General features: G+C 62.3%; 66 protein-coding genes and 1 riboswitch (1 of these 67 only partly in view). Of the genes, 30 read left to right on the top strand and 36 right to left on the bottom strand.

Annotation, left to right across the window (positions count from 1 at the left end):
• Positions 1–603: 603 nt before the first annotated feature.
• The 4 genes from B9A97_RS21310 to B9A97_RS21325 all read left to right on the top strand — a co-directional run bounded on the left by B9A97_RS21310 (position 604) and on the right by B9A97_RS21325 (position 3,663).
• A complete protein-coding gene (locus B9A97_RS21310; protein WP_244564307.1) occupies positions 604–1,188 on the top strand; it encodes a LysE family translocator in 585 nt (194 codons plus the stop codon).
• Between the two features lie 106 nt (positions 1,189–1,294).
• A complete protein-coding gene (locus B9A97_RS21315; RefSeq protein WP_084367843.1) occupies positions 1,295–1,666 on the top strand; it encodes a hypothetical protein in 372 nt (123 codons plus the stop codon).
• 157 nt (positions 1,667–1,823) lie between these two features.
• Positions 1,824–2,609, top strand: a complete 786-nt coding sequence (locus tag B9A97_RS21320) for a ThuA domain-containing protein (RefSeq protein WP_084367844.1) — start codon at positions 1,824–1,826, stop codon at positions 2,607–2,609.
• 1 nt (position 2,610) lies between these two features.
• Positions 2,611–3,663, top strand: a complete 1,053-nt coding sequence (locus tag B9A97_RS21325) for a Gfo/Idh/MocA family protein (RefSeq protein ID WP_084367951.1) — start codon at positions 2,611–2,613, stop codon at positions 3,661–3,663.
• Positions 3,664–3,682: 19 nt separating this feature from the next.
• Here B9A97_RS21325 and B9A97_RS21330 read toward each other — a convergent pair whose 3' ends face one another.
• The 5 genes from B9A97_RS21330 to B9A97_RS21350 form a co-directional block, all read right to left on the bottom strand.
• Entirely contained in the window at positions 3,683–3,979 is a 297-nt protein-coding gene (locus tag B9A97_RS21330) for a CcdB family protein (protein ID WP_084367845.1), read from the bottom strand.
• On the bottom strand, positions 3,979–4,209 hold the full coding sequence (locus B9A97_RS21335) for a type II toxin-antitoxin system CcdA family antitoxin (RefSeq protein ID WP_084367846.1): 231 nt from the start codon (positions 4,207–4,209) through the stop codon (positions 3,979–3,981). The genes B9A97_RS21330 and B9A97_RS21335 overlap by 1 nt, the downstream gene beginning before the upstream one ends.
• Before the next feature lie 61 nt (positions 4,210–4,270).
• Positions 4,271–4,753, bottom strand: coding sequence for a transcription elongation factor GreA (greA, locus tag B9A97_RS21340; RefSeq protein ID WP_084367847.1), 483 nt, complete (start codon positions 4,751–4,753; stop codon positions 4,271–4,273).
• A gap of 85 nt (positions 4,754–4,838) precedes the next feature.
• A complete protein-coding gene (locus B9A97_RS21345) occupies positions 4,839–5,063 on the bottom strand; it encodes a DUF2188 domain-containing protein (protein WP_084367848.1) in 225 nt (74 codons plus the stop codon).
• Positions 5,064–5,124: 61 nt separating this feature from the next.
• Positions 5,125–5,322 (bottom strand): hypothetical protein, encoded by a 198-nt coding sequence (locus B9A97_RS21350; RefSeq protein WP_084367849.1) that lies wholly within the window; start codon positions 5,320–5,322, stop codon positions 5,125–5,127.
• Between the two features lie 387 nt (positions 5,323–5,709).
• Here B9A97_RS21350 and B9A97_RS21355 point away from each other — a divergent pair, with 387 nt between their 5' ends.
• On the top strand, positions 5,710–6,498 hold the full coding sequence (locus tag B9A97_RS21355) for a hypothetical protein (protein WP_084367850.1): 789 nt from the start codon (positions 5,710–5,712) through the stop codon (positions 6,496–6,498).
• 10 nt (positions 6,499–6,508) lie between these two features.
• On the opposite strand, the gene lepA is transcribed toward B9A97_RS21355, so the two are convergent.
• Positions 6,509–8,335 carry a translation elongation factor 4 gene (gene lepA / locus B9A97_RS21360; protein WP_084367851.1) on the bottom strand — a complete coding sequence of 609 codons (1,827 nt, stop codon included), beginning with the start codon at positions 8,333–8,335 and terminating at the stop codon, positions 6,509–6,511.
• Between lepA and B9A97_RS29525 the strand changes: the two genes are divergently transcribed.
• Both B9A97_RS29525 and B9A97_RS21365 read left to right on the top strand, forming a co-directional pair.
• A complete protein-coding gene (locus B9A97_RS29525; protein WP_143530641.1) occupies positions 8,334–8,552 on the top strand; it encodes a hypothetical protein in 219 nt (72 codons plus the stop codon). The genes lepA and B9A97_RS29525 overlap by 2 nt on opposite strands.
• Positions 8,553–8,642: 90 nt before the next feature.
• Positions 8,643–9,107, top strand: coding sequence for a DUF5680 domain-containing protein (locus B9A97_RS21365; protein WP_084367952.1), 465 nt, complete (start codon positions 8,643–8,645; stop codon positions 9,105–9,107).
• An 18-nt stretch (positions 9,108–9,125) separates the two neighbouring features.
• On the opposite strand, the gene B9A97_RS21370 is transcribed toward B9A97_RS21365, so the two are convergent.
• Entirely contained in the window at positions 9,126–9,563 is a 438-nt protein-coding gene (locus B9A97_RS21370) for a VOC family protein (RefSeq protein ID WP_084367852.1), read from the bottom strand.
• 101 nt (positions 9,564–9,664) lie between these two features.
• Here B9A97_RS21370 and B9A97_RS21375 point away from each other — a divergent pair, with 101 nt between their 5' ends.
• From B9A97_RS21375 to B9A97_RS21395, 5 genes are all read left to right on the top strand, one after another.
• Positions 9,665–10,243, top strand: a complete 579-nt coding sequence (locus B9A97_RS21375; protein WP_179145356.1) for a helix-turn-helix domain-containing protein — start codon at positions 9,665–9,667, stop codon at positions 10,241–10,243.
• 42 nt (positions 10,244–10,285) lie between these two features.
• A complete protein-coding gene (locus B9A97_RS21380) occupies positions 10,286–10,813 on the top strand; it encodes a GNAT family N-acetyltransferase (protein ID WP_084367854.1) in 528 nt (175 codons plus the stop codon).
• Positions 10,814–10,982: 169 nt separating this feature from the next.
• Positions 10,983–11,309: a hypothetical protein gene (locus B9A97_RS21385; protein ID WP_084367953.1), complete on the top strand. Its 327-nt coding sequence runs from the start codon at positions 10,983–10,985 to the stop codon at positions 11,307–11,309.
• 97 nt (positions 11,310–11,406) lie between these two features.
• The gene (locus B9A97_RS21390; RefSeq protein ID WP_084367855.1) at positions 11,407–12,432 is read left to right on the top strand and encodes a histone deacetylase family protein; all 1,026 of its coding nucleotides are present in this window, start codon (positions 11,407–11,409) and stop codon (positions 12,430–12,432) included.
• Between the two features lie 70 nt (positions 12,433–12,502).
• A complete protein-coding gene (locus B9A97_RS21395) occupies positions 12,503–13,528 on the top strand; it encodes a MerR family transcriptional regulator (RefSeq protein WP_084367856.1) in 1,026 nt (341 codons plus the stop codon).
• A 260-nt stretch (positions 13,529–13,788) separates the two neighbouring features.
• On the opposite strand, the gene B9A97_RS21400 is transcribed toward B9A97_RS21395, so the two are convergent.
• Positions 13,789–14,895, bottom strand: a complete 1,107-nt coding sequence (locus B9A97_RS21400; RefSeq protein WP_084367857.1) for a TRAP transporter substrate-binding protein — start codon at positions 14,893–14,895, stop codon at positions 13,789–13,791.
• 140 nt (positions 14,896–15,035) lie between these two features.
• Positions 15,036–15,926, bottom strand: coding sequence for a LysR family transcriptional regulator (locus B9A97_RS21405; RefSeq protein ID WP_084367858.1), 891 nt, complete (start codon positions 15,924–15,926; stop codon positions 15,036–15,038).
• A 128-nt stretch (positions 15,927–16,054) separates the two neighbouring features.
• Here B9A97_RS21405 and B9A97_RS21410 point away from each other — a divergent pair, with 128 nt between their 5' ends.
• Positions 16,055–17,053, top strand: a complete 999-nt coding sequence (locus tag B9A97_RS21410) for an aldo/keto reductase (RefSeq protein ID WP_084367859.1) — start codon at positions 16,055–16,057, stop codon at positions 17,051–17,053.
• A gap of 19 nt (positions 17,054–17,072) precedes the next feature.
• On the opposite strand, the gene B9A97_RS21415 is transcribed toward B9A97_RS21410, so the two are convergent.
• The gene (locus B9A97_RS21415; RefSeq protein ID WP_084367954.1) at positions 17,073–17,822 is read right to left on the bottom strand and encodes a helix-turn-helix domain-containing protein; all 750 of its coding nucleotides are present in this window, start codon (positions 17,820–17,822) and stop codon (positions 17,073–17,075) included.
• 280 nt (positions 17,823–18,102) lie between these two features.
• On the opposite strand from B9A97_RS21415, the gene B9A97_RS21420 reads away from it, so the two are divergent.
• The 3 genes from B9A97_RS21420 (at position 18,103) to B9A97_RS21430 (ending at position 19,980) form a co-directional block, all read left to right on the top strand.
• Entirely contained in the window at positions 18,103–19,005 is a 903-nt protein-coding gene (locus B9A97_RS21420; protein WP_084367860.1) for a DMT family transporter, read from the top strand.
• Between the two features lie 120 nt (positions 19,006–19,125).
• Positions 19,126–19,539 carry a MarR family winged helix-turn-helix transcriptional regulator gene (locus B9A97_RS21425; RefSeq protein ID WP_084367861.1) on the top strand — a complete coding sequence of 138 codons (414 nt, stop codon included), beginning with the start codon at positions 19,126–19,128 and terminating at the stop codon, positions 19,537–19,539.
• Between the two features lie 45 nt (positions 19,540–19,584).
• On the top strand, positions 19,585–19,980 hold the full coding sequence (locus tag B9A97_RS21430; protein WP_084367862.1) for a tautomerase family protein: 396 nt from the start codon (positions 19,585–19,587) through the stop codon (positions 19,978–19,980).
• On the opposite strand, the gene pheT is transcribed toward B9A97_RS21430, so the two are convergent.
• The 11 genes from pheT to infC all read right to left on the bottom strand — a co-directional run bounded on the left by pheT (position 19,981) and on the right by infC (position 27,038).
• Positions 19,981–22,404, bottom strand: coding sequence for a phenylalanine--tRNA ligase subunit beta (pheT, locus tag B9A97_RS21435; RefSeq protein ID WP_084367863.1), 2,424 nt, complete (start codon positions 22,402–22,404; stop codon positions 19,981–19,983).
• Complete coding sequence (locus B9A97_RS21440) at positions 22,401–23,036, bottom strand: 3'-5' exoribonuclease domain-containing protein (protein ID WP_084367864.1); 636 nt, start codon at positions 23,034–23,036, stop codon at positions 22,401–22,403. Before B9A97_RS21440 ends, pheT begins: the two co-directional genes overlap by 4 nt.
• Entirely contained in the window at positions 23,033–23,296 is a 264-nt protein-coding gene (locus B9A97_RS21445; protein ID WP_244564308.1) for a DUF2442 domain-containing protein, read from the bottom strand. Before B9A97_RS21445 ends, B9A97_RS21440 begins: the two co-directional genes overlap by 4 nt.
• Positions 23,297–23,303: 7 nt before the next feature.
• On the bottom strand, positions 23,304–23,582 hold the full coding sequence (locus tag B9A97_RS21450; protein WP_084367865.1) for a DUF2442 domain-containing protein: 279 nt from the start codon (positions 23,580–23,582) through the stop codon (positions 23,304–23,306).
• Positions 23,583–23,675: 93 nt separating this feature from the next.
• Positions 23,676–23,906 carry a DUF4160 domain-containing protein gene (locus B9A97_RS30430; protein WP_348532420.1) on the bottom strand — a complete coding sequence of 77 codons (231 nt, stop codon included), beginning with the start codon at positions 23,904–23,906 and terminating at the stop codon, positions 23,676–23,678.
• Positions 23,803–24,129, bottom strand: coding sequence for a BrnA antitoxin family protein (locus B9A97_RS21460; RefSeq protein ID WP_084367866.1), 327 nt, complete (start codon positions 24,127–24,129; stop codon positions 23,803–23,805). The genes B9A97_RS30430 and B9A97_RS21460 overlap by 104 nt, the downstream gene beginning before the upstream one ends.
• Positions 24,071–24,361, bottom strand: a complete 291-nt coding sequence (locus tag B9A97_RS21465; RefSeq protein ID WP_084367867.1) for a BrnT family toxin — start codon at positions 24,359–24,361, stop codon at positions 24,071–24,073. Before B9A97_RS21465 ends, B9A97_RS21460 begins: the two co-directional genes overlap by 59 nt.
• Positions 24,362–24,400: 39 nt before the next feature.
• A complete protein-coding gene (gene pheS / locus B9A97_RS21470; RefSeq protein ID WP_084367868.1) occupies positions 24,401–25,486 on the bottom strand; it encodes a phenylalanine--tRNA ligase subunit alpha in 1,086 nt (361 codons plus the stop codon).
• Between the two features lie 129 nt (positions 25,487–25,615).
• Positions 25,616–26,020: a 50S ribosomal protein L20 gene (rplT, locus tag B9A97_RS21475; protein WP_084367869.1), complete on the bottom strand. Its 405-nt coding sequence runs from the start codon at positions 26,018–26,020 to the stop codon at positions 25,616–25,618.
• Positions 26,021–26,058: 38 nt separating this feature from the next.
• Entirely contained in the window at positions 26,059–26,262 is a 204-nt protein-coding gene (rpmI, locus tag B9A97_RS21480; RefSeq protein ID WP_054151415.1) for a 50S ribosomal protein L35, read from the bottom strand.
• Positions 26,263–26,501: 239 nt separating this feature from the next.
• Positions 26,502–27,038 (bottom strand): translation initiation factor IF-3, encoded by a 537-nt coding sequence (gene infC, locus B9A97_RS21485; protein WP_244564309.1) that lies wholly within the window; start codon positions 27,036–27,038, stop codon positions 26,502–26,504.
• 193 nt (positions 27,039–27,231) lie between these two features.
• On the opposite strand from infC, the gene B9A97_RS21490 reads away from it, so the two are divergent.
• Both B9A97_RS21490 and B9A97_RS21495 read left to right on the top strand, forming a co-directional pair.
• Entirely contained in the window at positions 27,232–28,038 is an 807-nt protein-coding gene (locus B9A97_RS21490) for an alpha/beta hydrolase (RefSeq protein WP_084367871.1), read from the top strand.
• 153 nt (positions 28,039–28,191) lie between these two features.
• Entirely contained in the window at positions 28,192–28,764 is a 573-nt protein-coding gene (locus tag B9A97_RS21495) for a transglutaminase-like cysteine peptidase (protein WP_244564310.1), read from the top strand.
• A 41-nt stretch (positions 28,765–28,805) separates the two neighbouring features.
• Here the strand turns inward: B9A97_RS21495 and mbfA are convergent, their stop codons facing one another.
• Positions 28,806–29,789: an iron exporter MbfA gene (gene mbfA / locus B9A97_RS21500; RefSeq protein ID WP_084367872.1), complete on the bottom strand. Its 984-nt coding sequence runs from the start codon at positions 29,787–29,789 to the stop codon at positions 28,806–28,808.
• A 559-nt stretch (positions 29,790–30,348) separates the two neighbouring features.
• Between mbfA and B9A97_RS21505 the strand changes: the two genes are divergently transcribed.
• The 6 genes from B9A97_RS21505 (at position 30,349) to B9A97_RS21530 (ending at position 35,966) form a co-directional block, all read left to right on the top strand.
• Entirely contained in the window at positions 30,349–31,086 is a 738-nt protein-coding gene (locus tag B9A97_RS21505) for a GntR family transcriptional regulator (protein WP_084367873.1), read from the top strand.
• A 166-nt stretch (positions 31,087–31,252) separates the two neighbouring features.
• Positions 31,253–32,425 (top strand): ABC transporter substrate-binding protein, encoded by a 1,173-nt coding sequence (locus tag B9A97_RS21510; RefSeq protein ID WP_084367874.1) that lies wholly within the window; start codon positions 31,253–31,255, stop codon positions 32,423–32,425.
• A gap of 157 nt (positions 32,426–32,582) precedes the next feature.
• Positions 32,583–33,443, top strand: a complete 861-nt coding sequence (locus tag B9A97_RS21515; protein WP_084367875.1) for a branched-chain amino acid ABC transporter permease — start codon at positions 32,583–32,585, stop codon at positions 33,441–33,443.
• Between the two features lie 89 nt (positions 33,444–33,532).
• Entirely contained in the window at positions 33,533–34,519 is a 987-nt protein-coding gene (locus B9A97_RS21520) for a branched-chain amino acid ABC transporter permease (protein ID WP_084367957.1), read from the top strand.
• Entirely contained in the window at positions 34,516–35,262 is a 747-nt protein-coding gene (locus B9A97_RS21525; protein ID WP_084367876.1) for an ABC transporter ATP-binding protein, read from the top strand. Before B9A97_RS21520 ends, B9A97_RS21525 begins: the two co-directional genes overlap by 4 nt.
• On the top strand, positions 35,259–35,966 hold the full coding sequence (locus B9A97_RS21530) for an ABC transporter ATP-binding protein (protein ID WP_084367877.1): 708 nt from the start codon (positions 35,259–35,261) through the stop codon (positions 35,964–35,966). Before B9A97_RS21525 ends, B9A97_RS21530 begins: the two co-directional genes overlap by 4 nt.
• Positions 35,967–35,969: 3 nt before the next feature.
• On the opposite strand, the gene B9A97_RS21535 is transcribed toward B9A97_RS21530, so the two are convergent.
• The 4 genes from B9A97_RS21535 to B9A97_RS21550 form a co-directional block, all read right to left on the bottom strand.
• Positions 35,970–36,311, bottom strand: coding sequence for a hypothetical protein (locus B9A97_RS21535; protein WP_143530644.1), 342 nt, complete (start codon positions 36,309–36,311; stop codon positions 35,970–35,972).
• A gap of 78 nt (positions 36,312–36,389) precedes the next feature.
• Positions 36,390–37,244, bottom strand: a complete 855-nt coding sequence (locus B9A97_RS21540) for a C40 family peptidase (protein ID WP_084367879.1) — start codon at positions 37,242–37,244, stop codon at positions 36,390–36,392.
• 8 nt (positions 37,245–37,252) lie between these two features.
• Complete coding sequence (locus B9A97_RS21545; protein WP_084367880.1) at positions 37,253–37,603, bottom strand: MarR family transcriptional regulator; 351 nt, start codon at positions 37,601–37,603, stop codon at positions 37,253–37,255.
• A gap of 85 nt (positions 37,604–37,688) precedes the next feature.
• A complete protein-coding gene (locus tag B9A97_RS21550; protein ID WP_084367881.1) occupies positions 37,689–39,080 on the bottom strand; it encodes a leucyl aminopeptidase family protein in 1,392 nt (463 codons plus the stop codon).
• A gap of 184 nt (positions 39,081–39,264) precedes the next feature.
• Between B9A97_RS21550 and B9A97_RS21555 the strand changes: the two genes are divergently transcribed.
• Positions 39,265–40,041 (top strand): tetratricopeptide repeat protein, encoded by a 777-nt coding sequence (locus tag B9A97_RS21555; RefSeq protein ID WP_244564311.1) that lies wholly within the window; start codon positions 39,265–39,267, stop codon positions 40,039–40,041.
• A gap of 2 nt (positions 40,042–40,043) precedes the next feature.
• Here the strand turns inward: B9A97_RS21555 and B9A97_RS21560 are convergent, their stop codons facing one another.
• The 10 genes from B9A97_RS21560 to B9A97_RS21605 form a co-directional block, all read right to left on the bottom strand.
• Positions 40,044–40,685, bottom strand: a complete 642-nt coding sequence (locus B9A97_RS21560; protein WP_084367882.1) for a LysE family translocator — start codon at positions 40,683–40,685, stop codon at positions 40,044–40,046.
• Between the two features lie 16 nt (positions 40,686–40,701).
• Positions 40,702–40,781, bottom strand: a riboswitch (ZMP/ZTP riboswitch).
• Positions 40,782–40,815: 34 nt separating this feature from the next.
• Positions 40,816–41,802 carry a type II secretion system F family protein gene (locus tag B9A97_RS21565; protein ID WP_084367883.1) on the bottom strand — a complete coding sequence of 329 codons (987 nt, stop codon included), beginning with the start codon at positions 41,800–41,802 and terminating at the stop codon, positions 40,816–40,818.
• Between the two features lie 12 nt (positions 41,803–41,814).
• Entirely contained in the window at positions 41,815–42,828 is a 1,014-nt protein-coding gene (locus tag B9A97_RS21570; RefSeq protein ID WP_084367884.1) for a type II secretion system F family protein, read from the bottom strand.
• A gap of 5 nt (positions 42,829–42,833) precedes the next feature.
• On the bottom strand, positions 42,834–44,333 hold the full coding sequence (locus B9A97_RS21575; RefSeq protein WP_084367885.1) for a CpaF family protein: 1,500 nt from the start codon (positions 44,331–44,333) through the stop codon (positions 42,834–42,836).
• Positions 44,334–44,378: 45 nt separating this feature from the next.
• Entirely contained in the window at positions 44,379–45,671 is a 1,293-nt protein-coding gene (locus B9A97_RS21580) for an AAA family ATPase (RefSeq protein ID WP_084367886.1), read from the bottom strand.
• 21 nt (positions 45,672–45,692) lie between these two features.
• Positions 45,693–46,328, bottom strand: a complete 636-nt coding sequence (locus tag B9A97_RS21585) for a CpaD family pilus assembly protein (RefSeq protein ID WP_244564312.1) — start codon at positions 46,326–46,328, stop codon at positions 45,693–45,695.
• Between the two features lie 116 nt (positions 46,329–46,444).
• The gene (locus tag B9A97_RS21590) at positions 46,445–48,007 is read right to left on the bottom strand and encodes a type II and III secretion system protein family protein (RefSeq protein ID WP_143530645.1); all 1,563 of its coding nucleotides are present in this window, start codon (positions 48,005–48,007) and stop codon (positions 46,445–46,447) included.
• A gap of 14 nt (positions 48,008–48,021) precedes the next feature.
• A complete protein-coding gene (gene cpaB, locus B9A97_RS21595) occupies positions 48,022–48,837 on the bottom strand; it encodes a Flp pilus assembly protein CpaB (RefSeq protein ID WP_084367888.1) in 816 nt (271 codons plus the stop codon).
• Positions 48,838–48,961: 124 nt separating this feature from the next.
• Positions 48,962–49,474, bottom strand: a complete 513-nt coding sequence (locus tag B9A97_RS21600; protein WP_084367889.1) for an A24 family peptidase — start codon at positions 49,472–49,474, stop codon at positions 48,962–48,964.
• Between the two features lie 141 nt (positions 49,475–49,615).
• The gene (locus B9A97_RS21605; protein ID WP_084367890.1) at positions 49,616–49,798 is read right to left on the bottom strand and encodes a Flp family type IVb pilin; all 183 of its coding nucleotides are present in this window, start codon (positions 49,796–49,798) and stop codon (positions 49,616–49,618) included.
• 541 nt (positions 49,799–50,339) lie between these two features.
• Between B9A97_RS21605 and B9A97_RS21610 the strand changes: the two genes are divergently transcribed.
• The 5 genes from B9A97_RS21610 to B9A97_RS21630 form a co-directional block, all read left to right on the top strand.
• Positions 50,340–50,738, top strand: a complete 399-nt coding sequence (locus B9A97_RS21610) for a pilus assembly protein N-terminal domain-containing protein (RefSeq protein ID WP_084367891.1) — start codon at positions 50,340–50,342, stop codon at positions 50,736–50,738.
• A gap of 177 nt (positions 50,739–50,915) precedes the next feature.
• Positions 50,916–51,518 carry a TadE/TadG family type IV pilus assembly protein gene (locus B9A97_RS21615; protein WP_244564313.1) on the top strand — a complete coding sequence of 201 codons (603 nt, stop codon included), beginning with the start codon at positions 50,916–50,918 and terminating at the stop codon, positions 51,516–51,518.
• A gap of 47 nt (positions 51,519–51,565) precedes the next feature.
• Positions 51,566–52,135: a TadE/TadG family type IV pilus assembly protein gene (locus B9A97_RS21620; RefSeq protein WP_084367960.1), complete on the top strand. Its 570-nt coding sequence runs from the start codon at positions 51,566–51,568 to the stop codon at positions 52,133–52,135.
• Positions 52,136–52,257: 122 nt separating this feature from the next.
• Positions 52,258–53,478, top strand: a complete 1,221-nt coding sequence (locus tag B9A97_RS21625; RefSeq protein ID WP_084367893.1) for a phosphopentomutase — start codon at positions 52,258–52,260, stop codon at positions 53,476–53,478.
• Positions 53,475–53,700, top strand: partial view of an adenosine deaminase gene (locus B9A97_RS21630; RefSeq protein ID WP_084367894.1) — the beginning only. 740 nt of this gene lie beyond the right edge of the window; 226 of the gene's 966 nt are visible here — the first part of the coding sequence; its start codon is at positions 53,475–53,477; its stop codon lies off the right edge, out of view. The genes B9A97_RS21625 and B9A97_RS21630 overlap by 4 nt, the downstream gene beginning before the upstream one ends.

The raw sequence follows: 53,700 nt of genomic DNA on the forward strand, positions 1-53,700 counted from the left end.
TCCCCTTTCGTGTCCGAGATCGTCGCCAAACGCTCGAACACAAGTAGAATCAACACCGTGCGCCATGTCCACCAAATTTAAACCGGACAGCAGTGGTCTCTCTGCGCGGATGACGGCACCTTTCCCAGGGCTGAGGCTCACGGGTCCTGTCGCCAGGCCTGCGGCGTCACGAAAGGCCGCTTGCGCGACCAGTTGCCGGTCCAATCATGTGTGCCTCACAGGCACGCCCCGCAGATAACTGCGAGAGGGAGACCATTTTCCGCACAGCCCCTCAAAACCCGGTCCGCGTTTTGACCTGATTTCCAGGGCACCGGCCCCGCCTCGCCGGCAACGCATATCCGGTGTATCCGTGGCGGGACGGACACAGTATGGCGCGGTGTCGCAGACCGAGGATGAGGCAGGGCTGCGTTTTTTTGAGGCTGGCGTGAGAAACGCCGCAAATCCCGGGGGATCGGTGCTGCGAGACGATGCGCCTGGGGAGGATCTCATCCTCTGCGATAGCCAGGAGCGACGAGGCGCAGGCCAAGCGTTTGTGCTATGTCAAACCAGGACCTGCCGATGTTGCGTATAGCATGCGTCGACGATGACGACAGGAATGACCCCATGCCCGAGATGACCGGATTTTTGCTTGCCACGGCGCTGCTGCTGCTGACGCCGGGACCGACGAATACTCTGCTGGCGATGGCCGGCGGCGAGCGTGGCTTTATCCGGTCGCTGCCGCTGATCCTGGCGGAAATCACGGGCTATCTGACGACCATTCTGCCGGTGACGCTGTTTGCCGCCGCCTTTCTTGCCGACAATCCCCGGATCGGCGGGGCACTGAAGCTCGCCTCGGCCGCCTGGGTTCTCTATCTCGCGATCAAGCTGTGGAAGCCTGTGCCCGGCGAGCGCAAGGACATGGCCGGCCTGATCACATCGGGCCGGGTCTACCTGACGACCGTGCTCAATCCCAAGGCCCTGATCATCGGCCTGGTGCTGATGCCGCAGGGCGGGTTTAATGTCGTCGGCCCCCATCTCGCGCTGTTTGCCGCGACCGTGCTTGTGGTCGCGAGCCTCTGGATCGCGGCGGGGGCAACGCTGATCCGCGCGGCGCGGCTGCGGCATCCCCTAGCGATACCGCGGGTGGCGGCGGTGATGCTGTGCCTGTTTTCCGGCATGTTGCTTTCCAGCTCCATCGGCCTCGTCTGAGGCGGGTGGCGGGGCATAAAGGCCGCAAACCGCCCGTTTATGGCGGGTTTACGGGAACCATTGCTGGCAAACCGCATTTCCTTTTCATCTCAAAGGAGGAAATGACATGGCTTATGATCCCAATCTGAACAATCCCGATCCGAACCTGAACCGCCCCGACGCGCCCCTCAATCGTCCGGATCCGGCCCTCAACCGTCCTGATCTCACCCGTCCGGACCTGGCCATGCCGGCGCGCCCGGAGCGCACCAGCTGGACCCCGTGGGTGGCGATGGCGGCCGTGATCGTGGCGGGTGTCGCGATCTGGTCGATGGTGAGCGGCCCAACGACGGACCCGACTACCACGTCTTCCACCACTCCGCCGGCCGCGAGCGACAGCATGGACACGGCACCGACCACGCGTCCGCTGGAGCCGAGCGCACCGGCAACGCCGCCGGCCAATAATGCCGCTCCGGCCGCACCCGGCACCTCCCAGCCGTAAATTCGTCCATATCAGCAATGACAAAACCGCCTGTTGGCATGACAGGCGGTTTTTTATCGTCGTCGCGATGGCCAGGCCGGTTGGCATCTTGCGGCCGGTCGAACCAAGGCTATGGTTGCCCTGACCATCTGCGGCAGCGGCAAGGAGAAGATTTCAGGTGACTATCAGAACAGTTGTTTGGGGCGAGAACATCCACGAACATACCAATGCCGTGGTGGGCGGCCTCTATCCCCAGGGCATGCATACGACGATCGCGGATGCTCTCAGCCGCCATCCCGACATTTCCGCATCGACCGCGACGCTGCAGGAGCCCGAACATGGGCTGTCGCAGGCACGTCTCGACGAGACCGACGTGCTGTTGTGGTGGGGCCACAAGGACCATGGCGCGGTGTCCGACGCGGTGGTGGAGCGGGTGGCCAAGCGCGTCTATGAAGGCATGGGCCTGATCGTGCTGCATTCGGGTCATTTCGCCAAGGTGTTCAAGCGGCTGATGGGTACGCCCTGCGCGCTGAAATGGCGCGAGGCCGGCGAGCGGGAGCGGATCTGGACCGTCAATCCCGGCCACCCGATCGCGGCGGGCATTCCCGAGCAGTTCGTGCTGGAAAACGAGGAAATGTATGGCGAGTTCTTCTCCGTGCCGGAACCGCTGGAAACCGTGTTCATCTCCTGGTTCGCCGGCGGCGAGGTGTTTCGCTCCGGCCTGACCTGGCGGCGCGGGGCGGGCAATATCTTCTATTTCCGGCCGGGCCATGAAACCTATCCGACCTATCACAACCCCACGATCCAGCAGGTGCTGATCAACGCCGTGCGCTGGGCGCATAATCCTCAGGCCGCCCTGAAGAATGTGGAAGACGCACCGAATGTGCCGGTTGAGCAAGCGCTGGAGCCGATCACCGAGCGCGGGCCGAAGCTGCATGCAGCCGGCGAAGCGGGGTATCGCTGAGATGGCGCCGCTTCGACTGCTGGTGCTGGGCACCGGCGGCATGGCCAATACCCATGCCATGAATTTCTCCACCGTGCCCGAGGTGAAGCTCGTCGGCGCCGTCGATGTGGACCTGGCCAAGGTGCGGGCGTTTGCCGCCCGCCACGACATCCCCGAGACCTTTACCTCGCTCGACGAGGCGATCGCCTGGGGCGAATTCGACGCGGTGACCAATGTCACGCCCGACCGGATCCACCATCCCACCACGCTGCAGCTGATTGCGGCGGGCAAGCATGTGATGTGCGAAAAGCCGCTGGCGGAGACCTATGCCAAGGCCGCCGAGATGGCCGATGCCGCCGAACAGGCCGGCGTGGTCAACATGGTGAACCTCACCTATCGCAATGTGGCGCAGGTGCAGAAGGCGCGGCAGATGGTGCTGGCGGGCGAAATTGGCCGGGTGCGCCATATCGAGGCCTCCTACCTGCAAAGCTGGCTGGTTTCCAAGGCCTGGGGCGACTGGTCGACGGAATCGCAGTGGCTCTGGCGGCTTTCCACCAGCCACGGCTCCAACGGCGTGCTGGGCGATGTGGGCATCCATATCCTGGACTTCGCCGGCTATGGCGCGGCGACCGACATCAGCTCCGTCTTCGCGCGGATGAAGACCTTCGAGAAGGCGCCCGGCAACCGCATCGGCGAATACAATCTCGACGCCAATGACAGCTTCACCATGACGGCGGAATTTTCCAATGGCGCCATTGGCGTTATCCATGCCAGCCGCTGGGCGACCGGCCATCTGAACGAGCTGAGGCTTCGGGTGCATGGCGACAAGGGCGCGCTGGAAGTGATCCACCGGCCCGACGCATCCAAGCTGCGCGCCTGCCGGGAGCAGGACGTGGAGCTGGCGGTGTGGCGCGAGGTGGAGGTGGATCCCGTCGCCACCAACTACCAGAAATTCGTGGCCGCCATTGCCGAGGGCAAGAACCAGGAGCCAACCTTCCGCCACGCCGCCAACCTGCAGAAGGTGCTGGACCTGGCCATGGTGACGGAAAAGGAGCGGCGGGAGATTTCGGTGTGATTTCGCGACGAAAGGACCGTCAAAAACCTTGGAACAGGAAATCCGTTGCCGCGGTGATCTCGTCGGCATGGCGGGAGAGATCGGCGATGACGGGACCGATCTCGGCGGTGGGGATCGTTGAGATGAACTCGGTCAGCATCACATAGGTCTCGCCCTCGATCTGGAAACGAGGATTGAGACGGGGGGCGATCCTGACGATGGTTCGCAGGGGGACGAGAGGGGCAACAACGCGGGTGTGCAGCCCATCGAGAAGATTGGACTGCAAATCCACGGCAAAGCCGTCGTCACCGACACGATAGGCCCAGAACCGCGCCATCAGAACTGACGGTACTTGGCAAAGGGCAGGCCGTGCTTGGCCACATAGTCATTGGCGGCCTGGATCGCCTCGGCGTTTTCGATCTTCCAGCGGCGTTCCTTTTCGGCCTTGACGGCCCTGACGATGCCGGCCTCGGCGGCACCGGCGACATCAAGGCCGAGCGCGCGGGCCTCTTCGACAAGCGCGTCATCCAGGGGCAGTTCGGTCAACTGGCGGACAGTGGCGGTCATATGTCTCATCCCTCCGATGGCGCATTATAGCGCGTCGCGCGTTTGCCGGCAAAGGCAGCGTTCAGGCGATGCGGAGAATTTCAAGCTCCTGGCCTGACGATTCGAGCACGTCGCCGACCGCCTTGCCGATCAACACCCGGGCGACCGGCGAGACATAGGAAATCGATCCGGCCTTGGGATCGGCCTCATCCTCGCCGACGATGCGATAGGTCTGCACCCGGCCATCCTCGCGGGCGAAGGTCACGGTGCTGCCGAAGGCGACCGTCTCGCTCGATGCCGGTGCCGGCATGACCTGCGCGGTGCTGAGCCTTGCCGCGAAATAGCGCGCATCCCGGAGCGGGCCGGCGGACTGACGGCGCTTCTCGTTGACATCCTCGATGGTGCTCGCCGCCTCATAGGCCGCCCGCGCCTCTGCAAGCTGCCGCTCCAGCGCCCCAAACCCCTCTTGCGTCACCAGATTGGGATGGGGCGAGACAGGGCGATCCGGCAGCAGGGTTTCCGCTGCGGTCTCGGAACTTTCTTCCTTGGTGAAGGCAACGCTCAATGGGAGGCTCCTCTTTCATGCGTCAACGCATGAAACATGCTGGGGTGCCAAGGCCGCATGACTGGCCTTGGCGTTTTTTCGATGATCAGCCCTTGGGCGGATACGGATCGCTACCATAAGAGTTGCGTTCGCGGATGCGACCGTTTTCTCCATGACTCAGCATTTCCGACCGCTGATTCTGCGCGATACCTCGAGCAATGCCGATAGCTTCGCGCTGGGTCTCGACCACCTTGGTGGCCCGCTCGGCGCTAGCGCCCTTTACGGCCCAGCCTTGCGGGTGGGGTACTACATGTTGATTGCGTTTTGTCATTTCAGAATCCTTTTCTAATCGCGAGGAGAAAGGCCGCTGCTTTCGCAGCGACCTCGCTTCTTCATGCTGACCGCTTCTGAAGCGCCGCTTCGCGGCTGCCGATGAACTTCCGTTCCTTGAGAACTTCGTTCACGCGGCCCGGATTGACGTCGAAGCTCGCCGCAATCCGGTTCTGAAACTCGCCGGTCCAGTTGCGAAGCCAGATTTGGACGGCGTCATCGAAGGTGAGCACACGGCTCGGCTTATCGTTGTCGTTCATTGAACGATCCTTTCATTTCAATTGGTTGCCCTCTTGAAACGAAGACCGGGACGTGCGATTCTGAAGGTGTAAGGCGCTTCAGATATCGGCATTCCCAGTACATTCGTCCAACGGATTAGGGCTTGTCCGCTGACACCATGGGTCACATTTCAGGTCGGGTACCAGCCTTCCTGTTGTGTGGCCCTTCTTGTTACTGCCAACCGCGACGGTGCTCGTTGGTGCGGCTGGCTAGCTGTCTTCTCTTCATCCGATTCTCCTTTCGGAATAAATATCGCCACATCGCGACGAGCCTGTCAATATGCCTAGCGAGCCTATCAACGTTATTCGCCTTGATTTAGATCGTTAGATGCGCTATGAGCACCTCCAGTGGTTGCTTGGAGATGCGGTATGACACATGAAACGGAAGCAGATGTTGATCAGCGGCGAGAACGCAGCCCTTCTTTCCCATACTTGGAGCTTTCCAACGCCATCGACCTAGCAAAGAAACTGCATGGGGCAGCAAAATTGTCCGAAGTTCGCGTCACCGACGTCGCATCCATATGGGGCACAACTCCAACAAGTGGATCGTTAATGCGGTATGCTGCAGCGCTTCAGGCGTACGGCCTCATTGAGTCATCAGGAAGTGGGCTGAACCGCCGGATCAAGGTGTCTGATGCGGCAAAACGCATTTTGAACGACGAGAGGCCGGGCGTTAGGGAGCGGCTGCTAGCGGAAGCAGCCCTCAAGCCCAAAATTATGGCCGAATTGTTTGAGCTGTGGTCGACGGATCGACCGGAGGATTCGTTTGCAAGGAGTCAATTACAATTTGATTATCGCTTTACTGGCGATGCGGCTCGCCGCTGCCTAGTCGTTTACGATGCAAACTTACATTATCTGAGGCCTAGTGAGCTTAAAGACAACTCGATGGCGGAAGGTGAATCGGTATCCGCCAGCGCCACGGACGTTAGCGATCATCATGTTTTAGCAAGCACCCTCAACATGCCAAAAGGCGGTAGTGACATGTCTGATCTTGTCGGTCACGCAGCTTCCGAAATGAGGCGAGACGTATTCACTCTCGACGAGGGAGAAGTGGTTTTGGTCACTCCGCGTTCGATTAGCGAGGAAAGCTTCCTCGATTTCGTCGATTGGCTAGAGTTGATAAAGCGCAAAATTCAGCGCAGCGTTAGTAAGAGTTAGCCCCCACCCCTCAATCGTCCTTCATCTTCAGGGCGGCGATGAAGGCTTCCTGGGGGATGTCGACGGTGCCGAACTGGCGCATGCGCTTTTTGCCTTCCTTCTGCTTGTCCAGAAGTTTGCGCTTGCGGGTTGCGTCGCCACCGTAGCACTTGGCGGTGACGTCCTTGCGCATGGCGGAGATGGTTTCGCGGGCAATCACGTTGCCGCCGATGGCGGCCTGGATCGGGATCTTGAACATGTGCCTGGGGATCAGGTCCTTCAGCTTTTCGCACATGTCGCGGCCGCGCTTTTCCGCCGCGGAGCGGTGGACCAACATGGACAAGGCATCGACCGGCTCGCTGTTGACCATGATCGACATCTTCACGAGATTGCCTTCGCGATAGCCATCAAGATGATAGTCGAACGAGGCATAGCCCTTGGAGATGGATTTCAGGCGGTCGTAGAAATCGAATACGACTTCGTTGAGCGGCAGCTCATAGGTGAGCATGGCGCGCTTGCCGACATAGGTTAGGTCCGTCTGGATGCCGCGGCGGTCCTGGCAGAGTTTCAGGATGCCGCCGAGATAATCGTCCGGCGTCAAGATCGTGGCCTTGATCCAGGGCTCGCGGATTTCATCGATCTTGACCACGTCGGGCATGTCGGCGGGGTTGTGCAGCTCGCGCTCGGTGCCATCCGTCATGGTGAGTTGATAGACGACCGAGGGGGCCGTGGCGATCAGGTCGAGATTGAATTCGCGCTCCAGGCGCTCCTGGATGATTTCCAGATGCAGCAGGCCGAGGAAGCCGCAGCGGAAGCCGAAGCCGAGGGCGGCGGAGGACTCCATTTCGAAGGAGAAGGAGGCGTCGTTGAGGCGCAGCTTGCCCATGGCGGAGCGCAGATCCTCGAAATCCGCGGCATCGACCGGGAACAGGCCGCAGAACACCACGGGCTGGGCCGGCTTGAAGCCCGGCAGCGCCTGCGCCGTCGGCTTCTTGTCTTCCGTGATGGTATCGCCGACGCGGGTATCGGCCACTTCCTTGATCGAGGCGGTGATGAAGCCGATCTCGCCAGGACCGAGGCTATCGACGCCGACCATCTTGGGGGTGAGCACGCCGACGCGCTCGACCGTGTACTTGGCGTCGGTGCCCATCATGCGGATGGTCTGGCCCTTGGTCAGCACGCCATCGATGATGCGCACGAGAACCATGACGCCGAGATAGGTATCGTACCAGCTATCGACCAGCAGCGCCTTCAGCGGGGCTTTGTCGCCGCCTTCGCTTTTCGGCGGCGGAAGCTGGTGGACAATCGCCTCCAGCACATCAGGGATCCCGAGGCCCGTCTTGGCGGAGATCAGCACGGCCTGGGAGGCATCGATGCCGATGACTTCCTCGATCTGTTCCTTGATGCGCTCCGGCTCGGCGGCCGGCAGGTCGATCTTGTTGAGGACGGTGACGATCTCGTGGTTGTTGTCGATCGCCTGATAGACATTGGCGAGCGTCTGGGCTTCCACGCCCTGGGAGGCATCGACGACCAGCAACGAGCCTTCGCAGGCCGACAGCGATCGCGAGACTTCATAGGCGAAGTCGACGTGGCCGGGCGTGTCGATGAGGTTCAGGATATAGGTTTCGCCATTGTTGGCCTTATAGTGCAAGCGCACCGTCTGGGCCTTGATGGTGATGCCGCGTTCGCGCTCGATATCCATCGAGTCCAGAACCTGCTCCGACATCTCACGCTCGGCAAGGCCGCCCGTCGTCTGGATCAGACGGTCGGCCAAAGTCGACTTGCCGTGGTCGATATGGGCCACGATCGAGAAGTTGCGGATATGGTCAAGCGGCGTGCGGGGCGAATTTGTGCTCATGGCTGCGCCATATAGCAGCGCGCAACAGGCCCGCAAAGCGGAAATACAAGGGTTTGTTGACTATGTCGCAGATCTTTGCGCGGCAGCCTCAGAAGATCAGCATCAACAGCCCGATAACCACGGCCAGACCGATCAAAAAGATCACGCCAATCGTACCGCCGATCAACTTCAACATGCTTATCTCCTTCTACTGACTTTGTTTTCCATGACGGGGTAACCGGTGCGCGGCGACAAAGTTCCGAAAGTCTCCTCCGTCCCTTGACGCCTCGTTATTTTTGTTCTTTATTTGTTCCTGTTGGAGGGCGAAATTATGGACGTGGAATTGCTTGATGCCGTGATCGTCAAGGCCAAGAGCGCCACCTATGTCGGGGGCGGCGTGAAGACGGCGTCCTCGCGGCCGGGCTCGCATGATCTCGCCTGGACCGAGGGCGACTGGCGCTATCTCGACAGCTATTTTGGCGGCACCGACTTCCTGGGGCAGGAGGCCTTGTGGTTCAAGGACGAGCCGGTCTGGGCGATGAACTATTATGGCCATATCCTGCTGCCGGAGCTGATCGATGGGGAGCGGGCCGGCGCGACGATCAAGGCGGCTCTATCGGCGCTTTACGAGCAAGGCCGCTTCCTGGGCGGGTTCGAATGGCGCGGCGAGCATGGCACCTATCTTGACCGGAACGAGGGAGACGCCGCCCATTTCCGCGGGCGCGAGAGCATCACGGTCGATGGACGGGAAGCCTATGCGCTTGATTATGCCGGCGGGCTGGTGAAGCCATAGACGCGGGCCCTTCGAGGCTCAGGGCTGCGCGCGGCCGTCGGGATATTCCGCGGGACCCTTGATCTCCAGCCGGTTTCCGAAGGGGTCGAGGAGATAGAAGGAATAGCCCATGCCGCGGGCGCCGCCGTGGAATGCCTCCCGGTAGATCTCCACGTTGTGGGCCTTGAGGTGGCTGCGCAACTGATCATGATCGAAGGGGCTGACCGCGAGGCAGACATGATCGACATTGCGGCCGCCGGCGACAGGCGGCACGGCGGAGGCGGCGCCGGGATGGGTGATATCCCAGAGCACGATGAGCGCCGAGCCGAACCAGACCTGCTCCATGCCGAGCGCCGGATAGGAGTAGCCGGGGCGGCAGCCGAGCACATCCTGATAAAAATCCAGCGCGCGCTGCATGTCATCGACGACGAAGACGACGTGATCGATGCCGACGGGCGTGAAGGGAACGGTGGTCATCTGGCGTCTCCATGCGGTGCAGGCCGGCTGCAGAGTAACCGGTTGCGCGCGCGTCACAAGACCCTCTTGACTCCATTATGAGATAATTTCATTCTCTGATAATGGAAAAGGAAGATCACCAATTCGAGCAGTCCGTCGCCAATCGCCTGCGCCGCCTGCGCACGGAGCGCGGCCTGACGCTGGACCAGCTGGCGGAGCTTTCCGGCGTCAGCCGGGCGATGATATCGCGCATCGAACGCGGCGAAGCGAGCCCGACCGCCGCGCTTCTGGCACGGCTGTGTTCGGCGCTGGGGCTGTCGTTGTCGAGCTTCTTCGAGCCGGAGGCGGCGGCCGTTTCGCCGCTGGCCCGGCGGGAGGAGCAGGCGCTGTGGCGGGATCCGGAAAGCGGCTATCTCAGGCGCTCCGTCTCGCCGCCGCGCACCGGCTCGCGGGTGGATATCGTCGAGGTTGAGTTTCCACCCGGCGCCGAGGTGCGCTTTCCCGGGCAGCAGGCCAGCCGCGTGCAGTGGCAGCATGTCTGGGTCTTTGCCGGCGAGATCGAGATGATGGTGGGGACGGATGTCCATCGGCTGCGCCAGGGCGACTGCCTCTACATGAATGTCGGCGATGTGCATGCCTTCCGCAATCCGACCGACACGCCTGCCCGCTATGCCGTGATCATCGATCTCGGCGGCCGTTGACCCCTTCCCTCTTCACTTGCCATACCCGTTCCGGAGACCCCCATGCCGACCATCAGACAGCTTGACGCCGAGGAAACCCTGGCCGCCCTGCACGCGCTTTGCGCTGTTCTGGCCGATTGCGTTGAGGGGGGCGCATCGGTGGGCTTCATGTCTCCTTTCACGCCGGAGGACGGCATTCCCTTCTGGCAGGGCGTGGCGGAAGCCGTGCGGCGTGGCGAGACGCTGCTTTTTGTCGCCGAGCATGAGGGCGAGATTGTCGGAACGGTGCAGGTTGGGTTTGCCACCAAGCCGAACCAGCCGCATCGCGGCGACCTGATGAAGCTGCTGGTGCATCGGCGGGCACGCGGGCTTGGCCTGGCGCGGCTCCTGATGGAGGCGGCCGAGCGGGGAACCGCCCAGCACGGGCGCTCGCTCTTGGTGCTGGACACGGCAACGGGCGAACCGGCAGAGGCCATCTATGAACGGCTGGGCTGGGAACGGGCCGGCGTGATCCCCGATTACGCGCTGTTTCCGGACGGACGCTACTGCTCTACAACCTTGTTTTACAAACGCGTCCACCCCGCGTTGTGACCAAAATTGTTCGATCGGCGGGCCTTGCCATATCTGGCGGCGGCATGGGGACCTGCTAAAATGCGCGCGGCCGATTTGTGCCGCACCCAGGGGACACCTCATGCAGACTACCGCTTTTCTTCGCCCGGCGCTGAGCCGCGGCGCCCGCATTGCCATCCTTGCCGCCACGATGGTTGGCGCAGCGATGCCGGCTTTTGCTGCAGACGTCACGTTCATGATGCAGAACGACCATCCGAACGCTGTCGAAGTCGAACTCTACAGCCAGGATCGCAATCACGTATGGCCCGGCGGCAACCAGGTCTATTATCTTGATGACGGCGAAACCAAGCAGATCCCGCTGTCCTGCAACCAGGGCGAAACGATCTGCTACGGCGCCTGGATCGCCGGCGACCGCGGCACCTATTGGGGCACCGGTCCTGACAATGCCGAGAGCTGCAGCGATTGCTGCTATGTCTGCGAAGGCGGCGAAACCGAGACCATCCGTCTGGTACAGTAATGCCTGATGGCAGGCGCCTGGCGGCGCATCAGCCGCTTGCGCACCTGCCTTCGCCAAAGATAGGCTTCCCGGGAATCAACAACGGGAAGCCTTTTTCATGCGCGTCTTCTATTCCGAAAAACACAAGCTGCGGGACGCCAAGACGGAGCTTCACGGCGGCTTGCTGGTGAAGCCATTCGAAGGGCCGTTCCGGGCTGAGTGGATCCTGGCCGCGGTGAAAGACGCCGGCTTCACCGATGTTGCGGCGCCTGACGAGCACGGGCTGGACACCGCGCTGAAGGTGCATGACGCGGGCTATCTGGACTTCCTCAAGACCTGCTGGGAGCGCTGGCAGGCGGCGGGCTTCGAGGGCGAGGCGATCCCGACGGCCTTTGCCTATCGCCGCAGCCGCATGCGCGTGCCCAAGCATATCGACGGCGCGGTGGGCTACTACGCCAATTCGGTCGAGACGGCGATCTCGGGCGGCACCTGGGAGGCGGCGCTTTCATCGATGGATGTCGCTCTCTCCGGCGCGGATTGGCTGAATGCCGGAAACCGCTTCGCCTTTTCGCTCTGCCGCCCGCCGGGCCATCATGCCGGCATCGACCTCTTCGGCGGTTACTGCTTCATCAACAATGCCGCGGTCGCGGCCCAGCGGCTGCTGGACCACGGCGCCAAGCGCGTGGCCATCCTCGACGTCGATTTTCACCACGGCAATGGCACGCAGGACATCACCTACCGGCGTGGCGACATCTTCTTCGCCTCGCTGCATGGCGATCCCGCCGATGCCTTCCCCTATTTCCTGGGCTATGCCGACGAGACGGGCGAAGGGGATGGCGAAGGCCTGAACGCCAACTATCCCATGCCGTCCGGCACGCCCTACGCCGTCTGGAGCCAGGCGCTGGAGGACGCGCTGAAACGCATCACTGCCTATGGCGCCGAGGCGATCGTGCTGTCGCTCGGCGTCGATACATTCGAGCAGGACCCGATCAGCTTCTTTAAGCTGAAGACCCCGGATTTTCTCACCATGGGCGAGGTGATCGGCCGTACGGGCGTGCCCGTGCTGACCGTCATGGAAGGCGGCTATGGGGTGCCGGAGATCGGGCTGAACGTCGCTAATGTGCTGAAGGGGCTGGAGGGGTGAGCGCGGCCCCTTGACCCGGACCCTGGGTCTGGCCGGATAGAGGGGTGGTCAAACCACAACGAGGTGATTCGTGAGCCCTTCCGATCTTTTCCTGAACCCCGCCGAGGCTGCAGTGCAGCTTGGCGTTTCCGCCAAGGCCTTGCGCGTTTATGAGCAGCGCGGGCTGCTCCTGCCGCTGCGCACGGCGGCGGGGTGGCGAACCTATGGTCCGCAGCAGATGGCCCGCGGCCGGGAGATCGTCGCGCTGCGCGGGCTGGGATTGAGCCTGGCCCAGGTGAAGCGGGTGCTTTGGGGCGACGGGAGTTGCCTGGAGGCGGCACTGGCGACCCGTCAGTCTGCGCTTGAAGCGCAGGCGCGCCTGCTTGCCGAAACGGTGGAGCGGATATGCGTGGTGCGCCGCGACCTCGCCGCCGGGAAGGCGCCGGCGATTGGCGATCTCACGCGGCTTTCCCATGACCCGGGCGAGGTCGACGTCGGCTTCGACCTGCCCTGGCCCTGGGGTGGCGAGCGGTTCGAATTGCGTGGCCTGCCGCGGCTCACCTATATCATCGGGCCGCTCGGTAGCGGCAAGACGCGGCTGGCACGGAAGATTGCCGAGACGATGGACGGCGCCCGCTTCGTCGGGCTGGATCGGCTGACGGACGGCGTGGCGGCGGCGGAGCTAGAGGCGGATCCTGGGCTTGCCGCGCGGATTGCTGAGATCACTGTCTGGCTGGTTGATGATGGCGCCACCGCCGACCCTGTTCTGACAGCGCTGCTGGTCGCGCTGGAAGCGCCTTGTTCGGCCCTTGTCGTGGACATGGTGGAACAGGGATTGGATGCGCCGACCCAGGAGGCAATTGCCGCCTATCTTAGGCAGCGGGCAGCAACCGGTCCGCGGCTTTTCCTGATGACACGCTCGTCATCCATCCTCGACCTCTCGGAAATCGGTCGCGACGAAGCGATCATCCTGTGCCCGGCCAATCACGCGCCTCCGACACGGGTGGCGGCCTATCCCGGTGCGCCCGGCTACGAGGCCGTTGCCTCCTGCCTCGCCTCGCCGGAGGTGCGGGCGCGGACGGAAGGCATGATCGCGGTGCGTCCGGCAGCGGCGTAAACGCTCGGGAGACGCGGTCCTCAGCGAGATGGCTTGGTGGGCGGGGGCGTTCTCAATGGCATCCGCCCCGCCCGTTTCCAAGACATCAGAACTCGCTTGCGACCGAGTCTTTTCACGGCGCAGACGCGCCGTGGCTGGATTCCGGCCTTCGCCGGAATGACGGGGGAATGGGGCGGCTGGAGGAAAGAATTGCTTAGTCGGAAGTGTGAGCCCCGGCCGTTGCGGGCCGGAGCCTATCGATATGGCACAACCAGAAACGCTTAGAGCGTGCCCTGGCGCTGCTGGATCATCATGTAGGTGTCGAAGCCGTATTCGGCGACCTGCGTCCAGAGATAGGCGTCCTTCTTGAAGGCCTGCTGGCTGTCATAGATCTTCTTGAAGGTGGGGTTGGCAGCGGTGATCTCGGCATAGACCTCCTGGGCGGCCTTGTAGCAGGCTTCCAGGATTTCGCCGCTGAAGGGGCGCAGCTGCACGCCGTCAGCCACCAGCTGGCGCAGGGCGCCGGCGTTCTTGGCATCGTATTTGGCGAGCATCGAAGCATTGGCGGCGGCGCAGGCATCGGTCAGCATGCGCTTGTAATTGGCCGGCAGGGCCTCGAACTTCTCCTTGTTGAAGAAGGCATGCACGGCCGGGCCGCCTTCCCACCAGGCGGGATAGTAGTAGAAGGGTGCGACCTTCTGGAAGCCGAGCTTCAGGTCGTCATAGGGGCCGACGAATTCGGTGGCGTCGATCGTGCCTTTTTCCAGCGCCGGATAGACATCCGAGCCGGCGATCTGCTGCGGCGTGACGCCGACCTTCTGCATGACTTCGCCCGCCAGGCCGGCGATGCGCATCTTCAGACCCTTGAGATCGTCGATGGTCTTGATTTCCTTGCGGTACCAGCCGCCCATCTGGGCGCCGGTATTGCCGGCCGGCAGGGCATAAAGGCCATAGCCGGCGAGGAATTCGTTGATCAGCTCGTTGCCGCCGCCGACTGAGAACCAGGAATTGGTCATGCGCGCATTGAGGCCGAAGGGAACGGCGGTTCCGAGCGCGAAGGTCTTGTCCTTGCCGATATAGTAGTAGCAGCAGGTATGGGCCATTTCGACCGTGCCGGAGGCCACGGCATCGGCAGCCTGAAGCGGCGGCACGATTTCGCCGGCAGCAAAGGTGGAAATGGTGAAATTGCCGCCGGAGGCTTCCGCCACGCTCTTGGCGATCTCCTCGGCCGCGCCATAGATGATATCAAGGCTCTTGGGGAAGGAAGAGGTCAGGCGCCAGGAGATCTTGGGGTTTTCCTGGGCGATGGCGGGGGCGGCCAGGGCTGCGGACGCAGCAGCGCCGAGGCCGGCGGCACCGGCCTTCTGGAAGAACGAACGACGATTCATGAGACTATACCTTGGGCTTTGTTCTTGATCTTGTTTCCTTTCCTCCCGCTGTCGCTCTACCCCCTTTCGATCCCCAATCGCAACCCGAAATGCAGAAAGATTGCTTGAAGCCTGGAGTTTCTTTGCGAAACTTGCCGAAATCAGCTGCCATAACGGAAGAAATCGACAAAGGCGCGAAGGGCCGGGCGCATCTGCCGGCGCGAGGGATAATAGATGTGGAACCCGTCGAAGGGCGGGCACCAGTCTTCCAGGACCTGGATCAACCGGCTTTCACGGATATCCTCTTCCACCCGCTGCTCGAAGACGAAGGCGAGGCCGGCACCATCCAGCACGGCGGCGCGGATGAGGCTTTGATCGGACAGTATCAGCGGTCCGGTGACATCGACTACGAGCGGCCGGCCATGCTTTTCCAGCTCCCAGCGATAGAGATGGCCGCTGGCGAAGCGGCGCCTTATGCAGCGATGGCCGATCAGGTCGCGGGGGTGGGTGGGCTGCGGATGTTGCGCGAAATAACCGGGCGAGCCAACGATGGCGCCACGCCAGGGTCCGCTTGCCCTGACCGCAATCATGTCCGCTTCCAGATGCTCGCCGAGCCGAAGCCCGGCGTCGAAGCCCTTGTCGACAATGTCCTCGAAACGGTCATCGGTTGATATGTCGAGTTCGATATCGGGATAGAGCCGCAGGAAGGCGCCGAGCCGGGGCACCACAAGATCTTCCGCCGCGAGCCTGGGCATGGTGATCCGGAGCGGCCCGGCGGGATGGGCCCTGATATCCGCAAGTGCGGCAACCGCCGCGTCGATCTCGCCCAGCGCGGGCCCAAGGCTTGCCAGCAATTGCTGGCCCTCGCGGGTGGGCCGGACGCTGCGGGTGGTGCGCGACAGAAGCCGGACGCCGAGGCTCGATTCCAGCATGGTGACGGCATGGCTGACCGCGGAGGGCGCGATGCCAAGCTCGGCCGCCGCCTTGCGGAAGCTCTCATGCTGGGCGACGGCGGCGAGCACCACCAATTGGGAAAGCTGGGTCCGATTCATTGTTCCATCATTTAGAACAGCCCGGTCGAATTTGCATCCGTTATCGGAAGGATCGATTTGGTCTATGTTGCCAATAGACGGGTGTCGCCACGGCGCCCGCACGCCATTTCTTTCGGAAGGAAGCCATCATGAAATCCAGGCAACTCGGTCCCCTCACCACATCAACCCTCGGTCTTGGCTGCATGGGCATGAGCCATGGCTACAGCCCCGATGGCAACGAGTCCGGTGCGATGGCGACGCTGGCGCGCGCGGTCGAACTTGGCGTGACGCTGTTCGACACGGCGGAGGTCTATGGCCCCTATACCAATGAAGTGCTGGTCGGAAAGGGGCTGAAGGCCTATCGCGACAAGGTGATGATCGCCACCAAGTTCGGCTTCAAGGTGGATCCGACCAAGACATCGGGTGGCGCCATTGCCGGCACGGATGGCCGTCCGGAAAACGTGATCGCGGTGGCGGAGGCCTCGCTGAAGCGGCTCGGCACCGACGTGATCGACCTTTACTACCAGCATCGCGTCGATCCCAATGTGCCGATCGAGGAGACCGTGGGCGCCATGGCGGACCTGGTGCGGCAGGGCAAGGTGCGGGCTATCGGACTTTCCGAAGCGAGTGCGGCGACCATTCGCCGGGCCCATGCGGTTCACCCCATTGCAGCCCTGCAGAGCGAATATTCGCTCTGGACCCGAGACCCGGAAGAAAACGGCGTGCTCGACACCTGCCGCGAACTCGGCATCGGCTTCGTGCCGTTCAGCCCGCTCGGTCGCGGCATGCTGACGGGGGCGCTGAAGAACCTGAACGGGCTGGCAGCGGACGACTTCCGTCGCTCCCTGCCGCGCTTCCAGCAGGAGAATTTCGAGGCGAACCTTGAACTGGTCACACTGCTGGAGGGCATGGCGCGCGACAAGGGCGTGGAGCCCGGACAGCTGGCGCTGGCCTGGGTGCTGGCGCAGGGCGATTTCATCGTGCCGATCCCCGGCACCACCAAGATCGCCAACCTGGAAAAGAATGTCGCCGCGGCCGATATTACGCTGTCTGCGGACGAACTCGCCAGGCTCGGTGACCTGCTATCGCCGGCCAAGGTGGCGGGGGCACGCTATCCCGAGCAGATGACGAAGATGGCGAACCGGTAGGACGTGTCAGCAATAGGCTCTACGGCAGGTCGCGAACGGCCTGCCGATAGGCCGATGGCGTGGTTCCCGTCACGGCCCGGAACATGCGGGTGAGATGGCTCTGGCTGCTGAACCCGCAGGCGGCCGCGATCTGGGCGATGGGATCTCCGCCCGCCAGCAGCCGCCGCGCCCTGTTTATGCGGCGGTTCAGGATAAAATCATGGGGCGTGACGCCGCAGGTCTGGCGAAACATGCGCTGCAGGTGGAACTCACTCAGATCAGCGACCGCTGCCAGATCCTTCAGCGTGATCACCTTTTCCAGATGCGCCTCGATGTAGTCAATCAACCGGCGGCGCAGCACGGGTGCAAGACCGCCGCGCAGCACCGGCCGTCGCTCTCCGCCATAGCGCGGGTCGGCAAACAGCCTGGTGACCGCAGAGATGATCGCCTGTTCGGCCAGCAGACGGTTGTCCGCATAAGCGGCGTCGGCCAGCAGGCCCAAAGCTTCCGCCAGATGCGGGGCCGCGGCAAAGGTCGCCTCCGGCAAGATCATCAGGCGGGCATCGCGATCGAAGGTTTCCGAATAGAGCCGCCGCAACTCTCCATCCGCCACATAGAGATGCACGAATTCGAATTGATCGGTGATTTCCCATTCCGACGAGGCGCCTTGCGGCATGATGCAGAGCGCGCCCGGCCAACCGGCGATGCTACCGGCATCCAGGCGGCGCGTGCCATCACCACCGCGGAGATAGCAGCTGAAGGTGTGGCCATCCGGCCGCTCGTAGCGCATTTGATCATGGCTGTTGCGCCAGATGGCACTGGCCCTGCCCTCGCCCAGGTCGAGCGTCGTCAGCCGCTCGGCACGCGACGAGGACGAAAGCGAGTCAAAGACGGTGGCGGTGCGCAGCATTGTTTGCCCTTGGAAGACGTCCGGGCATTGTAGCCGCCAATGCGGTGGACGCCAAAGGCAATCCGAGGGATCAGCTGCGCACTAGCACAGTTCGCCGCAAGATCGTGCAAGATCAGGTCAGGACCTCGGCGCAAGGTGTGCGGGAAAGCGGGGTTCCAGCATGACCAATCTTCTACTCTTCTCGTCCACCGTCCTGATCTGGGGCACGACATGGATCGCCATCGCCTTGCAGGTCGGCCCCGTGCCGGTGCTGCTATCGGTGTTCTATCGCTTTGCCCTGGCGGCCCTGGTGCTTGTCGGCGTGCTGGCGATGTCAGGCCGGCTGACCGTGCCGTCACTGCGGCAACAGCCGTTTATCATCGTCCAGGCGCTTTCGCTGTTCTGCTGCAATTTCCTCTGCTTCTACCATGCGGCCAGCTATGTGCCTTCGGGACTGATCTCGGTCGTGTTCTCGCTGGCCACGGTCTACAACGCCGTGAATGCCCGGATCTTTTTTGGCGAGCGCATCAAACCGCGCACCCTGGTGGCGGCCGGCTGCGGCGCAGTCGGCCTGGTCCTGCTCTTCGGGCCTGAGATGTTCACGTCGGTCAATTCTGACAGCTGGAAGGGGATCGGGCTTTCGGCGCTGGGCACACTGTTCTTTTCGCTCGGGAATATGGCATCGCGCCGCAACAGCGCGTCGGGTATATCGCCTGTCATCGCCAATGCCTGGGGCATGAGCTATGGCGCTATCGTGCTGCTGGTTCTGGTGGCCGTCACCGGAACGCCTGTCATTGCGCCGCCCGACGGAACCTATCTGGCAGCGCTCGTCTATCTCTCGGTGATCGGCTCCGTGGTCGGGTTTACCACCTACCTGATGCTCGTCTCGCGGATCGGCTCCCAGAAGGCCGCCTATGCCACGGTTCTGTTTCCCGTGGTCGCACTGACGCTGTCGAGCCTCTATGAGGATTATCATTTCACGCCGCTGGCGCTGCTGGGACTTGTTCTGACCCTGGCGGGCAATCTCATCATGTTCGCCCGGCTGCCGCAGGGGTTCAGGCCCATGGCGAGGGTTGCGCCGTAGGGATTAGGTATTTCGGTTTTTGGGGTGCTGTGGCGTTGTATCGGAGCGCCATGGCCGGGCGCGCTGATAACCACACGCGACAAGTTGCATATGCAATTATAGTCTGCTACGATCAAGGCCATGTTCGATCATTGCCTCTACTTCAACACCGTGGCGCTGGGCCGCCAATTGGAACGCCTGTGGACGCGGGCGTTCCAGCCGTTCGACCTTACTCCGTCGCAAGGCTTCATGCTGCGGGCTGTGCTTGACAGGCCGGGCATGCTGCAAAGCGAGCTGGCGGACACGCTGAAGATCGCGCGGGCCACGGCGACGCGGGCGCTGGATGGGCTGGAGAAGCGCGGGCTGGTGGAGCGCAGGTCCACGCCGCGAGACGGACGGGAATGCGAGATCTATCCCGGCGAGGATGCACTGCCCCTCAAGGCTCCGCTCAATGCGGCCAGCGCTGAGGTGACGCAGCAGCTGAAGCAGCGGCTGGGAGAGGACGTCTTTCGGCAGTTTGTCGACCAGGCAAAGTTCATCGGCGGCCATTTGTGAGAGATCGCGACCATATAGTTGCATAGCTAACCAAAGGAGACGAGTATGCCTATCCTGAATGTCAAAGTGAGTGCCACCCGATCCGAAGAACTGACGCGGGCCATCGCTGCGCTGCTGATGGAGCATACCCAGACAATTCTCGGCAAGGACCCTGCCCTCACGGCCATCGCGATTTCTTATGTCGATCCCCGCGACTGGATCGTCGGCGGCCGGACCCTGGCGGAGCAGGGAAAGAGCAGCTTCTATTTCGACATCAAGGTGACGGACGAAACCAATACGAAGCCTGAGAAGGCGCGCTACATCCGCGCGGTATTCGATGGATTTGCGGCCCTGCTCGGCGATCTGCACGAGGAAAGCTATATCCATATCGAGGATGTGAGAGCGGCCGCCTATGGCTATGGCGGCCGCACCCAGGAATGGCGGTATCATAACAAGGGCTGATTATGCCCTGAGCGCGCCGCCCGTGGTCTTCTCGACATTGGCGACGATCTTCTTCGTCAGGGCGTCGAAGTCCTCGTCGGTCAGCGTCTTGTCGACCGGCTGGATCAGGACTTCGATGGCCACAGACTTCCGGCCTTCGCCGACGGAAGCGCCTTCGAAGATATCGAAGACGTTGACGCCGGAGATGAGCTTGCGGTCGGCGCTGGTCGCAGCCTTGATCAGGCTTGCGGCTTCCACGCTCTTTTCGACGACGAAGGCGAAGTCACGCTTGACCATCTGGAAGGGCGAGAGATCCAGCGCCGGCTTGGTGCGGGTCGCCTTCTTCTTCGGCTCCGGCATGGCATCGACGAAGACCTCGAAGCCGCAAAGCGCGCCGGAGACATCAAGCGCTTCCAGGGTCTTGGGGTGGAATTCGCCGAAATAGCCGAGGATCACCTTGGGGCCGGCCTTGATCGTGCCGGACCGGCCGGGATGATACCAGGCGGGTGCGCCGGCTTCGATCTGCACATTGCCCATGGGCAGGCCGCAGGCTTCCAGCACCGCCAGCGCATCGGCCTTGGCGTCGAAGACATCGACCGCCTTGCCGCCGCCCTTGGCCTGGTTCGACCACATGCGGCCGGCGCCGGACATGGAGGCCGTGCCACGGCGGACACCGCCGGCCACGCGCCGCTGACCCTCCGGCCGATCGTTTTCATAGGTGCCGGATACCTCGAAAATGGCGACATCGCCAAAACCGCGATCGGCATTGCGCTGGGCCGCGGAGAGCAGACCCGGCAGCAGCGAGGGGCGCATGTCCGACATATCAGCGGCAATGGGATTGGCGAGCTTCAGGGCCGCGCTGCCGCCGCCGAACAGCTTGGCCTGGTCTTCCGAGATGAAGGACCAGGTGACGGCTTCCAGCATGCCGCGGGCGGCCAGCGCCCGCTTGGCGGCGCGGCTGCGGACCTGCAGCGTGGTGAGGATGCGGCCATTCACCGAACCGGTGGGCGCCAGCGGCTCCGGCTTGATCTTGTCCACGCCATGCACGCGCATGACCTCTTCCACGAGATCGGCCTTGCCATCGACATCGGGACGCCAGGAGGGAACGGCCACCTGGACCACCTCGCCGTCACCCTCGACCTCGAAGCCGAGGCCGGTCAGGATCGAGCGGGCTTCGGCATTGGAGACGGTGAGGCCCGTCAGGCGCTTCACCTCGGAATAGGGGAAGCTGACGACCTTCTTCTGATGGCCCTTGTAGCCGGCGACCTTGGACGCTGCTGCCGTGCCGCCGCACATCTCCAGCACCAGTTCGGTGGTGCGCTCCAGGCCCGGGATCATGTATTCGGGATCGACGCCGCGCTCGAAACGGTAGCGGGCATCGGTGATGATGCCATGGCCGCGGCCGGATTTCGCGATGTTGATCGGGTCCCACAGGGCCGATTCGATCAGCACATTGACGGTGTTCTCGTCACAGCCGGAATGCTCGCCGCCCATGATGCCGCCGATCGATTCCGGACCGTTGTCATCTGCGATGATGACGTTGGCAGGGTTCAGTTTATAGGTGCGGGTGTCGAGCGCGAGGATCTCCTCGCCCTCCCGCGCACGGCGAACCACCAGCGCACCCTTGACCTTGTCGGCGTCGAAGACGTGCATCGGTCGGCCCTGGTCGAAGGTCATGTAGTTGGTGACATCAACCAGCGCGGAAATCGGGCGAAGGCCGATCGCCAACAGGCGCTGCTGCATCCATTTGGGGCTCGGGCCGTTCTTGACGCCGCGCACGAGGCGATAGGCGAAGCCGGGGCAGAGGCGCTCGTCATCGAGCACGATCTTGACCTCGTGCGGCGTGTCGCCATCAACCGGGAAGCTCGGCGCTTTCGGAGCCTTCAACTTGCCCAGGCCCGACGCGGCGAGATCGCGGGCGATGCCGTAGATGGAGGTGCAGTCCGGGCGGTTCGGCGTGAGGTTGATCTCGATGACAGGATCATCCAGCCCGGCATAGGAGGCGAATGGGGTGCCGACAGGCGCATCCTCGGGCAGGTCGATGATGCCGTCATGATTGTCGGAGATGTTGAGCTCCTTTTCGGAGCACATCATGCCATGGCTTTCGACGCCCCGGATCTTGCCGATGGCAAGCGTGACATCGATCCCAGGCACATAGGTGCCCGGACGCGCGAGCGCACCGACGAGGCCAGCGCGGGCATTCGGCGCGCCGCAGACGATCTGCACCGGCTTGCCGTCACCCGCATCGACCATCAGCACCTTCAGCCGGTCGGCTTCCGGGTGCTTCTCGGCCGAGAGCACCTTGGCGATGACGAAGGGCTTGTAGGCCGCCTTGTCATCGACATCCTCAACCTCAAGGCCGATGGCGGTGAGGCGCTCGCAGATCTGATCCAAAGTGGCGTCGGTCTCGAGATGATCCTTCAGCCAGGAGAGTGTGAATTTCATTGTTTTACCCTTGTAAAATCAAGTGGGTTTTCCGGCAGACTCCGGGCTACCTCGAAAAGTTTCGACAACAGCGAGGCATAGCCGCGTGCATCGTCAATCGCTTTGTGCGTGTGCGGGTGGTGACCAAGCCATTCGGCAGGAAACTTGTCAGATACCGACTGAGGTTTCGTCTTGCCGAAAACGCCTAGCATGTAGGTTCCGATGTCAAGTGGTCCCGCGTTGAACACGCATTGCCCCCAATAAGGCACGTCGAGCAGAAAGCGGTCGGCGAACACCTTCAGGTAGTGATCGATCCACAACCCATCGAACATAACAGGACGCGCGGCAAATGCCCGCTGCCCATCAAAGCCTTCTACCCATTCTACAAACCGGCGCATGACCGAGCCCGGCGCTTCGGGATTGGTTGTGACGGCCGTCCAGGCATCCGGCTGCGTTTGCCACCACGCCATCGTTCGCTCATCCGTGGAGCGATCGGCTCGTGGGGCAAGAACAGCCTCAAACTCGCCACACGCCACACCATCAGAGCGCAAGACGACTGTCGCAAAGCTCAACATGGAATGCTTTAGGGGGTCCGGCCCATCCGTCTCGATATCCGTAACGAAGTAGTATGTCGGCAAGGGATTAGCCATCATGCCACCTTCTCTGGCGCTTTCGCGCCCGGAGCCTTTATCCCAAGGAACATGCTCTTTACCGAGATCCCCTCATCCACCTTTGTCCACCAGATGCCTTCATACATCAGTTCAATTTCGTTCAAGCCCTGCTCATCAAGGCCTGACAGAAACGGATACCACCAAAGCGGCGCGGAGATCGTGCGGCCGTCGGAAAGGGTTACATGCACCTCGTCCTTCGCGCACCACGCCTTTACCGGACGCATTTCCTCGGTCTCAAACATCGGGGCGTCACGCCGCCTTTTCCGGCGTTTTCGCTCCCGGAGCCTTCCAGCCCGCCAGCATGCCACGAATTGACAGGTCCTCATCCACGTCTGGCCAATGAACGCCTGCCAGCATAAGGTGAACGTTGTTGCTCTGCGCCGGCGTAGCATTCAGCAGCCGAGGATACCACCACAGCGGTGTAGATACCTGCCGCCCATCCGCGAGGCGGACGTGAACTGTATGTGGATCACACCATGCCTCGGTCGGACGCTCCGCCTCTGGATAGGAATCATGCAAAATAGTCATTCCATGCCTCCAGCATCTGCTGCCTATGTTCATCGACAACTACAACAATACGTGCAAGGTCTCTTTGGCTAAAGCCACCGGCTTCGGCAACTCTTACATCATCAAGCCAGACCTCGCTTCACCGCCATTTCCATCGATATGAATATGAGGGGGCTCATATCTATCCGCGGAATAGAAATGAAAGCGGAATCCGTATTTGCGCAGGACAGTCGGCATTTGATCATCGCCCTGTGCGATTTCGTCCCGACTTAACATAATCCTCAAGCACCGCGTTGATCCGGCTCTGCCACCCGGGTCCGGTCTGGCGAAAATGCTCGACCACATCTCGGTTGAGCCTCAGGCCCACGCGTTCCTTGACCGGCGCCTTCTGTGGGCCGCGTTCGCCGCGGGCCCTCTCCCAGACCGCAAGCGCATCCGGGATAATGTCCCGCGTTGGACGGAAATGGCCAAAGTCCTCCTCGGTCATTTCCCGAACTTCACCTTCCGCATCAGTCAGCGGCGGAAGATCGTCTGAAAGCTGCTGCGAACGCCTTTTGTTCTCGGTCATTTGCTTTCCTCAAGGAAATGATGCGCAATCGATCGCCTCTTTGGGTCCAACACAAAACGTGGAGGCGACCGTCCAGAGGACCCAGGCTAACGAAACGTCGTTCTCCATAGTCGTTACGGTCATCAATGCGCGTGACCGACGATTCCATGTCGAAGCGCGTAGCGTCAGCAAAATCCAGGCCCCGCTCGCGCAGGTTACGCTGCCGCTTCTCCTCGTCCCATTCCAGCTCCATCCGTACCACATCTATTTATTTGTGGCCACAAACAAATCATCAGTTGCTCAAACCACCAAACAGCGTCGGCACGTCGAGCGGGCGGAAGCCGTAGTGGCTCATCCACCTGACATCCGCGTTGAAGAAGTCGCGCAGGTCGGGCATGCCGTATTTCAGCATGGCGATGCGGTCCAGCCCCATGCCCCAGGCAAAGCCCTGGTATTCATCCGGATCGAGGCCGCCGGCGCGCAGTACGTTGGGATGCACCATGCCGCAGCCGAGGATTTCCATCCAGTCGGTGCCTTCGCCGAACTTGACGATCGGACCCGAGGAGCGGTCACACTGGATATCCACCTCGAAGCTCGGCTCGGTGAAGGGGAAGAAGGACGGGCGGAAGCGCATCACGACATTGTCCACCTCGAAGAAGCTCTTGCAGAACTCCTCGAGAATCCAGCGGAGATGGCCGACATTCGCCGTCTTGTCGACGACCAGGCCTTCGACCTGGTGGAACATCGGCGAATGGGTGGCGTCGGAATCCTGGCGATAGGTCTTGCCGGGGATGACGATACGGATCGGCGGCTTTTGCGCTTCCATGGTGCGCACCTGCACCGGCGAGGTATGCGTGCGCAAAACCTTGCGCTCGCCGTTTTCATCCGGCGCCAGGAAGAAGGTGTCGTGCATCTCGCGGGCCGGATGGCCCTCAGGGAAGTTCAGCGCCGTGAAGTTGTAGTAATCCGTCTCGATATCGGGACCTTCGGCGATCGAGAAGCCCATGTCGGCGAAGATTGCGGTGATCTCATCGACGATCTGGCTGATCGGATGGATGCGGCCACGCTCGGCCGGCGACGACCGGACCGGCAGGGAAACGTCGACCGTCTCGGCCTTGAGGCGGGCATTGATGGCCGCGTCCTTGAGCTCGGACTTGCGGGCGGCGATCTTTTCGGTGACCTCGTTCTTCAAGGCGTTGATCGCAGCACCCCTGGTCTGGCGCTCTTCCGGCGTCATGGTGCCAAGCGTCTTCAGAAGCTCTGACACCGAGCCCTTCTTGCCGAGGGCTGCGACGCGCACGGCCTCAATGGCGGCTTCGTCCCCGGCTGCGGCAACATCAGCAAGAAGCGCCGTTTTCAAACTGTCGAGATCGGACATTTTCCGTTTTCCTGCCCTTGAAGTCCACCGCTCTTACCGTGGCGGCATGACGGCCAAAAGAAAAACCCGCGCTAGCCCTGCCAGCGCGGGTTTCCCAATCATATTTGCACAAATTTGGGAAGCGCTGGTTTACTTGACCGCGCTTTCAAACTCGTTGGTGGTGCCTGCGTCCTTGAGGTAGGCAAGCGCCTTCTTCGCGGCAGCGACGAGCGCGCCGAAAGCTTCCGTCTCATGGATGGCCATGTCGGAGAGAACCTTGCGGTCGACTTCGATGCCAGCCTTGTTCAGGCCGTCGATGAAGCGGCCATAGGTCAGGCCGTGCTCGCGGACGGCAGCGTTGATGCGCTGGATCCAGAGCGCGCGGAAGTTGCGCTTGTTGACCTTGCGGTCGCGGTAAGCGAACTGCTTGGAACGATCAACGGCAGCCTTGGCGGCGCGGATCGTGTTCTTGCGGCGGCCGTAGAAACCCTTGGCCTGCTTGAATACCTTGTTGTGCTTGGCGCGGGACGTTACGCCACGTTTTACGCGTGTCATGTCATGATCTCCTTAACTGGGTCCAAAAATGCCTGGTCTCAGAGACCGTTGGGCAGGTAGTTCTTGATGACCTTCTTGCCATCTGGTTCGGCGAGAACCATCGTGCCGCGAGCGTCACGAATGAACTTGTTGGACCGCTTGATCATGCCATGGCGCTTGCCGGCGGCGGCTGCGAGAACCTTGCCGGTTGCCGTGATCTTGAACCGCTTCTTGGCGGCCGATTTCGTCTTCATCTTGGGCATTTTGCTACTCCATTTTTCTTGTGAAGACCCGGCCGACGAAAGCCGGACTTCAAGCTATTCAAAAACGGCCTCGGCATGCCCTGCCGGACCGTTCGGACGGGCGCTTATAACCGCAGTGGGTCAAAAGCGCAACGGGGGATGGATGGACAATTTTTGCGGCGGAAACCGCAGGCCTTCAGGCGGGCACCAAAGGCCGACGCATCAGCACCGGACCCATCAAGCCACCCGAGAGGCGCCGATCACTTCGGCGCCAGAACCATCATCATCTGGCGGCCTTCGAGCTTCGGCTCGGCTTCCACCTTGGCAACTTCGACGGTGTCTTCCTTGACCTGCATGAGCAGCTTCATGCCCAGCTCCTGGTGGGCCATTTCACGGCCACGGAACTTGAGCGTCACCTTCACCTTGTCGCCTTCTTCGAAGAACCGGTTCATGGCCTTCATCTTCACGTCATAATCATGCGTGTCGATGTTGGGGCGCATCTTGATTTCTTTGACTTCGACGATCTTCTGCTTCTTGCGCGCCTCGGCGGCCTTTTTCTGGTTGGCGTATTTCAGCTTGCCCAGATCGAGGATCTTGCACACCGGCGGCTCGGCATTGGGCGAAATCTCGACGAGATCGAGGCCCGCCTCTTCGGCCATCTTGAGCGCCTGATCGGTCGCCACGATACCGGCATTCTGGCCGTCATCCAAAATGAGCTGGACTTTGGGAACCCTGATTTCCCTATTGGAGCGCGGCCCGTCCTTGACTGGGGCATCGGCTTTGAAAGGTCTGCGAATGGTCGTGTTCTCCTTGAACGTTAACATGGCTGCACGGGCCAAAGGCGCCGGCCAACATAGTCTCCCGCTATCTGGCGATTGCAGCGATTATGTCAATAGCATGCCCTCACGGGAAAATCACCTGCTGTCGGTCACATCGCGAATCTGTTTTAAGGGCTCGACCTTGAAAAGACCGCAATGTCCGGAGCGAGTTATGAATAGCACGCAATTCAGCGAAAGCCCAGAGTTTCTGACGGTTGGCGAAGGGCCTGCCAGCCGGGATATTGCGATGCTGACGCTGCCGGCCGCCGAGGGTAGCGACCTGCCGGCGCTGATGTGGCTTGGCGGCTATCGTTCCGACATGACGGGCACCAAGGCCCTGGAGATGGAAGCGCTGGCCGCACGCCGTGGCTGCCAGGCGATTCGTTTCGACTATTCCGGCCATGGTCAATCCCGAGGCGAATTCCGCGAGGGAACGATCAGCCGCTGGCTGGAAGAGGCAGAGGCCGTTCTCGACCATCACAAACCGGGAAAAGTGGTGCTTGTCGGGTCCTCCATGGGCGGCTGGATTGCGCTGAGGCTGACGCAGCGTATGCGGGAGAAAGGCATGGCACCGGCCGGCCTGGTGCTGATCGCGCCGGCACCGGACTTTACGTCCGAACTGATCGAACCCAAGCTGAGCGAGGCCGAGCGGCAATCCCTGGAAGAGCGGGGCTATTTCGAGGAGCATTCGGAATATAGCAGCGATCCCAATATCTTCACGCGAGCCTTGATCGAGGACGGCAAATCCAACCGCGTGCTTACCGGCATTATTGAGACGGGCTGCCCGGTTCATATCCTGCAGGGAATGAAGGACCCCGACGTGCCCTATGCCCACGCGCTTCGTCTGATGGAGCATCTACCGGCCGATGATGTCGTGCTGACACTCATTCGCGATGGCGATCACCGGCTTTCGCGGCCCGAGGATCTGGCCAAAATGGTCTCGGCAATCGAGGCGAAGCTTGTGCCAAGCTTATATTAGCGTTGCATTTTAACCATACTTATAAATTCCCGATAGCAGCGGAGGCCCCGCTGATTGACTTGGCTCGTCTTTGAACTTTAACTCTTTGTTAACTATTAAGAGGACGGGTTTATGACGATCGCTGCGCGGGCCGTTGTCGCTATGCTGACGGCCATGGGTACCTTGTTGCCCTTCAACACTGCTTTTACGGCGCCGAAGATCCAGGGTGCCATGATCACCGGCTCGGTGACGTCGCAGCCCATCGGACACTACGAATTCTGCCGCCTCTACAGAGACGAATGCAATGTCCGATCGCGCGATGTCGCGCCGCCCCGGGTTACCGAGCGCGGATGGGAAATCGTGCGTGAAATCAACGCGTCGGTGAACGCAGCCATCTCTCCGGCGACCGATCAGGAAATTTTTGGCCGCGAGGAAAACTGGGCCTATCCGGTTGACGCCGGAGACTGCGAAGACTTCGTGCTTTTAAAGCGGCGCAAGCTGATCGAGGCCGGCTTCACCGAAGCCAACCTGCTGATTACGGTCGTGCGCAAGCCCGACGGCGAGGGACACGCCATCCTGACCCTGCGTTCGACGCAAGGGGACTACATCCTCGACAATCTCTTTGACGAGGTTAAGCCATGGTTCGAGACGCCCTACACTTTTCTCAAGCGCCAGGCGAGTTTTGACGCCGGCCGTTGGGTAACGATTGAGGACGGACGTGATGTCCTGGTCGGCGCCGTTCAATAAACATAGTTAACAGCAAAAGGTTCCGCGCCTTTTTTAATTATTTATCCGTTGCCGATCAGGATGCCGGCGGCCAGCACCAGCGAGCCTCCGAGTACGACCTGGAAGGCGGCCCGCAGGAACGGCGTTTCCATATAGCGGTTCTGGATATAGGCGATCGCCCACAATTCCACGAAGACCACGACGGCTGCAGTGGCGGTGGCGGTCCAGAAATGCGGAATGAGATAGGGCAGCGCGTGACCGAGACCGCCGATCGCGGTCATGATGCCCGATGCCAGACCGCGCTTGAGCGGTGATCCGCGTCCCGAAAGCTTGCCGTCGTCATGGGCCGCCTCGGTGAAGCCCATGGAAATGCCGGCACCGACGGAGGCCGACAAGCCGACGAGAAAGGTCTGCCAGGTATCCCCGGTCGCGAAGGCCGCGGCGAAGATGGGCGCCAGCGTGGAGACCGAGCCATCCATCAGCCCGGCCAATCCCGGCTGCACATAGGTAAGGACAAACTGCCGTCGCTCCGTCGCCTCTTCCTCGACACGCACGTCTTCCGGCGCATGACGGTCACCCAGCATGCGGGCGATATCCTCATGGCCCTGTTCGGCAAGGGCCAGATCCCCCAGGAGCTTGCGCGTCGCCGCATCGGTCGTGAGCTTCACGGCTTCGGTATAAAAATGATAGGCGCCCTGCTCCATCGTCTCGGCTTCGGCGCGGATCTGGTCCAGCGACTGGTTGGTCCGTAGCCAATCCGGCTTGCGCGCATAGAAGCCGCTGACATGCTCGCGGCGGATCAGCGGAATGCGTTCACCAAACCGCGCACGATGAAGCTCGATCAGCATGTTGCGATGGGTGTGTTCGACCTCCGCCATGTCCTCGAAGATCTTGGCGGAGGCCGGATATTGCTGTCGCAGCTGGTCGGCATAGGCCAGGTAGATGCGCGCATCATCCTCTTCCGAGGAGATCGCCAGCGCCAGGATTTCCTGCTCGCTGAGACTGCGGAAGGGACGCCGCGCGGGTGAAAGATATCGGCCAAGCATCGACAACCTCAATTTTAGAACAGTTCTAAATATGCCGCCACTATACGCCTGCCGCTGGCAGGGTCAAGGCGGGGGATCTCCGTGTTACCTTCGGTCGCATAGGGTGCTCTGCTACAGGCCCTGAGACGAGCCGATCCGCGTTCTCCAGACCCGCCATAAGCTATCAAAGCGCAAAGGCGTTGACATCGCATGTATACAGAATGTACGTTGACCCCAGAGTTTCTGGAGGAGAAACGATGCGCTTGAGGAGGCACCCATCTGCAAGGCAGGACATGCGCGCCGTCTGTGATGGCCGCGCAGTGTTAGCGGACTGGCATGGCGCACACGCTTTCCCCACTGCCGAAACAAGCGATACATTCCAGCGTCTTTCAACGTCTTTGACCGTGAAGGCACGGGCGAACACGCAGGCTCTGGAACGGCATTACGGCGGATCCACCGGGGTGATTGGCCAGATCGTGCCGACAGCAAGACGTGTATACATTTCTTCACCGCTCGCCTGCCTGCACGGGGTTGCGGCTACCGGGATAGGTGCCCGTGCTGCGGACTGTCGGTGACGACGATGGCGATGGAGCACAAGCGGGATTCCCAGACTTTGAAGGCCCTGCTCGGGGTGCGCGAGTTGGTGCTGGGCGGCGTGATGGCGCCGGGCGAACGGCTCTCGGAGGTCGGCCTGTCCCAGACGCTCGGCGTCTCGCGGACACCCTTGCGCGCCGCATTGTCCCGGCTGGAGCAGGAGGGGCTGCTGGAGCCCATTCCGTCAGGCGGCTATGCCGTGCGCAGCTTCACCACGGCCGATGTGTTCGATTCGATCGAATTGCGCGGGGTGATGGAGGGCACGGCGCTGCGCATGGCGGCCGAGCGAGGCGTGACCCCGGTGCGGCTGAACCAGCTCAGGCTTTTGATCGAGGAGATCGACAAGACCTTTGCGCCGCGCTCGCAGGATATGGATTTCGACCGCTATGTGGAGCTGAACGGCGAATTCCATACGCTGTTGACCCTGCTGCCCGGCTCGGAGACGATGCGGCGCGAGATCGAGCGGGTGACGCAGTTGCCCTTTGCCTCTCCCAGCGCCTTCCTGGAAAAACAGGAGGACGTGCCGGCCTTTCGCCGGTCGCTGGTGACGGCGCAGTTGCAGCACAAGGATATGCTGAATGCGCTTGAAATGCGCGAGGGCAGCCGGGCGGAGGCACTGGGGCGGGAGCATGCGCGGCTGGCACGTCGCAACCTGGAATTCGTGATGCGGCAGGATCGCAGCCTCATCCCCAAGGTGCCGGGCCTGGTGCTGGTGGCAGACTGAGGACACGGTGAATGCCCCGGGAGGGGTTAAGGTGGCCATCGACAAGGGTTCCGCATGAGGAGCCCGATGGCCGGGAGGAAACGGGAGATGCGCCAGGGCGGTATCAAACCTGCGGCGCAGACCCCAATGGCAGTCGAGAAACGACTTCAAAAACGGAGGAAATAGCATGATCAACAGGAGACTTCTGCTCGCAGGCAGCGCCATGCTGGCTGCATTGTCCGCGATCCCGGCCTATGCGCAGGAAACCGTGAAGGTGGGCCTGATCCTGCCGATGACCGGCCCCTTTGCCTCGACCGGTCGCCAGGTTCTGGCCGGTGCCAAGGCCTACATGGCCCTGAACGGTGACACCGTTGCCGGCAAGAAGATCGAACTGGTGCTGCGTGACGATGCCGGCACGGCCGACCAGACCCGCCGCATCGCCCAGGAACTGGTGGTCAACGACGGCGTGAAGATGCTGGCCGGCTTTGGCCTGACCCCGCTCGCCATGTCCGTGGCTCCGGTGCTGAACCAGGCCAAGATCCCGGCGATCATCACCTCGGCCACCACCTCGGCCATCATGAAGCAGTCGGAATATTTCGTCCGCGTCTCGATGGGCGGACCGCAGTCGGCCGTGCCGGTCGCCACCTGGGCGGCGCAGAACGGCCTGAAGCGGGTCGTCACCCTGGTGACCGATTACGGTCCGGGCATCGACATCGAGAAGGGCTTCACCGACCAGTACAAGAAGGATGGCGGCGAGATCGTCGAAGCCGTTCGCGTGCCGCTGCAGAACCCCGACTTCGCACCCTTCCTGCAGCGCGTTCGTGACGCCAAGCCGGATGCCGTGTTCGTCTTCGTTCCCTCGGGCGTCGGCTCGCTGTTCATGAAGCAGTTCGTCGATCGCGGCCTGGCGGATGCCGGCATCAAGCTGATCGCCACCGGCGACGTGACCGATGACGACCTGTTGAACGCCATCGGACCGGCGGCCAAGGGCGTGATCACCGGCCATTTCTACTCGGCCCTGCATGACAGCCCCGAAAACAAGGCCTATGTCGCCGAGATCCGCAAGTCGAACGACAACATGCGCCCGAACTTCATGTCGGTCGGCGGTTACGACGCCATGCATGTGGCCTATGAGGCGCTGAAGAAGACCAATGGCGATACCGACGGCACCAAGCTGGTGGACGCCATGAAGGGCATGAGCTTCATGTCGCCGCGCGGCCCGATCACCATCGACCCGGAAACCCGCGACATCGTGCAGGACATCTACATGCGCGAAGTCAAGGAAGTGGATGGCGAGCTGTACAACGTCGAATTCGCCACCTTCCCGAAGGTGCGCGACCCCAACACGCCTGCCAAGTAAGCCGAACGGACCGGGCGACGGGGGTGAGACCCGCGCCGCCCGGTCGCGTCTTTCGTCTTTTGAAGCGGAAGACGCCTGTCATGACAAACTTGCTGCACGCAATTGCGGACGAACAGACGTCCGCGAGGGACCGCGCGGTGGGATCCGGTGAGGAACAATGCTGACAATCCTTTTCGACGGCGTCGCCTATGGCATGCTGCTTTTCATCCTGGCCTGCGGCCTGTCCGTGACGCTGGGCCTGATGAACTTCATCAACCTGGCCCATGGCGCCTTTGCCATGGCTGGCGGCTATCTGACGGTCACGATGATGAACCGTTACGGCATTTCCTTCTATTGGTGCCTGCCGGCCGCCTTCATCGTCACGGCGCTGATCGGCGCGGTGCTGGAGCGGACGCTCTATCGCCGCCTCTATGGCGCCGACCATCTGGACCAGGTGCTGTTTTCCATCGGCCTGGTGTTCATGTCGGTCGCGGGCGTCGACTATTTCATGGGCGGTCAACAGCAGCTGATCCAGCTGCCGCCGGAACTATCCGGCCGGATGGATGTGTTTGGCGTGGGCGTCGGTCGCTACCGCCTGTTCATCATCGTTGTCTGCGCGCTTCTCGCCATCGGCTTGCAGCTCATTCTCTCCAAGACCCGCTTCGGCAGCCGGCTGCGCGCTGCCGTCGACGATCGCCGCACGGCGCTGGGCCTTGGGATCAACGTGTCGCTGGTCTTCGCGCTGACCTTCGCCTTCGGCTCCGGACTTGCCGGGCTTGGCGGCGCCATGGGCGCGGAACTGCTGGGGCTTGATCCGAACTTCCCGCTGAAATTCATGATCTACTTCCTGATCGTCGTCTCCGTCGGCGGCACGTCCACCGTGACCGGCCCGTTTATTGCAGCCCTGCTGCTCGGCATCGCCGATGTCGCAGGCAAATATTACGTGCCTGAGATCGGCGCCTTCGTGATCTATGCGCTGATGATCATCATGCTGTTTTTCCGGCCCCATGGCCTGTTTTCGAGGGAGGGCGGCCGATGAGCCTCACCGACACCGCAACCGCCACAATCCCCACGCCCAAGCCTGACAGCAAGACCGCGAGCGCGCCGGTGCTGGATGCCGCATCCGCGATGATGCGGCGGCGCAGCCGCGTGCGCATCTACGAGCTGATCCTCTGGGGCGCGGCGCTTGCCGCTTATTTCGTGCTGCCAACCAAGATGCTGATCCTGACCGAGATCGCCATTCTCGGCCTGTTCGCGCTGTCGCTGGACCTCATTCTCGGTTTCGCCGGCATCGTCTCCCTGGGTCATGCCGTCTTCTTCGGCGTCGGCGCCTATGTGGCCGGTCTGGTGGCGCTGCATTACGTGGCCGAGCCGGTGACCGGGCTGATCGCGGCCGGTATCGTCTCCGGCCTGCTCGGGCTTGTGACCACCTTTCTCATCCTGCGCGGATCCGACCTGACGCGGCTGATGACGACACTCGGCATTGCGCTGATGATGGGCGAGGCGGCCAACCAGATGGCCTGGCTGACGGGTGGTGCCGACGGGCTCTCGGGCTTCCTGCTCGGACCGATCCTCGGGCTGTTCGAATTCGATCTGTTCGGCAAGGTGGGCTATCTCTACTGCCTGATCGTGCTGTTCGTGCTGACCATGCTCGCCCGCAGGCTGGCCTTTTCGCCCTTTGGCCTGTCGCTGAAGGCGATCAAGGGCAATCCGGTGCGTGCCGACATGATCGCCACGCCCTCGCGCCGCCGCATCGTCATCGTCTACACGATCTCGGCCATTTATGCCGGCATGGCGGGCGCGCTGCTGACGCAGACGACCAGTTTCGTCTCCCCCGACGTGCTGGCCTTCCACCGCTCTGCCGACGTGTTGCTGGTGCTCGTCATCGGTGGGACCGGCTATCTCTATGGCGGCATTTTCGGTGCGGTGATCTTCACCCTGATCAAGGACGCGCTGTCGGTTGCCACGCCGCAATACTGGATGTTCTGGATCGGCCTGCTGCTGGTGGTGCTGGTGCTGGTCGGTCGTGACCGGCTGGCGGATTGGGTGGGCATCATCCCCGCTCGCCTCCGGCAGATGACCGGGGCAGGACGCAAGGAAGGAGAGCGGCTGTGAGCTACGCGCTGGAAACCAAGGGGCTGAAGCGCCAGTTCGGCGCCTTCCTCGCCACCAACGACGTGAACCTGCAGGTAAAGCAGGGTGCCCGGCATGCGCTGATTGGCCCGAACGGCGCGGGAAAGACGACGCTGATCAACCTGCTGACGGGCGTCCTTGCGCCATCGGCCGGACGGATCATCCTCAATGGCGAGGACATCACCGAGACGCCGCCGCATCAGCGGGTGCAGAAGGGCGTGACACGCACCTTCCAGATCAACCGGCTGTTCAACGATTTCACACCGCTCGAATCCATCACGCTGGCAATCGGCGAGCGGGACGGGATCGGCGGGAACCTGTGGCGGCCGCTGTCGTCCTACAAGCCGGCGATTGACGAGGCAGCCGCGCTGCTGGAGCGGTTCGGCCTTGCCTCCGTCATGGGCGAGCGCACCGCCATCCTGCCCTATGGCAAGCAGCGTCTGCTCGAAATCGCCATCGCCTTTGCCAGCGGCCCGAAGGTGCTGCTGCTCGACGAACCGGCGGCGGGTGTTCCGGAGGACGAGCGGCACGAGGTGCTGTCGATCGTCTCGGCCCTGCCGGCGGATGTGACCGTCGTGCTGATCGAGCATGACATGGACCTGGTGTTTTCCTTTGCCGACCACATCTCGGTTCTGGTTGCCGGCGCGATCTTCGCCGAAGGCAGCGTGCAGGAAATTGCGGGCGATCCGCGCGTCAAGGCCGTCTATCTGGGAGAGAGCGCATGAGCGACATCCTGCTCAGCACCAAATCACTGGTGGCAGGCTATGGCGAAGCCAGCGTGCTTGCCGGCCTGACCTTCACCCTGAAGCGCGGCGAGACGCTGGCGCTGCTCGGCCGAAACGGCACCGGCAAGACGACGCTGGTCGACACGCTTGCCGGGCTGACCACCCATCACAGCGGCGAAATCCATCTGGATGGGCTCGACATCACCCGCATGCGGCCGGAGCGGCGCGCCGCGGCCGGCATCGGCTGGGTGCCGCAGGAGCGCAATATCTTCCGTTCGCTGACGGTGGAGGAAAACCTGACGGCAATAGCCCGGCCCGGCGCCTGGACGGTCGACCGGGTCTACGGCATGTTTCCGCGGCTGAAGGAGCGGCGCGGCAATCTCGGCAACCAGCTCTCCGGCGGCGAGCAGCAGATGCTCTCGGTCGGCCGGGCGCTGATGGTCAATCCCAAGCTCTTGCTGCTGGACGAGCCGCTGGAGGGCTTGGCGCCGATCATCATCGATGAATTGCTGGCGGCGCTGGCGGCAATCGTGAAAGGCGAAGGCATGTCGGCCATCATCATCGAGCAGAAGGCGCGCAAGATCCTGCCGCTGTGCTCCGAGGCACTGATCCTGGACCGAGGTGCGGCCGTCTATTACGGCCCGAGTGCCGCGCTGCTGGAAGACGAGGCGCTGCTTGGACGGCACCTCGCAATCGAGCGGTGAGGCTCAATCCGGCAGGTGATGCGGGTTGATACCGGGAAACCAGCCGCCCGTGTTGGGCGGGCTGGTTCCCTCATAGACATAGCCGTCGCGCTCGCAGCGATAGGCCAGGACCGGCATTCCGCTGCTGCCGAGGAAATCGATATCGCCGATGCGGTCCTGCTGACGGATGACGGTTTCGCAGGCATAGGACTTGCCGGAGTTGTCAGGGTTTGTCTGCACGCCCGGAAGATCGTGGAAATATTGCGGTTGGACCGCAAGGCCCTGCTGCTTGCCGGCTGCCAGCACGGGCGTGCCGATAGCCGCCAGCACCAGCGGCAAAATGACGGCGAGCCTTGCTGATGTCATGACCATAGTCCTCGTGACGGCATCTCGATATGCCGTGTCTCCTTCCGAATATAGGCATTTCAACGCGGGGATGAAAGGTCAGCCGAGCGGGCGGCGATATCCCGTCGGCATGGCATAGAGCCAGCCGATCCGCGCCACGGCCGCCTCGAAATCCTCCCGCGCCACCGTCATCGTATGGCCATTGGCATGCAGAAGGGTCTTTTCGTCCTCCATGATGCCAACATGGCCTTTCCAGAAGACGAGATCGCCACGCATCAACTCTTCGCGAGCAATGGGTGCGCCGAGGCCGGATGCCTGCATGTCGGAATCGCGCGGCGCCGCATGGCCCGTCATCTGCAAGGCGAGTTGCACGAGGCCGGAGCAATCGATGCCGAGGCCGGAACGACCGCCCCAGAGATAGGGCGTCTCCAGAAACCGGGCGGCGATGGAGACATAATCATCGCTGACGAAGGTGCCGAGCGGCAGGCAATGGGCGGCGACCACGGCCGTGCCATCGTCCAACAGAAAATAGCGGGTGCCACGGGTTTCCGCCTCGCCGGTCACGGTCAAGGCGCTGCCCATGGAGAGCGTGCTGACATGGGGGAAACGCAGTTCCGGTCCGGGATAGAGAAAGGTGCGCGGCACGATCACTTGGTGGGTCGGGGTCGACGCCACCGCGCCGAGGGCTTCATCCGGCAGATAGCCGACATAGCCATCCCTCTGGGATTGCACCCAGGCCCAACCGTTGGCGCGATCAAACACCGTGACCGCCTCTCCCAGCAGCAATTGCGTATCGATGCCGCAGCCGGCATCCGGGCGAGGCCTGAGCGCCACGAGGGGCACGCGCACACGGGAAGGCTCGCCGGTGACGAAGCGGTCGGCCTCCACCCTGCCCTGCAGGCTGGCATCGGCAAGGTCGGGACGAAAGGCGTGAAGGCGGCGATCGAGCGTCATCTGTTTCCTCAGGGTTTCAGGCTGCGGCCCTCGGCGATGATGAGATCGCCGATCTTTTCCAGATAAAGCGCACCGCCGACCGTGCGCTTGATGATGACATTGCGGCGGTCGATATCATCACGCACGCGATCAACCAGGCCCATGGCGCCCATGGTATCCAGCGCGCGGGTGATGACCGGCTTGGTGACGCCAAGCGTGGCAGCCAGGCCGCGCACCGTATGCGGCGGCGGCACGAGATAGATATGCAGGAGGATCGCCATCTGCCGAAGCGTCAGATCGCGGCCATCCTCCCGGATCAGGCGCAGTGCCACTTTGTGCCACAGGCCCAGCGCCTGCGACGCAGTCAACTCGATACCCATGGCGGTCCCGCGCCTCGTTACGATACCGTTCCATTTTCGGGCAGCCGGGGGCTCTTGGCAAGAGGTCCCCTGCGCAACGCTGAGGTTACCCCGCAATCGACCTGATGTGCCGGTAGAGGGCGCGGATGCCCTGGGCCTCGCCGCCGATGGGCGAGTGCGGCCGGTCGACCGGCGCCCAGCCGAAGATATCGAAATGCACCCAGCTTGGCGTGCTGGTGACGAAGCGCTTGAGGAACAGGGCCGCGGTGATGGCGCCGGCCATGCCGCCCGAGGGGGCGTTGGTGAGGTCGGCGATCTGGCTGGTGATGTTCTTCTCGTAGCCCTTGTAGAGGGGCATGCGCCAGAGGGGATCGTCAACCTCGATCGCGGCATCGGACAGGTGATGCGCGAGCGCCTCGTCGTCGGTGAAGAAGGGCGGCAGGTCCGGGCCAAGCGCCACGCGCGCGGCACCGGTCAGGGTGGCCATGTCGATCAGGAGTTCCGGCGGCTCCTCGTCGGCCAGCGCCAGCGCGTCTGCCAGGATCAGGCGTCCTTCCGCGTCGGTGTTGTCGATCTGGACCGAAAGCCCCTTGCGGCTGCGATAGACATCGCCGGGACGGAAGGAATTGCCCGCGATGGAATTTTCAACGGCCGGCACCAGCACGCGCAGGTCGACCTTGAGCTTGGCGTCCATGATCATGAGCGCGAGGCCCAGCACGTTTGCGGCGCCGCCCATGTCCTTCTTCATCAGCAGCATGGAGGCCGATGGCTTGATGTCGAGGCCGCCGGTATCGAAGCAGACGCCCTTGCCCACCAGCGTGATGCGGCGATGACCCTTCTTGCCCCAGCGCATTTCCAGAAGGCGCGGCGCATGGGCGCTGGCGCGTCCAACCGTGTGGATCAGCGGGAAGTTCTTTTCCAACAATTCGTCGCCGGTGATGACAGAGACTTCGGCCTTGTAGTGGGCGGCGAGCGCGCGGAAGGCCTGCTCCAGATGCTGCGGACCCATGTCGTTCGTCGGCGTATTGATGAGGTCGCGCGCCAGGAAGACACCGGCAAGCTGGCGCCGGATCTCCGCTGCGTCGGCATCCTGCGGGATCAGCATGCGTGGTTCCGGCGGCTTCTTGGTCTTGTAGCGGTCGTAGCTATAGCTGCCGAGCCCATAGCCCAGGAGCAGGCGATTGGCCGTGAGCGGCGCGGTTTCGATGTGCCAATCACCGGCCGGAAGGGCGCGGGCGAGCTTGCCCGTCAGGAAAGGCGTATCGGAAGGGCTGGTGCCGAGGCCGAATAGGGCGCCGCCGAGATGGCCATCGTCAGTGGGGATGAGCAGAAGCGAGCCTGACTCCGCCTTGAAACCCGCCTTGCGGGCCCAATCCAGCGCCAGGGGATCGATGGCGCCGGTCTCGATATGGGCGGGCGTGACGGCAAACACGGGAAGTGTCTTGCCACCTTTCGTGCCGAAGGGGCTCGGCCTCTCAATATACTGGTAGTGTGGCATGACAGTTCTCTCCCGACATCGATATGTGAGCTGAAATTAACATTCCGTTAGGGTTAACAGATTATTGCTTGAGTGGAGATTGCGCCGTCGCTTCGAACTCCCTGCGACCGGCCTGACATGGGCAATCGGGAACCACATCATGACCGCAAGGCAGCAGAACACCACTCTTCTCAGCAAAGTCCAGATGGCTGGCAGCCTGTGCCTCGTGCTGGCCGCCTTGAGCCTGTCAGGATGCGCGACGGGCCAGGACAGGATGACGACCGGCTCCGTGCCGAAGATGTCCAAGCCCTTGAACCAGATGACCGGTTCCGAACTTGCAGGCGCTGCAGACTCCATCGGTCGGGCCTACGAGAAAAACCCCAAGAACCGGGATACCGGCCTTGCCTATGCCAATGTGTTGATGATGACCGGACGGGAAACCCAGGCGCTGGCGGTGATGCAGCAGGTCGCGATCAACCATCCGCGCGACCGCGACGTGCTGGCCGCCTATGGCAAGGCGCAAGCCGCCGCAGGCCAGCTCGAACAGGCGCTCGGCACCATCAGCCGCGCGCAGACGCCTGACCGGCCGGACTGGCGCCTCTATTCGGCGGAAGGCGCCGTGCTCGATCAACTCGGCCGCAGCGCCGATGCCCGGGCAAAATATCGCCAGGCGCTGGATATCATGCCGAACGAGCCGTCGGTGCTTTCCAACCTCGGCATGTCCTATGTGCTGAGCGGCGACCTGAAAATGGCGGAAACCTATCTTCAGCAAGCCATTGCCCAGCCGGGCGCCGACAGCCGGGTGCGGCAGAACCTGGCGCTGGTCGTGGGCCTGCAGGGCCGTTTCGCCGAGGCCGAACAGATCGCCCGGCGCGAGCTCACCCAGCAACAGGCCGACGCCAATGTCGCCTATCTGCGCAGCATGATGACCCAGCAGAACGCCTGGCAGAAGCTGAAGGGCAAGGACGGCAAGCAGGGATAGCGTCAGCCGAGCCTGACGCCGAGGCCATCAAGCGCCAGGCGCAAGCCCAGTCCGCCCAGCACGACGCCGACAGCACGGTCGATCCAGGCTTTTGCCCTGAGATAGGCCTGCTTGGGCCAGGGAGCCGAAAAGACCAGCGCAACGGCCGCATACCAGCCTGCTTCGACTGCGAAAATGGCCGGCAGCAGCGCGGCCATCAGCCAGAGCGGTGGATCCTGCGGCAGGAGGGCGGCAAAAATGCTGCCATAGACCACGATCGTCTTGGGATTGCTGAGTTGAACCAGCGCGCCGGTGCGCAGGGATCGAAACACGCTGCCCATGCCCGACGGTTCAGACGAGGCCGCGCCGATCGGGGCCGTGGCGCCACGGACAATCCGGATGGCGAGATAGACGAGGTAGAGCCCCCCGCAGATCTTCAGCAGGCGGAAGATCCATTCGGCCTGTTGCAGAACCGCCGTCAGGCCGCCCAGGGCCAGGCCTGCCAGCACGGCGCCACCCAAGCCCATGCCGAGCGCTGCCGCCAATCCTTCGGCACGAGAACCGGAAATCGATATCCTGCTCACCAGGGCAAAACTCGGCCCAGGACTGATCGCGCCAAGAAATATGGCGCCGATAATGCTCAAAAATGCGAGATAGGCTGACATGGTGCATCTCCAAGAGGGGTGATGCCCAGGCGAGCGGCGCTTCAAGCTGCGCTCCCCGATGGTGGCCCATCTCTATCGCCAGTCACGCAGGGCCAAAACCTAGCATGGGCACCGCTGCGCGACAACGGCCTCAGAACCGGTCTGATACCTGGATGCCGGCGGGGCCGAGGATGACGGCGATCAGCACGGGCAGGAAGAACAGGATCATCGGCACGGTGAGCTTGGGCGGCAGGGCGGCGGCCTTCTTTTCTGCCTCGTTCATGCGCTCGTCGCGGCCTTCCTGCGCCAGAACGCGAAGCGCGGTCGCAATCGGCGTACCGTAGCGTTCGGCCTGGATGAGCGCCTGGGTGACGCTTTTCACCCCTTCCAACTGGGTGCGGATGCCGAGGTTTTCGAAGGCGGTGCGGCGATCCTGCAGGAAGGAAAGCTCGGCCGTCGTGAGCACCATTTCCTCGGCGAGTTCCGGCGACTGGGCGGCGATTTCCTCGGCCACGCGGCGCATGGCGGCTTCGATCGAAATACCCGATTCGACGCAGATCAGCATCAGGTCCAGCGCATCAGGCCAGGCGCGGCGGATCGAGTGCTGCCGCTTGTTCATGCGGTTGGTGACATAGATGTTCGGCAGGTAGAACCCGACATAACCGCCGAGAATGGTGACGAACATGCGGATCGGGAATGGCCGGTCGGCGAGATTGCCGAGCACGAAGATCCACACCGCCGTCAGCGCCATGACCACGAAAGGCAAGAGGAACCGGGCCAGCAGGAACATGTTGAGGGCGTTTTGCGAGCGAAAGCCCGCGGCACGCAGCTTCAGGATCGTCGCGTCATCCACGAGCGCCTTGCGAAGGTTGAACTTTTCGACGATCTGCCGGACCGACTGGTTGTTGGTGGCCCTGAGCGAGGCCTTGTTGGCATTATGCTCGGCATTCATGCGGGCGCGCTCGCGGGCGCGGATCATTTCGCGCTCCGTCGACACCGCTTTCATGCGCTTGTCGAGATCACCGCGCTCCAGATAGGGCAGCGCCAGGGAATAGAAGGTGCCGAAGACGGCGATCGCGACGAGAACCGCCACGATCATGCCGGGATCGGTCAGCATTGCAGCCAGTTCCTTGGTCATGCCGTCTTCTCCCTAGATGTCGAAATTGATCATGTTGCGCATGACAAGAATGCCGATGGTCATCCACACGCCGGATACGGCCATGATCAGGTGGCCGCGCGGGTCGGTGAACAGGACCATGATGTAGCCAGGCGAGGTGAGGAACACGAGCAGCGCAACGATGAAGGGCAGCGCGCCGATGATGACGGCCGACGCCTTGGCCTCCATGGAGAGCGCCTGCACCTTGGCCTTCATCTTCTTGCGGTCGCGCAGCACGCGCGAGAGATTGCCGAGCGCCTCGGACAGGTTACCCCCGGCCTGGCTCTGGATCGCAATCACGATCGAGAAGAAATTGATTTCCGGCAGCGGCATGGTGATCAGCATGCGCTGGCAGGCCTCGGGAATGCTGAGGCCCACCTGCTGGGACTCGAGCACGCGCTTGAACTCGGACTTGACCGGCTCCTGGCCATCGGCCGCGATCAGCCTTATGGCGTCGTTGAGCGGCAGGCCCGACTTGATGGAGCGCACCATGACGTCGAGTGAATTCGGAAATTCGTTCAGGAAGGCCGTTTGCCGGCGGGAGATGAGGAAGCCGACAAACCAGCGCGGCAGGCCAATGGCCATGACGAAGCCGATGCCGGCAACCGCGACCAGCGGCAGGCCGAAAATGAAGGAAAAGGCCGCCATGACAAGCCCGAAGACGGCGCTGAACAGGTAAAACCTGGCGGGAGAGAGTGACAGGCCGGCCTGGGAGAGCTTGGCCTTCATGGTCGTTGCCGCATTCTTGCGGCTCTTTTCCTGCTGCTTGCTTTCCAGTTCCTTCAGCGAATCCTGCACGGATTTGCGTCGCTTGGAGACTTCCTGCACCCGGTCGCGGGCGGCCTTGACCTTCACATGGTCGGTTTCGGCCGATTTGACCCTGTTGATGCGGTTCGCGGTCTTCTTCTCGACCTCAATGCGCGAGAACATCAGGCCATAGGCGACCGCGCCCGCAGCGACGGCGACCAGCGCGATGATGCCCAATATCTCGATCGGAAGTCCGAACATGACCGCTATACCCCGCCGCCCTTCTGTTCCATGGCATCCAGGGCCGCCGCCAGACGGCGTTCCTCATTGTAGTAGCGCGCCCGGTCCCAAAAATGCGGCTTGCCGATGCCGGTCGACATGTGCCGGCCGATGATGCGGCCGCTGGCATCCTCGCCATCGATCTCGTAGCGCATCAGGTCCTGGGTGATGATGACGTCGCCTTCCATACCGATCACCTCGGTGATGTGGGTGATGCGGCGGGAACCATCACGCAGGCGGGCGGCCTGGATGATGACATCGATGGAACCGGCGATGATTTCGCGGACCGTCTTGGCCGGCAGGCTGAAGCCGCCCATGGCGATCATCGATTCCATACGCGACAGGCATTCGCGCGGGGTGTTGGCGTGGATCGTACCCATGGAGCCGTCGTGGCCGGTGTTCATGGCCTGCAACAGGTCGAAGACCTCCGGTCCGCGCACTTCGCCGACGATGATGCGTTCGGGGCGCATGCGCAGGCAGTTCTTGACGAGGTCACGCATGGTGATCTCGCCTTCGCCTTCGATGTTCGGCGGACGGGTTTCGAGACGCACCACATGGGGCTGCTGCAGCTGCAGTTCGGCGGTGTCCTCGCAGGTGATGACACGCTCGTCGGCATCGATGTAGCCGGTGAGGCAGTTCAACAGCGTGGTCTTGCCGGAGCCGGTACCGCCTGAGATGACGACATTGCAGCGAACGCGGCCGATGATCTGCAGGACCTCGGCGCCCTCGGGTGTGATGGCGCCGAAACGCACGAGCTGGTCGAGCTTCAGCTTGTCCTTCTTGAACTTGCGGATGGTGAGCGCCGGACCGTCGATGGCAAGCGGCGGCGCGATGACGTTGACGCGCGAACCGTCGGGAAGGCGGGCGTCGCAGATCGGCGAGCTTTCATCGACGCGGCGGCCGACCTGGCTGACGATGCGCTGGCAGATGGACAGGAGCTGCTGGTTGTCGCGGAACCGGATTTCCGATTCGATGGTTTTGCCGCCCACTTCGATGAAGGTCTGGCCGGCGCCGTTGACCATGATGTCGGCGATGTCGTCGCGGGCCAGCAGCGGCTCCAGCGGGCCATAACCCAGCACGTCGTTGCAGATATCCTCGAGCAGTTCCTCCTGCTCGGAGATCGACATCGCGAAATTCTTGATCGTGATGATGTCGTTGACGATGTCGCGGATTTCCTCGCGAGCGCTCTCACCATCAAGCTTGGCGAGCTGCGACAGGTCGATCGTATCGATCAGCGCCGAGAAGACCTGCGATTTGGTGTCGTAGTAATCCTGGGTGCGCGGCGGGCGCTTGCGTGCGGCGGCCGCCGGCGCCTGCATCGACGGGGGTGTCACCTGCTGGCGGACGGGCTCCTCGCGCATCGGCTCGACCGGTGCGCCCATGCGGGCGGCCGGAGCCTGGACGGACGGCGGCATTGCCGCCGGCGGCGCCGTCGTGACGCCACCCCCGCCCTTGCCAAATCCATCGCTTCCGCGTTTGCCAAACATGCCGTTACCTATTTCCTACCATGTGCAGACGAGAGATCAGCAAAGTCATTTCTTGCGGCCGAGCAGGCTCAGCATCTTTCCGAGCCCGCCTTTCTTTTCCTTCTTCAGCCTGACGCGTCCCGTCACCAGATGGGCAATCTGCGAGAAGATCTCGGCCGTCGGCGACTTCGCGTCGATTTCGGAGATCATGCGGCCGCTATTGGCGGCATTGCCGAAGAGCTGGACGTCAAAGGGAATGATGGCGACCGGATCCACTTCCAGCGGCTCGAAGAAGTCGTTCGGCGCGATCTCCGGCCGCTTGGGCATGCCCACCTGGTTCAGGATGAAATGCGGCGTCTTGTCGTTGGGCCTCAGCTTCTTCAGCGCGTCCAACATGTTCTTGGCGTTGCGCAGGTTGGCGAGATCGGGCGCGCAGGTGATCACCACCTCGTCGGCATCCGACAGGACCGAGCGGGTCCAGTCGGACCAGACATGCGGCACGTCCAGCACCGTGACAGGCGCACTGCGCTGCAGGAGCTCCATGACCGGATGAAAGGCCATGCGGTCGAAATCATAGGCGCGGTCCAGCAGCGAGGGTGCGGCGAGTAGCGACAGGTTTTGCGAGCAGGTGGTCAGGAGGCGATCGAGGAAGACCTCGTCCAGTCGATCAGGCGAAAACACCGCCTCGGCCATGCCCTGGGCGGGGTCCTGGTCGAAATCGATATTGGCGGTGCCATAGGGCAGATCGAGGTCTGCCAGGATCGTTTCGGTGGAGAAGAGGCTGGAGATCGAAAAGGCGCAGTTGTGCGAGATGGTGGAAGAGCCCACGCCGCCCTTGGCACCGATGAAGGCGACGGTGCGGCCGAGCGGCTCGGCTTCGGGATCGACGAAGATGGCCGCCACGGCGCCGAGGACATCGGCCATGGAAACGGGTGCCACCATGTATTCCGAGATGCCATTGCGGATCAGCGCCCGGTAGAGCGGGATATCATTGTAGCGGCCGATGATGATGACGCGGGTGGAGGGATCGCAGACCTCCGCCAGCGGCGACAGCTCCTCCATCAGGTTGGCTGGCTCGGCATCGGTTTCGAGAATGATCAGGTTCGGCGTCGGCGACGACGAGAACATGTTGGCGGCGGCGGACACATTGCCATTGGTGATCCTGAGGCTGACCTTGGCCATGCGCCGGTCCTGTCCGCATTTTTCCATGACCCGAAGAATGGGCTCGGACATGCAGAACGCGTGGATCGAGATACGCGGAAGCGGACGCAGGGATTCGAGATCGCCTGTCGCTGCCGCTTCCGTCTGGGCATGGCGCCCGTCCTGTCGGGGCTGGATATCGTAGTCGATCGCGGTCATGGTCTCTGATCCCGATTCCCGTTATTCGGATGCGCTGGGAGCGGTGCGATAAACACCGATGACATTGGCGCGCTGCGTGGCATCGATCGGCGCCATCTTGCGCGGGGCGACGAGGTCCATCGGGTTTTCCACCTGGGCGGCCAGGTTGTTCTGGCTGGCGCAGCCGAAATTGTGCCAGTTGCGGTTCTCGATGGTTGCGGGGTTCATCAGGTCTGCCGGCCAGTTGCCGCAGGGCTCCGTCACCGCCGACATTGCCACATAGGTCAGGCGGATCGGGGCAATATTGTCCTGCGCGCCGGCCTGGTAGCTGGTCTCGATGATCTTTGGCATGGGAACGCCATTGGCGGCCAGCACCGAGCGGATTTCCTTGCGCATGCCCTGGGCGGCGCCGGAATTATAGGCGCCCTGCGGAATGAACATCTGCACCGAACCGGTGGCGCGCTGGCGATAATCGGCTGCAAAGCCGGCGATCACATCGCGCGTGCCCTGGGTCAGCTTACGGTCCCCCGAGGCAATCGGCACCTCGATGCTGTGCTCGACTTCGGTCAGCGTGATCGGATGGCGGGCGCGGTAGTCATCCGGGATCGAGCCGGTGGTCATGTTGTCGCGATTGGCGCAACCGGCGAGCAGCCCGATCGTGCCCATGACGAGGGCCATGCGCGCCAGATTGGCCAGGGGTCGCGAGTTCTGTGTCGAGTTGACGGAGCGCATGGGGATGGAGCTTTCGATGACTGCGGGCTTGACCGTGGACAGGGACATTTCGACCTCGGCGCTCACTTGTAGATAAATCCGACGGCGCCGTGATACCGGCCGCTCGCCTCGGTTTCCTTGCGGCCGTAGACCTTGTTCACCCGGTTGAGGAAGAAGGTCGCGGCATCGTTCTCGGCGCTGAAATTGTCGTCTGGGCGGGCGATCTGGTTGCGGGCGACGGGACGCACGAGATAGGGCGTGGCGATGATCACCAGTTCCGTTTCGTTGCGCATGAAGTCCTTGCTGCGGAACAGCGTGCCGAGAACCGGCACCTTGGAGAGGCCCGGCACGCCGGAATAGGCCTGGCGGACATTGTCCTGCACGAGGCCGGCAATGACGATCGAGCCGCCGGAGGGCAGTTCGACAGTGGTCGAAGCCTCGCGCTTGCGGATCGACATATAGGTGCTGCCGGGGATGGAGGCGAAGGTGTTGCCCGTGGTGGCCGAGCCTTCGTAGGTCGGCTCGGATACGTTGGTCTCGATCTTCAGGCTGATGCGGCCGGGCGCCAGGACCACGGGCCGGAAGTTCAGTTCGATGCCGTAATCCACCGTGTTGGTGGTGCGGGTCACCGTGGGCTGATTGGTTGTCGTATCGACGTCGATTTCCTGCTCGGCAGCAAGGCGGAACTCGCCACCGACATAGAACTTGGCCTGTTCGCCTGAGATCGCGGTGAGGCTGGGCTCGGCCAGCGTGCGCATCACGCCCGCCTGCTCCATGGCATTGATATAGGAGTTGATCGCATAGCGGCCGGCGGATGCCAGGACGTTTGCCGTACCGCCAACATCGATGGCATTGCCGAGATTGGACGGATTGGCGAAGTTGATGCCGCTTCGTCCATCGGACATCGTGCCGTTGAAGCCAAGCTGCTTCAGGACCTGGCGGCTGACTTCGGCGACCGTGACCTTCAGCGTCACCTGGTCCTCACCCTCGATGGTGAGCAGGTTGACGATCTGCGAGCTCTGGCGCTCCTCGGCGAAGATGGCGACGGCGGCGTCGCCGCTGGTGCTGGAGGCGGTGGCGGTCTGGTTGCGCGTGGTCGCCTCGCCGCCCTTGAGGAAGGCGTTGGCAAGGTTTTCGGCGCGCGCCGCATCCTGGGGGGTGCGCACGGTGCCGCTCAGCACGATGTTGTCCGAGACGATCTCGACCTTGATGTCGGATTCGGGGATGAAGCGCGAGAGATTGGCTTCCAGGCCGGCGATATCGCGTTCGATGGCGATGTCGAGGCTGACGATTTCTTCGCCGCCGGGGCCGAAGATGAAGATGTTGGTCTGGCCGACCGACTTGCCGAACAGATAGATGCGGCGCGAGGTGCGCGTCACGGCATCGGCCATCTCGGGGTCGGCGACGAGAATATCATGGGCGTCTTCCGGCAGGTCCACGACAAGCGCCTTGTTGAGGCCGAGCTTGATGGAACGGCGCGCGCCGGGTCCGGACTGCTTGATGCGGATAACGCTTTCAGCGGCCGCATATGCCGAGGAGGCCTGGATTGCCGCGGGCACATAGCCCGCCGGCATGCCGGACAGGGCCAGGCCGAATGCGATGCTGCCCGAAAGGGCCAGGCGCAGGTTCTTCTTCAAGCCGATCATGTCGAGGCCTCCCTTCATTGCATCTGCCCCGTCGTATTTTCCTTGACCACTTCGCCGGACTTGATCACCTGGATCGAGGGCGTTCCGGTATCGCCGCTCAACAGGTAGTTGGCGGCCGAGGTATCTTCTTCCTGGGCATCGGCCACGGAGCGGAGCGTCAGGCTCAGCCGGTCTGCCATCTGCTGCGCAACGATGATGACCTTGGCCTGATCGGGGGTCAGCTCCAGGGTTGCGGTGGTGCCCACCACCGTCTTGGCGCCGTCCTCGCTCTCCTCAATGCGCTGGTCGATGGCGAGCACGCGGACATTGGAGAGGACGGTTTCGGTCAGGTAATTGGTCTTGTCGTCACCCTTGCGGACCATGATCACATCGACGCGGTCATTGGGCAGGATGAAGCCGCCGGCGCCGGTGGCGACCGTGATTTCCGTCGAGACGGCGCGCTTGCCCGACGGCAAGAGCGACGACAGGATACGGCTCGAGCTGTCGGCGATCTTTTCGGCACGCAGCGGCTCGCCCTCGAAGATCGGCAGGCGCACGACGACGCCCTGCAGTTCCTTCATCGCCTCGGGGCGGTTCTGCTCTGTGATGAAGCCTTCGACGACCCCGCCTTCGGGCCAGGGCATCCAGCGCATCGAATCATCATTGAGGCGGGAGCCCACGGGAAGATTGGCCGCCGAGACCAGCACATTGATCGTCGGCTCGCGCTTGACCACCGCTTCCACGCTTTCCTGGACCGCAGCGGTCCCGCCGGTGAGCCGCATGGCGAGGAAACCGGCCATGCCAGCCGCAACGACGGCGACAGCGAGGATGATGATGCGGGCGGGTTTCATGATCTTTCCTTGACCGGGACAAACTTCTGTCCCAGCCAGATTGATCAGGAATTGGTGTAATAATGGTTAACAAGACGCTTACAATTCTGGTTAACAGCGTCTTTATAAGGCCGTGAGGCGCGGCTCAGCGAAGCCCTTCAAGCGCTGCCACCATAAGCGGCGAGCTGGGAAAGGCCAGGATGCCGGCGATGCCGATGGCGATGCCATAGGGCACCTTCTTGGCCATCAGGATGGAATTTGGCACCGGCAGGCCAAGGGCCAGAACGCGGTTTGCATTGCCCCTGACGATGAGAATCAGAATGGTGAGGATGCCGCCGATATAGGAGACGTAGATCAGGAAGGTCAGCAGCGACATGTTGAGCCCGAACCACAGGGCTGCTGCCGTCAAGAGCTTGGCATCGCCACCGCCCATGACATTGATCGCGAAGAGGCCGAAGCAGACGGCGAAAACCGCAAGGCCCGCGGCGACGTGAAAGCCGAACTCGGTCAGCGTCAGGCCGGCAAAGGGTGCGATCGCGAAGAAGGCTGCACCGAGAACCAAGGGTATGCGGTTCGGAATCTTCATTTCCAGAAGGTCCGTCCAGGCCGCCATGACCAGGCAGATGGGGAAGATCACGAATATGGCCGCTGCCAGCATGGCTATGTTCCTCCTGATGCTCCCACAGCATCGACGAAAATGCTTAGGAAATCGCCAATCGTTCCTGTCGTACAAACGCCAAAAGCCGCCGTTTGACGGGCGGCTTCTGGAATAGGTCCCAGGCGGGAAAGCCTTCAGACGTTAGTTGGCGCCTTCGGACGTGACCATCTTGGTCGAGATGTCCTTGAAGGTGTTGTTCAGGCTGGTGCCGAGGGTGGTCGCGCCGGTGATGAGGGCGACGGAAATCAGGGCGGCGATCAGGCCGTATTCGATGGCGGTTGCGCCGGACTCGTCATTCTTGAAACGTGCGAAAAGCTTGGTCATGATTATCTCCTACTCCACGATGTTTGTTCAGCACTCCCGGCAACTGTTTGCCGTTGCTCGGATGACTGCAAACTACACGGGGGCCATTTCCATCGGCTTAAGGAAGACGGTTACCAAGGCCTTAACCGCCGTTTGCGGCGGGATTGGTTAATGGCTGAACAATCGGGGCGGCGTAATCTTATGAAGCTTTCTCGACTGCGATATTTCACAGTCTCCAAGTACTGTTGCATCAATACTTTGCCGCAAGATCGTTAAAATTTTAATCGCTGCCTCGGCTTGGGCGTAACGACCGCGCGGCTGAGAATCCGGGCGCCGTTGACATGCAAGAATGCTAAAACAGCTGCATCAAAACGGCATGCCTGCGCCGAGGTGGAAAAAATAGTCACTCGAACGCAGCAGAAAATGCTTCGCGAAGGCCTCAATGGCCTGCTGCACGGCGCATCAAGCCCAATTCATGCGGCTTAACCGTTCATTCACCAATCCGGGGCATCTTCACAGGGGAAATTCCCGTTCCGCCCTCAGTATAAACAAGGCATGTTCGATGGCATCCAGCAGCATTCGCTATTTCCTGGCGCTTGGCCTTACCATCGCCTGTGCCGTCCCTTCCGCAGCGGTAGCGGAAGACAATATGCTGCGTGTCTATATGGATCACGCGCGCGTGCTGAAGCTCGACCGCCCGGTCAGCAAGGTCATCATCGGTAATGCCAAGGTGGCGGACGCAACCGTTGCTGACGCCCAGACCATCGTGCTCACCGGCCGCAGCTTCGGCACGACCAACCTGGTGCTGCTGGACGCCCAGGGGAACGCGATCATCGACGAGCGGATCCTGGTTTCCATCGACGAGGGCAATACTGTGCGCGTGTTCAAGGCCACCAGCCGCTCAGTCCTGTCCTGCACGCCCAATTGCGAAGAGCATTCGGCCCAGGGAACCGGTGGCTAGTCGGTTTGAGCGGGCCTGGACGTCGTGTTCGGGGTGCCGGATGGCGGCCTCCCGATTCCGTACAAATGTAAAAGCCGGCGAAACGGAAAATCAACATTTGGTCCCTACCCTTCGGACCAATGATCCCCTTTTCGGATAGGCATGATGGCCACCATCACTGATGGACAGCAAGGCGGCATGAAGACGCGGCGCCGGTTCGGTTTCAAACTGAAGCGGTTGGCGCGGTCTAGAGATGGTGCTGCCGCCATCGAATTCGCGATCCTCGCCATTCCCTATTTCATGATCGTCTTCGCGATCATCGAAACCTTCGTCGCCTTTACTGCCGAGCAGTTGCTGACCAATGCGGTGAACACCGTCTCCCGTCAGCTTCGCACGGGACAGATCACCTTTGGGCTCAATCGCGACAGCGACATGACCGAAGTGGAATTCCGGACCGCCTTCTGCAACGAAATCTCGATCCTGATGAAATGCGATGCGGCTGAGATCGCAACGCCGAAGAAGCTGTTCATCGATGTGCGCACCTTCAGTTCCTTTTCCAGCATCCCGAAGACCATTCCGCGGGTTTCCAACGCGGACTTCGCCGATCTCGATACCTCGTCCTTCAAGTTCACGCCGGGCGGATCGAAGAGCATCAACATGATGCGCGTCTTCTACAAATGGCAGATCACCGCCGATATCGTCAGGCCCTATATCACCACGATCCGCCCCGCGGATGGCTCCATGCCGACCGACTTCCTGATCGTCGGCACCACCGCTTTCCAGAATGAGGATTTCCCGTGAGCCCGCGCCGCCAAGACATCGGCCTGCCGCGCGACGGCAGCGCCTCCTTGCCCCTGAAAACACGGATTTGCCGCCTCGCCAGCCGCCTACGCGGCGACGAGAGGGGCGTCGGCGCGGTGGAATTCGCGCTGCTGATGCCGATGCTGATCGTCGTCTATCTCATGGCCTTCGAGCTGACGATCGGCATCAGCGTGGCCAAGCGCGCCACCAACAGCGCCAGCACCGTGGCCGACCTGGTGACGCAGCAGGACAAGGTCAGCAAATCCTTCCTCAACACCATGGGCGACGTGGCCGCCAGCATCTTCGTTCCCTATGGAAGCAGTTCGCTGAAGCTCAAGATCACGGGCATCTCCATCGATGCGTCCAGCAATGCCAAGGTCGCCTGGTCCTGGGCCAATGACGGCACCAAGCCCTATGTGGCCAACAGTGCCGCCACCGTTCCCGCGGCGATGATTTCACCCAGCACCTTCCTGGTGCGCTCGGAACTCAGCATTCCCCATAAGTTGGTGATGTATCTGCCGGGCATGAGCGATACCGAGGTGAACACCATCACCATAGCTCGGGAATATTACTATCGCCAGCGTGTGGGCAGCGGCATTGCCTGCACCGACTGCTGAGCTGCGGCGCCATCCACGAGACGGCCGGTTTGCAAAGACGGCACCGAGACGCTAAACATGCGCCACCGGCCAACCGCGGCTTTTCGCGCTTCTCCGGACAGACTGTTTTGGCCGGGTGAACCATGGCACGTGCATTTCTCTTTGTCCTTGATTCCTTCGGTATCGGCGGGGCGCCAGACGCGGAAGACTATGGCGATCTCGGCTCCAACACGCTTGGGCATATCGCGGAATTCTGCGCAGCCGGCGCCGGCGACCGGGCTGGCCTGCGCTCCGGTCCCCTGAAGCTGCCGAACATGTCGGCGATAGGGCTGATGCACATTGCCAAGTTGGCGAGCGGCGACTATCCCGCCGGCATGCCGGTGCCGGAGCGGGTGTTCGGGCTGCATGGCGCGGCAAGCGAGGTATCGCGTGGCAAGGACACGCCGTCCGGTCACTGGGAAATCGCCGGCACGCCGGTCACGTTCGACTGGGGCTACTTTGCCAGCGAAGGCGATGCCTTTCCTGAGGACCTGGTTGAGGCGATCTGTCGTGAGGGCGAGGTGCCCGGCATACTCGGCAATTGCGTCGCCTCGGGAACAGAGATCATCGCCAGGCTCGGAGACGAGCATATCCTGACCGGCAAACCGATCTGCTATACCTCGACGGACTCGGTGCTGCAAATTGCAGCGCACGAGATCCATTTCGGCCTGGACCGGCTGATCAAGCTCTGCGAGACGGCGCGGCGGCTGGTCGATCCCCTGAATATCGGTCGCGTGATTGCCCGCCCCTTTGTCGGCGAGAGCCCCGCAACCTTCGTGCGAACAGGCAATCGCCGCGACTTCTCCGTCCTGCCACCCGAACCGACACTGCTCGACCGTCTCGTGGATGCGGGGCGGAAAGTGCATGCGATCGGCAAGATCGGCGATATCTATGCGCATCAGGGCGTATCGCGCATCATCAAGGCCAATGGCAACATGGCGCTGATGGATGCGACGCTGCAGACGATCGACGAGGCTGCCGATGGCGATCTCGTCTTCACCAATTTCGTCGATTTCGACCAGCTCTACGGTCATCGGCGTGATGTGCCGGGCTATGCGGCAGCGCTTGAGGCCTTCGACCGGCGCATTCCCGAGGCGAACCGGCGGCTGAAACCGGGGGATCTCGTCATGCTGACGGCAGACCACGGCTGCGACCCGACATGGCGCGGAACCGACCACACGCGCGAGCGCGTGCCGATTATGTCCTTCGGACCCGGCCTGCGCTCGCGCTTGGTCGGCATTCGCGATACCTATGCCGATATCGGCGAGACGATCGCCGCACATCTCGGCATCGCCCCCGGCCCCCACGGACGGAGTTTCCTGTGAAGAATTTCAAGAAAGTCGAGCTGCATTGCCATGTTGAGGGCGCCGCCCCGCCGCATCTGACACTGAGCCAGGCCGAGAAATACGGCGTCGATCATTCCACGTTCATCCGGGATGGTGCCTATGTCTGGGAGGATTTTACCAGCTTCATTGCCTGCTATGATCATGTGGCGTCGGTGTTTCGGACAGCGGAAGACTATGCCGCCCTGACCGAGGCCTATCTTC

The organism is Rhizobium sp. RU36D, from assembly GCF_900176345.1.
Taxonomy (GTDB): Bacteria; Pseudomonadota; Alphaproteobacteria; order Rhizobiales; family Rhizobiaceae; genus Allorhizobium.

Bases quoted from the DNA above. Each gene is read 5' to 3' on its own strand.
- B9A97_RS21505 (WP_084367873.1), top strand. From the start codon at position 30,349: ATGGCGATGGAGCACAAGCGGGATTCCCAGACTTTGAAGGCCCTGCTC.
- B9A97_RS21410 (WP_084367859.1), top strand. From the start codon at position 16,055: ATGAAATCCAGGCAACTCGGTCCCCTCACCACATCAACCCTCGGTCTT.
- B9A97_RS21400 (WP_084367857.1), bottom strand. From the start codon at position 14,895: ATGAATCGTCGTTCGTTCTTCCAGAAGGCCGGTGCCGCCGGCCTCGGC.
- B9A97_RS21515 (WP_084367875.1), top strand. From the start codon at position 32,583: ATGCTGACAATCCTTTTCGACGGCGTCGCCTATGGCATGCTGCTTTTC.
- B9A97_RS21605 (WP_084367890.1), bottom strand. From the start codon at position 49,798: ATGACCAAGCTTTTCGCACGTTTCAAGAATGACGAGTCCGGCGCAACC.
- B9A97_RS21345 (WP_084367848.1), bottom strand. From the start codon at position 5,063: ATGACAAAACGCAATCAACATGTAGTACCCCACCCGCAAGGCTGGGCC.
- B9A97_RS21380 (WP_084367854.1), top strand. From the start codon at position 10,286: ATGCCGACCATCAGACAGCTTGACGCCGAGGAAACCCTGGCCGCCCTG.
- B9A97_RS21535 (WP_143530644.1), bottom strand. From the start codon at position 36,311: ATGACATCAGCAAGGCTCGCCGTCATTTTGCCGCTGGTGCTGGCGGCT.
- B9A97_RS21575 (WP_084367885.1), bottom strand. From the start codon at position 44,333: ATGTTTGGCAAACGCGGAAGCGATGGATTTGGCAAGGGCGGGGGTGGC.
- B9A97_RS21350 (WP_084367849.1), bottom strand. From the start codon at position 5,322: ATGAACGACAACGATAAGCCGAGCCGTGTGCTCACCTTCGATGACGCC.
- B9A97_RS21330 (WP_084367845.1), bottom strand. From the start codon at position 3,979: ATGGCGCGGTTCTGGGCCTATCGTGTCGGTGACGACGGCTTTGCCGTG.
- B9A97_RS21355 (WP_084367850.1), top strand. From the start codon at position 5,710: ATGACACATGAAACGGAAGCAGATGTTGATCAGCGGCGAGAACGCAGC.
- rplT (WP_084367869.1), bottom strand. From the start codon at position 26,020: ATGACACGCGTAAAACGTGGCGTAACGTCCCGCGCCAAGCACAACAAG.
- B9A97_RS21325 (WP_084367951.1), top strand. From the start codon at position 2,611: ATGGCGCCGCTTCGACTGCTGGTGCTGGGCACCGGCGGCATGGCCAAT.
- B9A97_RS29525 (WP_143530641.1), top strand. From the start codon at position 8,334: ATGGCTGCGCCATATAGCAGCGCGCAACAGGCCCGCAAAGCGGAAATA.
- B9A97_RS21315 (WP_084367843.1), top strand. From the start codon at position 1,295: ATGGCTTATGATCCCAATCTGAACAATCCCGATCCGAACCTGAACCGC.
- pheS (WP_084367868.1), bottom strand. From the start codon at position 25,486: ATGTCCGATCTCGACAGTTTGAAAACGGCGCTTCTTGCTGATGTTGCC.
- mbfA (WP_084367872.1), bottom strand. From the start codon at position 29,789: ATGCTTGGCCGATATCTTTCACCCGCGCGGCGTCCCTTCCGCAGTCTC.
- B9A97_RS21560 (WP_084367882.1), bottom strand. From the start codon at position 40,685: ATGTCAGCCTATCTCGCATTTTTGAGCATTATCGGCGCCATATTTCTT.
- B9A97_RS21600 (WP_084367889.1), bottom strand. From the start codon at position 49,474: ATGCTGGCAGCGGCCATATTCGTGATCTTCCCCATCTGCCTGGTCATG.
- B9A97_RS21565 (WP_084367883.1), bottom strand. From the start codon at position 41,802: ATGACCAAGGAACTGGCTGCAATGCTGACCGATCCCGGCATGATCGTG.
- B9A97_RS21335 (WP_084367846.1), bottom strand. From the start codon at position 4,209: ATGACCGCCACTGTCCGCCAGTTGACCGAACTGCCCCTGGATGACGCG.
- B9A97_RS21585 (WP_244564312.1), bottom strand. From the start codon at position 46,328: ATGGCCCTCGTCATGGGCACGATCGGGCTGCTCGCCGGTTGCGCCAAT.
- B9A97_RS21580 (WP_084367886.1), bottom strand. From the start codon at position 45,671: ATGACCGCGATCGACTACGATATCCAGCCCCGACAGGACGGGCGCCAT.
- B9A97_RS21460 (WP_084367866.1), bottom strand. From the start codon at position 24,129: ATGACCGAGAACAAAAGGCGTTCGCAGCAGCTTTCAGACGATCTTCCG.
- B9A97_RS21375 (WP_179145356.1), top strand. From the start codon at position 9,665: ATGGAAAAGGAAGATCACCAATTCGAGCAGTCCGTCGCCAATCGCCTG.
- B9A97_RS21615 (WP_244564313.1), top strand. From the start codon at position 50,916: ATGAAGACGCGGCGCCGGTTCGGTTTCAAACTGAAGCGGTTGGCGCGG.
- B9A97_RS21610 (WP_084367891.1), top strand. From the start codon at position 50,340: ATGGCATCCAGCAGCATTCGCTATTTCCTGGCGCTTGGCCTTACCATC.
- B9A97_RS30430 (WP_348532420.1), bottom strand. From the start codon at position 23,906: ATGTGGTCGAGCATTTTCGCCAGACCGGACCCGGGTGGCAGAGCCGGA.
- pheT (WP_084367863.1), bottom strand. From the start codon at position 22,404: ATGAAATTCACACTCTCCTGGCTGAAGGATCATCTCGAGACCGACGCC.
- B9A97_RS21540 (WP_084367879.1), bottom strand. From the start codon at position 37,244: ATGACGCTCGATCGCCGCCTTCACGCCTTTCGTCCCGACCTTGCCGAT.
- B9A97_RS21385 (WP_084367953.1), top strand. From the start codon at position 10,983: ATGGTTGGCGCAGCGATGCCGGCTTTTGCTGCAGACGTCACGTTCATG.
- B9A97_RS21570 (WP_084367884.1), bottom strand. From the start codon at position 42,828: ATGTTCGGACTTCCGATCGAGATATTGGGCATCATCGCGCTGGTCGCC.
- B9A97_RS21555 (WP_244564311.1), top strand. From the start codon at position 39,265: ATGGCTGGCAGCCTGTGCCTCGTGCTGGCCGCCTTGAGCCTGTCAGGA.
- B9A97_RS21520 (WP_084367957.1), top strand. From the start codon at position 33,533: ATGATGCGGCGGCGCAGCCGCGTGCGCATCTACGAGCTGATCCTCTGG.
- B9A97_RS21310 (WP_244564307.1), top strand. From the start codon at position 604: ATGCCCGAGATGACCGGATTTTTGCTTGCCACGGCGCTGCTGCTGCTG.
- lepA (WP_084367851.1), bottom strand. From the start codon at position 8,335: ATGAGCACAAATTCGCCCCGCACGCCGCTTGACCATATCCGCAACTTC.
- B9A97_RS21550 (WP_084367881.1), bottom strand. From the start codon at position 39,080: ATGCCACACTACCAGTATATTGAGAGGCCGAGCCCCTTCGGCACGAAA.
- rpmI (WP_054151415.1), bottom strand. From the start codon at position 26,262: ATGCCCAAGATGAAGACGAAATCGGCCGCCAAGAAGCGGTTCAAGATC.
- B9A97_RS21420 (WP_084367860.1), top strand. From the start codon at position 18,103: ATGACCAATCTTCTACTCTTCTCGTCCACCGTCCTGATCTGGGGCACG.
- B9A97_RS21390 (WP_084367855.1), top strand. From the start codon at position 11,407: ATGCGCGTCTTCTATTCCGAAAAACACAAGCTGCGGGACGCCAAGACG.
- B9A97_RS21405 (WP_084367858.1), bottom strand. From the start codon at position 15,926: ATGAATCGGACCCAGCTTTCCCAATTGGTGGTGCTCGCCGCCGTCGCC.
- cpaB (WP_084367888.1), bottom strand. From the start codon at position 48,837: ATGAAACCCGCCCGCATCATCATCCTCGCTGTCGCCGTCGTTGCGGCT.
- B9A97_RS21430 (WP_084367862.1), top strand. From the start codon at position 19,585: ATGCCTATCCTGAATGTCAAAGTGAGTGCCACCCGATCCGAAGAACTG.
- B9A97_RS21545 (WP_084367880.1), bottom strand. From the start codon at position 37,603: ATGGGTATCGAGTTGACTGCGTCGCAGGCGCTGGGCCTGTGGCACAAA.
- B9A97_RS21490 (WP_084367871.1), top strand. From the start codon at position 27,232: ATGAATAGCACGCAATTCAGCGAAAGCCCAGAGTTTCTGACGGTTGGC.
- B9A97_RS21450 (WP_084367865.1), bottom strand. From the start codon at position 23,582: ATGACTATTTTGCATGATTCCTATCCAGAGGCGGAGCGTCCGACCGAG.
- B9A97_RS21495 (WP_244564310.1), top strand. From the start codon at position 28,192: ATGGGTACCTTGTTGCCCTTCAACACTGCTTTTACGGCGCCGAAGATC.
- B9A97_RS21625 (WP_084367893.1), top strand. From the start codon at position 52,258: ATGGCACGTGCATTTCTCTTTGTCCTTGATTCCTTCGGTATCGGCGGG.
- B9A97_RS21370 (WP_084367852.1), bottom strand. From the start codon at position 9,563: ATGACCACCGTTCCCTTCACGCCCGTCGGCATCGATCACGTCGTCTTC.
- B9A97_RS21425 (WP_084367861.1), top strand. From the start codon at position 19,126: ATGTTCGATCATTGCCTCTACTTCAACACCGTGGCGCTGGGCCGCCAA.
- B9A97_RS21440 (WP_084367864.1), bottom strand. From the start codon at position 23,036: ATGATGGCTAATCCCTTGCCGACATACTACTTCGTTACGGATATCGAG.
- B9A97_RS21530 (WP_084367877.1), top strand. From the start codon at position 35,259: ATGAGCGACATCCTGCTCAGCACCAAATCACTGGTGGCAGGCTATGGC.
- B9A97_RS21415 (WP_084367954.1), bottom strand. From the start codon at position 17,822: ATGCGCTACGAGCGGCCGGATGGCCACACCTTCAGCTGCTATCTCCGC.
- B9A97_RS21465 (WP_084367867.1), bottom strand. From the start codon at position 24,361: ATGGAGCTGGAATGGGACGAGGAGAAGCGGCAGCGTAACCTGCGCGAG.
- B9A97_RS21445 (WP_244564308.1), bottom strand. From the start codon at position 23,296: ATGTTTGAGACCGAGGAAATGCGTCCGGTAAAGGCGTGGTGCGCGAAG.
- B9A97_RS21510 (WP_084367874.1), top strand. From the start codon at position 31,253: ATGATCAACAGGAGACTTCTGCTCGCAGGCAGCGCCATGCTGGCTGCA.
- B9A97_RS21590 (WP_143530645.1), bottom strand. From the start codon at position 48,007: ATGATCGGCTTGAAGAAGAACCTGCGCCTGGCCCTTTCGGGCAGCATC.